The following is a 56305-nucleotide window of genomic DNA, read 5'->3' on the forward strand; positions in this document are numbered from 1 at the left end:
GATCGAATATTTGGATAATTAATGAATACGAAGATTGGTGAAGCGAAATTGTTTTCGATTCGTAAGTAAATAAACTTCGAAACCGATAACTTCTTCACTCCTTGAGAATTCGGAGAGACATGGTCCCTCCGCCCTATTGGTAAAGAAGCAAGTAAGAGGACGTTCTTATGACTAAGTTTATGCCAGAGCCGTTCAAGATTAAATCTGTTGAACCAATGTACTTCATTTCTGACGAGCGTCGCGAAGCGGCAATCCAGGAAGCTGGCTTCAACACATTCCTGCTGAAGTCCAAAGACTGCTACATCGATCTGCTGACTGACTCCGGTACATCCGCGATGTCCGACAAGCAGTGGGCTGGCCTGATGGTTGGTGACGAAGCTTATGCTGGCTCCGAAAACTTCTACCACCTTGAAGAAGTTGTTAAAGAGCACTTCGGCTTCAAACACCTCATCCCTACTCACCAGGGCCGCGGCGCAGAAAACATCCTGTCCACGCTCACAATCAAGCCAGGTGACTACGTTCCAGGCAACATGTACTTCACCACAACACGTTTCCACCAGGAACGTAACGGTGCAACATTTGTTGACGTAATCTGCGACGAAGCCCACAACCCTGACCTGGCTGACGTGCCATTCAAAGGCAACGTGGACCTTGCAAAACTGCAGAAGCTCATCGACGAAGTTGGTGGCGAAAAGATCCCTTACATCTGTCTTGCTGTAACCGTGAACCTGGCTGGTGGTCAGCCTGTTTCCATGGGCAACATCAAAGCAGTAAGCGAACTCTGCCACAAGCACGGCATCAAAGTGATGTACGATGCAACCCGTTGTGTAGAAAACGCATACTTCATCAAAGAACGTGAAGCTGGCTTCGAAGACAAAACAATCAAGGCAATCCTCCTTGAAATGTTCTCCTACGGCGACGGCTGCACCATGTCCGGCAAAAAAGACTGCCTGACAAACAACGGCGGTTTCCTCTGCATGAACGACGACGACCTGTTTGCTGAAGCAAAAGGCATGGTTGTTCAGTTCGAAGGTATGCCTTCCTACGGTGGTCTCGCTGGCCGCGACATGGAAGCAATGGCAATCGGCATCAAGGAATCCGTAGAGTTTGACTACATCTCACACCGCGTAAACCAGATCCGCTACCTCGGCGAACGTCTGGATGCAGCTGGCGTGCCAATGGTTAAGCCTTACGGCGGTCACGCAATCTTCCTCGATGCACGCGCATTCCTGTCACATCTTGACCAGCAGCAGCTCCCTGCACAGGCACTTGCCGCAGCGATCTACCGCACTTCCGGTGTACGCACCATGGAACGCGGTATCGTGTCCGCAGGCCGCGACGTTAAGACCGGTGAGAACCACGTTCCTAAGCTCGAAACAGTTCGTCTGACTATCCCACGTCGCGTATACACATACGCACACATGGATTACGTCGCAGATGCGATCATCGAGCTCTACAAAAACCGCGAAAGCATCAAGGGTCTCGAGTTCGTATTCGAACCTAAGGTACTTCGCTTCTTCACTGGCCGTTTCGAAGAAATCTAAGAACTAAGCCATTGAATTGACTAGCAATAGTCAAAGACTAAACTGCATTGGAGGAGAGCCCGTGTGCTCTCCTCTGTTGTTATCAAAGCACAAATCTTACCCATCGTAAGTCTATGTGCGCTTTTCGGGAAAGCTCTGCCACGGGGCACTTACAAAATCGGCAGGCGTTTTCTCAATTGGTCACGGCAAATGCCGGAGTTGGGAGGCTCAACATGACCATTGCTTCTGAGCAGGTTCCTACTGCAGAGACAGTTGAACCAAAATCTACCAAGAAAAGCCAGGGCACAATCTTAGGCGCCAGTGTGATCGCTGCTGGCACCGCCGTCGGCGCGGGCATGTTCTCGCTCCCTGTTGCAAACAGTGGCGTATGGTTCTCTGTTTGTCTGGTTCTGATGATCGTTGTTGGTTACATCATGCACACTGCATCGTTGTACATCATGGAAATCACGCTTCATTTCCCTGAAGGGTCCAACTACGACAGCCTTGCCAAGGGCACCATTGGTAACGTGGGCCGTGTGGTCAACGGTCTGTCCGTTGCCTTCCTGTGCTACGTTCTCACCTACGCCTACATCTCAGGTGGTAGTTCGATCATCACATACTCGCTGTCGATTTTTGGTGACGTCAACATGTCATCAGGGGTGGCGAGTTTGATCTTCGCAGTCGTGCTACTATCGATTGTGATGATGGGGACCCGAGCTGTTGACCGTGTGAACACTGTTCTCATCGGCGGCATGATCATCACGTTCATGATCAGCTTGAGTTCATTGATCGGCAACTCATCTACAACGAACCTGTTCCCAGAGATCTCTCTCGGCGATCGCATGCCATATGCGTTCTACACCATCTCCTTCTTGGTGGCGAGTTTTGGTCTTCAGATTACAGTTCCAACTGTAACCAACTACCTGGGTCTGGATGCGAAGCGGACAAGCAAAGCGCTGCTGATCGCGATTTTCCTTGCAGGCTTCTTCTACTTCCTCTGGATGTTTGCAGTATTCGGAAACATCTCCCGTGATGACTTCCCTGCGATCATCGCTGAAGGTGGCAACATCGGTAACATCATCGGTGCTCTGAGTAAGTCTGGTATCAGTGAAAACATCTCTGTAATCCTGCAGATCTTTGGCAACATGGCTGTTGCAACATCCTTCCTGGGTGTCTCTCTCAGCCTGTATGATTACATCTCCGACTTGTTCAAGTTCGATACAGCTACCGTTGCTGGCAAAGCAAAGACTGTAGGCATCGCTTTTGTACCAACCATCATCCTTGCTATCCTGTACCCACACGGGTTCATCGCAGCAATCGGTTATGCTGGTGTGGTTCTGGTGATCTTCTCCTTGCTGGCGCCAATCGTAATGGTTCGCATCTGTCGTGAGCGGAACCCGGACATGTACCAGGTCCCAGGCGGCAACGCCCGTCAGGCAATGGTGTTCGGTTTCGGTATCCTGGTGTTCATCATCACTGCATTCGAACTGACCGGCAACCTGCCAATCTTCGGCTAATCCGTTTGAAGAGAAAGCAATAAAGACGACTATTCAGTCGGGGCAAAACCTGATTGCGAGGCAAGCCACAAGCCCCCGCAATCAAACCAACTGACCCTCAAATGTCAGCAAAAGACTTGCCGCAGCCCTTCCCGCTGCGGCAAGTTTTGTCCGTTTCAACACCCCGAACCCACTGGGAGGCAGGTTCGGGGTGTTGGCGTAACCCCCAACAATGACTGATCAGGTGTCGTCGAAAGTAAAACCGCGCTCTAAGAGGACGACTGTTTGCCCTCAGGCAACCTCTCACCAAAAACGCAAAGCAACACCGAGTGCCAAATATCAGATCGGCAATTCAGGCGGGGTAGCTGTCCATTGTTGCATTTGCAAAGTACCGCGCCAATAACAAGGCCAGAGCTGGAGTGTCGGGCCAGAGTGGACATTCGATAGCGTCAATCAAGGCTTGAGATCGTACTACCTCAATATTATAAAATACACGCCTCCGGTATTTTCTTCGAAAATAAATATTCACGCAGTCGAAGCACTAAATGATCATGGTGTAGGGTTGTAGGAGAACGAGTTTTTCTTGCTTTCAGGACCGATCAGAGTAGCAAGAATTGTAGATTGTTTAGCATATCTTACATAGCCTCTTGAAAAGAGAGCTGAGAATAACTACATAAACAAAGCGCGTTTACAGCCATCATTGGCTATCTTTTCTTCCGGCTTGCCGGTTTGCTAGGTTCCCCCTGATTTTGAGAATGTTGCACCCCATGTACATATCGAACATGGGAAATACGCCCGCTTAGCCCGGGTAAAGTTACAAGGTATCAACCATGACACACGGCACTGTAAAATTCTTCAATTCCACAAAAGGTTTCGGCTTTATTTCTCCTGAAGATGGCGGAAAGGATGCATTTGTTCATATTTCTGCTGTTGAGCGGGCAGGACTTATGGGTCTCGAAGAAGGTCAAAAAGTTGCTTATGAACTAGAAAGCGGCCGCGATGGCAAAGCTTCAGCTGTGAATTTGCAGCTGGTTGACTAATAAAAGATCAGGGCTGCGCCTGTTGCGTAGCCCTAGTCCTTATAGAAAGAACCAAAATATGCCTAATATTTCAATGTCATGTGCAAAAGACCGATTTGCTGCGATTGAAAAAAACAAAAAAAAAGAACTCACCGATGAAGAGGAACGGGCTCTGCAATTAAGTGAAAAAACGTCTCGCCTAAAAGAACTCCGTCTTGCTAAAGAAGCTACCGATAAAAAGCCTCGCCCTTTGATAAAATAGTCTACCAAGTGATTGGCAGTCAGCGAGTGCACAAGATATCGCTAAATATCTTGGGCTAAGATCTATTCTTTGATCTAGTAGATCTAAAGTTCAAGAAACTATGTTTCTCTAAGATTTACTTATACTATCCAAATAAATCCGTATTAAAATTTAAATTGATTGAACCAGTGCGATAAGATGTGCAATATGTACATAATGGAATATTGCTTTTGGGGAAGTAGTATTCTCTGGCCAAGCGACTGTACATAAGTACTAAAGCGTTTTTGGTCATCACAGATTGTATCCTAAATGATCAATGGTTCCGTGAAATTCTTCAATTCTGAGCAAGGCTTTGGCTACATTCAGGAGGAAGGTACAAATTCACAGTTTCGCGTCCTTCGTGCGTCCTTAAATCGTGCTGGTATTAAGAAATTGGCTGAACGCCAAAAAGTACGTTTCGATACGCTTACAAATCCTGCAAACGGGAAAATAGAAGTCAACAATATCGAAGTTGCCTAACAAAAGACGGTCCCTGGACACGTAACTTCCTTACTCATGACAGTGGTGTTTATCAGATCTGCAGCTGGTCATATCCACTACCTCACAGCTGCTCTCCCTATTCCTACAAGATCTTAGTGCCGTGAATACAGCCATCCTCACCCGGCACTGTGTGAGTTAAATCCACGTTTTACCGGTCAATTATCCTCGCCACTTCCCGTGCTCTAAACAAAGGGCCGGCAATTTGCTTGTCAACTGATGACTGAGCAACGAAAGAATGGTCCAATGACAAAACGAACTGATCTTGCTAAAATTGGCTTAACCGCAGAATTAATTGGTCCTCTCCAGTTTCCCAATCCAATTGCAAACAATAACCATCGGCAAAATTTGCAGGAACACTCCTCAAAATTGAAGAACCACATTGCAGTTGTAGCGACCAATACACATGATTTGAAAGAAACCGGATTTGGATCGATTGAGACATGTCGCTTCTTTTACGATGCTCTAAAAGAAAAATATCAAACGGTTACGTTTCACGAGATTTCTTCGATATCCAGTTTAAATGATATTGTTACGTCTAGACCAGATCTTGTTGTCCTTTGCAGTAAATACTTCCTGGATGTAAGTAATAATACAAAAACTTGGTTTTCAGATTACTTTTCTAAGCATGCAATTGCTTTTACCGGATCTGATCGCAACAGCCTGGAGTTCGATTCCAATAAAGGAAAGGCTAAGACGGCTATACAAAACCACGGTATTGCTACTGCAAAGTTTTTCCAAGCCTGCCCTGGCCAGTTCGAAACAGAAGACAAACTCCCTCTTTTTCTTCCTCTTTTCGTTAAACCGATAGATGCTGCTAATGGAAATGGAATTGATGAAAACTCGATAGTTCGCGACTTCGAAAGTTATCAAAGTAAAGTCAAAGAACTTTTCGAAAGCTATGGCGCAGATGTTCTGGTCGAGGAGGTGCTACCGGGACGAGAGTTTACCGTTGCAATCTTTGACGACCCGGAAACCAATTCAAGATCTATTATGCCTGTAGAAATCATAGTTCCCAAGAATGAAAAGGGTGATCGAATATTGGGATGTGCTGCAAAGCAGCAAAATCATGAGTTACTCAGAACTATTACTGAACCCACTTTGAGCGCTGTTTCCGAGCTTGCAGGCAGTGCTTTTACGGCATTAGGAGTTAAGAGTTTTGGTCGGATTGACATCAAGCTTGATGCAGAAGGAAACCCCAATTTTCTTGAAGCAAACCTAGTGCCGGGTATGACGCCCGATTCAAGTTACTTCCCGAGGGCTTGTTCATTACAAACTGGGTCAAAACCGAAGACGAACAGGCCGTCAGCGATGACACATTCTGAGGTTGCCTTGAAGATCGTTGAACTCGGCCTCAATCGCATCAACACATTACAGCAAGTGGGCTAATTACAATCGTTTGCTACAGCGTATCTCCGAAAAGTGGAAATCGGTCTTCGGATAAAGATCCGCAAAAACAAAGGCTAAAGCAGTTCATGTGTTTCAACCTAAATGCGAACTGATTTGGGTAGTTCTTGACCTGAAGTGAAGTAGGTTATTACTCAGTAAAGCCTACTTCCTACTCTTTACGTGTTGCCGAATTAGACCCGGATAAGGTTCAATTATTACTCTCGCAGGGAGTGACTTGTTTAGAGCGAAGGTCGGTGAGGCTAACTGATTATCATGCTGTTCAAACCGCTCCTCACGCAAATATCTCCCCCAATATTTCAAGATGAAAACACGTAACAACTTTATGTTGTGATTCATGTTTCTGTCATACAACTTTCCCACCCGCTTCTCAGAGTGCTTCAGCTCTATATCTGCGTCGGTCACTCAGATTTACTTGAGTACATACATTCCAGCGAACGATGTCCAAAACGAACAAAAACGATAAGGACACAGCATGAAAATTAACGGTAAGCCTCTCAACTTCTTGATTATTACGACGGATGAAGAGCGCTTCCCGCCGGTCTATGAAAATGACAGAGCCAAGCAGTACCGGTTGCAGAGCAGTGTTGCGCTTGGAAAGATGCGCCAACACGGATTGGAGTTTCTCAACCACCCTACTGCAACCACAGCCTGCGTTCCCAGCCGAACCAGCATTTACACTGGCCAGTACCCATCATTACCCGGTGTCAGCCAAACGCCGGGTATTGGTAATGACATCCGTCACGCACTGGAACAGGTGCCGGTTGAACAGCGCCTGAAGAAACGTCTGCTTCCCCATACACTGAACAATGAAGACAGTTCCAGCCCCAGACCTTTGCGGCGCTGATGAACACTCTGACCGCGACATCACGACACCATAAGCAAGCAGATAAGCATCCCTGACTGTTAGCCCATAAGACGGCAACCGTTCAGCGCAAAAAGGAGATAACAAATGCCGCTGAAATCAGCTTCACGATTAGCAACGCTATGGCTCGTACTCGCGTTCCCTCTGCTCAGTATAGGTGCAGCCAACGCTGAAACCGGCACAGACGCAAGCACAGACCTAAGTCTTTTCAAGGAATGCCCGGTATCTCAGGATGATCCCAACACGTTCGCTCTATGTGCCACAGCCAAATGCTGGACCGTTGACACTGTTGCCTACTGCAAATGTGATGTGATGAACGAACAGAGCATTTCTCTCCCGTTTCACTATAAAGAGGGTGACGAGAAAAAGGATGTCTGTGATCTGTTAAAGGCCGGCATTGATAATGGGTTCACGGTAAGCACCTATGCCACACCGCGCCAGATGGAAACGGACTACGATCCCGATACAGAAAAGCTGGGACCACCCATGGCGACGTACAGCTGCCCTAACACCGAGAGCGCACCCGCTGGCTACTCTGCCCAATGTGACGGTGGTTTCTGTTTTAAGAGCACTCAAGGCAAGGACTTTCCCGGCATCGGAGCAGTTAAGGAAGATGAGATCATCTGTTCCTGCCCCTCAGTGCCTAGCCCTTCCGCAGGCTTTCAGATGGCTGGCCCCTGGTTATGCGCACCCGGCGATCGCAATACCGATGGCACGTGCTGTGACAAGTCGTTCCATGACAAGCTCTGTTCGGTCAAATCAGTCAATTCCACGGGAACTGAACTCATGGTAGGCGCGCCCCTGGGAGTAGCTACATTGCTCTCGAAAAAGTTGGACGGTAAGGATCCGGCCATCAACCGCTGCGTTTTTAAATAGGCAGCAAGTGCATCAGGCTGGCGCTTAGCAGCCAGCCAGCACTACGATGATGTTGTCATGATCCTTCCACCTGAAGCCATCAATGACATTGATTTCAGGGTCGTAGCCGTAATAAGCGCAGCCGGGCGAGAGCTCGATCGCTGTCTTTGCTAATTTCAATCTCTCATTCACAGACAAGCTTGGTGAGGCGATGGGCGCACGGGTCTCAGGATCAAGTTCAGTAAACGTCACAGCGACCAGGCTTAGCGTGCTGCCAGTTTGCTCCTGAAATGAAGGCCTCTCTTGCCAGGAAACGCTCATATCACCGATGGCAACATGGTGCGGCTGTGTAGAGACAACCACATTCTGAGCTGAGGTGGTTGAGGCAGCGTCATAAACAGGGCTTGCAGCGTCTTCTGCATTGCTGGCAGTAGCCAACACACAAACAGCAAAACACAGTCCGAAACGCTTCATAAACATGGCTGAAATTTCCTTCGCAACTTTCCGCCCTGCAACACTCTGAATATGGGCGGGTAATGAGAGATGAGCGCCTGGCCTCTGGAAAGTTAAAGGAGAGGAGGCAAGATCTTTCCCTCCCTGCCTGAGCCACCCCTTACAGTCAACGGATCTACTGAAGAAACTAAAGGTTTTACAAAGTCTCAGTCTGTGAGGGAGTGCCTTCTGATAAATCTCTCTTCGCCTCTGCTTCAGCCGAAACTTCAAATCCCCAAAACCGTAAAGCGTCAGGGCCGATCTGACCTAACACCTGCTCAAAGCGGGGAAGGTCAACGCGGCTGCGCAAAACCTCAACCACACGTGCGGGCGTCTCATCATCCGCAAAGTTGTGATGTGCCCTGAGAGCTTTTACCTCAGCAGCCCAATCGTGTTCAGCGCCAAAGTCCGCAGTGTAGTCACTGCTTCTCCAGCCAGACGTGAAAATCGCCCGAAGAACCGCTGGCAGCGTATCTGCAAAGGACAGCACCTGCTCAGCGTCCAGTCTCCGGCGGAACACCAGTAAAACAGCCTGTACGCTTGTGTAGGTCTGATTGCGAGTGGTCAGACCAAGCGCGTCCTGAGCATCAGCAAGGAAAGATTCGTACTGCTGAGAGGCCAGCTGATACTCCTGAGGCATAGGCATGAAGGTAACTCCGAAAATACGGGTGATCGCTCGATGTACGACCTTAGCTCAGGTTTTCGCGCTGCAAAAGTGACTGATTTTCAGCTGGCTCTTAAATCGATTTAACTTAGGTAATCTACGTATATGTACTATAGCTGCGAGTAAAGGTGAGGTCAGTGCTAGAAAGTTTGTGGTCAAGAATAATAAAAGAAATAATTATACTAAGTTGTGCGGTGCGAAATGAAATGATGAAGAAATATCGCTTCTGACCATGAGTAAATTTCACATTAGTCAAATTATAAATTCATATTGACATAGGTCAAAATGCTATCTACGCTTTAAATGTCATTGAAGTGGAGGCACTATGACTTTCGGCTTGATATTATTCATTTGCGTATTCTTGGCGATCCTTGGGATGGTTGTGATTTCAGAGTTTTCTTCACGGAATAAAACTGCAGATCGCATGATCGCGGGTTTAGACGCTGATCTCAGCAAAGAATAACTCGGACAGAGATCCAGTCGAAGTGTGAGGCGCTGACTTTAAAGGACGGTTTGAAGCCGGCATCACCTCATAACGATAAGGCGGCTAGAGCTAGGGTATAGGGGGACTCTAGCTCTGCCGCCTTCTTCGTTTTCAGCCAACCCGCACGTGGGGGCGGGAGATGCCGCAGTCTCAATTTGCCGTAATCATCAGCCGCTCAGAATGTAAAGGTGCACCGGCTGAGCTAAGTATCAGGCCGCCATATCCTGCTGCACCAACCTCCGGCAAACTCTCCGTCTTCACTGCAGAAACATGCTGAATTTCCAGCACCGTATAAGGCCGCTGATAGGTCCAGGTCCGGTTCTCAACTCCGGTGAGATCAGGGTTTGGAGGCTGTTCAGTCGTGAAGGCGTAAAAGTAAAGCGTGAAACCAAAAGGCTCGACAGGCTGAACAGAGAGCGGCGTCATACCCCAACTGAGAATATCGGGCTCAATTGCCGTAATGTCGCCAGTGCGCAAGGTCACAAGACTGAGATGCGGACCTCCACCTAATTGGCTTTCATCAAACTCCAGATCAGGCCGATCGCCTTCAAACCAATGGTCAATCAGCTCAATCACAAAACCTTCCGGATCTGTGAGTTTGGCAAGGTACCCAACATCCCGAAACTGCTGCGGTCCTGTAACATAGACACCGCGCGCCTGAAGCTGGGCACAAGCCAGCTCGATATTGGGAACTGAGAGTGCGATTTTCCAATAAAGATCGGTAGCTTGCGGCGTGTAAGGCGCCTCCGCCTCGATGAACAGAAGTGCCGTCTCTTCCGCACAATATCCGACCCGCCCGTTACCCTGATCGGACATACCCAGGACATCGCAATAAAATCGCTTTTGAGCCGCCACATCACGGACGCGCAAACGAAGAGTATCAAGCTTTGTCATAACGGGCTGTCCTTTATCAGGGCACAAGGCAAATACGCGTGTTTATTGAGCGATCTCGAAGTGGTCCTCACGCAGCAAAGCACGGCCATCCGGCTGCAAAACCCAAAGCTCATTGGTGATGACGCCATGGGCGTTGTTCATCTTCCAGTTGGCTGCAACGCGGGCAGAGGTCTGGTCCAGAACAGTGGTGACGGTACTGCTGTAAACCACATCATCAAATCCCTTGGAGATGATGTCTGTCCAAAAGCCCTCAATCGCTTCGCGCCCTTTAAACGTGCCAAATGGCTTCACAACCATCACGGCATCATCCTCATAAAGCGCTGCAGCACCTGCTGCATCACCTGCGTTGAAGGCGTCACGCCAGGCACGGCTTGCAGTGGCAACAGCGGTGTTGAGCTTGTATTCACCTTCTGCCAGTTTTCCTGCTTCGTCAGCGATGGCTTGTCCGCTCAATCCAACTGCGACAGTAGCAGCAAGAGCGATAGATTTAATGAAAGTCATCACGTGATCTCCGTTCAGATGCGATGTTGATGACTGTCTTTTGCCGTACTTGTATTGTTTGAAAAACACTCTATTTCAGAAATCACTATTCATATGAAGAGAACAATCATGCTCTCAACGCTTCCGCTCTCCTTCGTCACAGTTGTTGAAACCGGCTCAATTACCCGCGCTGCTGATGAGCTGAATATCGCCAAATCTGCCGTCAGCCAAAATCTGAAACGGCTGGAAGAACAGCTGGATGTGAAGCTCGCCATCCGCACCACGCGCCACCTCTCTCTCACCCCGGCAGGGGAGCGGTACTACCAGCGTTGTAAAGAAATCCTCGCGCTCTCACGACAGGCAGAAACCGAGATGGAGAGTTTCGGAGCGGTCCCGTCTGGCCCGATCATTATCACAGCCCCTCACGCTTTCATCACGCCTGTCATCGCACCGGCTCTGGCAGTTGTGAAAGATAAGTTCCCGAACCTTCAGCCTTCAGTAATAGCGGAGGACAAGCGCCTCAATCTGATCACGGAGGGGATTGATGTTGCGATCAGTGTTGGCCAACTGCCAGACAGCACGCTTCAGGCGCGTCGCATAGGGACGCTGCGCGATATTCTGTGTGCCGCGCCAGCTGTAATTGAAAAAGCGCCTTCCGCTGATGACCCGCTCTACTGGCAATGGGTGCAATCACTGCCATACATCGCTCATTCACGAGAGCCTGCTGTGGTGCGGCACCGCTTCCCGGTTCAGGAAAGTTCAAAGAGCATTGAGGTGAGCTTCAGATCTGCCGTCAAAGCCAACACCATTGAAGCCATCGCAGCTTTTGCCCGAAACGGCCTGGGCGTTGCGCTCCTACCGGATATCGCGATTGCGCAGGACCTGAAGACTGGAACCCTCCAGCCTTTACGTACTCTGTCAGAGCCAGAACCAACACCAATTTATGCCGTGCACAGCTATGATACTTTGCCACCCAAATCGGTGCAGGAGACAATCACGGCAATTCAGCAGGCCTTGGCAAAAGCGCTGCAATAAGGCAGGTCTCACTTGAGCCCTATCTCTAACAAATTACACAACATGCTCTGAAATCAGAGAGTTTCCGAGAATGAACTCATGAAACCTTCTCTTAAAAGCGAGCGGTATATTTTACCTTCTGACTTTACCTATACGTTAATATGTGGTCCTATGCGGCTATCGTAAGTTGAAAAGATACCGCTATGAAGCAACTGGAAGAAATGATGGCTGAAAGTGAGCAGCGCGTGGAAACAATCACAATTCCCAGCGAAGGGGCCACACTGATTGGCAAAGCCTACTGGCCAGTGGGTGACCCAAAATCCTCAGTCATTATTCACGGCGCAACCGGTGTGCCGCAGTTGTTTTATGCAAAATTTGCCCGCTGGGTTGCAGAGCAGGGCCATCTCTGCCTCACCTATGACTATCGCGACTTTGGCGCCTCTAAACAGATACATCCACGCAACTCTTCCGCCACGATGTCTGATTGGGGCCTGTATGATCAGCAAGCTGCCTTTGATGCGCTGCTGAAACTGGCTGATACGCCCAGCACTCACGTGATTGGTCACTCTCTTGGCGGCTTCATGTTGCCATTCCATCGAAACCTGGACATGGTCGATAAGGTCACCACAGTTGCCTGCGGTCAGGTTTATTGGCGTGACCACCATATGCCATATTTCCTGACTGTTGTTGCCTTCTGGTATTTGCTAGGGCCAGCTGTCACACGTATGAAAGGTTATTTGCCTGGTAAGGCACTTGGGATCGGCGCAGATATTCCTGCTGGTGTTTACTGGCAATGGCGTAAATGGTGCACTTCTCCAACCTTCTTCAAGGATGACATCGGTAGTGCTTTACCTTCCATGAACCCGAAGCCCTTCACTGGCCCGATCAAAATCATGTCGTTCACCGATGATGATCTTGCCCCCAATGCCTCAGTTGAACGCCTTCCGCCTCTCTACAAAGATGCGCAGGTCACGCGACAAATCCTTAATCCGGCAGACTTCGAGCTCAAGGAAGTTGGGCATCTGAAGGCCTTCGCCAAGCAAAACGCGGTCTTGTGGCCTGAGATTCTGGATATTTCTTGAGGCAGGCCGCTCCACTAACAAAGGGCAAATGAAAAAGACCAGAGCTGACGAGAGCACCTAACCACGCATTAGCGCCAATCTGCTTTACTGGCGAAAAAGTGGGTAGTCCCATGCTTCTTCGACTGATCAAAGTTCTGGTCTCCTTGGCGTTCGGCGGTTTTGCTGCTCTGGTCTGCTTCAACAATTATCAGGATGCACCGGCCAATCTGGCGTATATTGAAAGCGTCATTTCCATGGTGGGCACGTTCCCAACCAGCCCCAAATTCCGGGCTGTGTTTCCTCTGGAAACCGCACCCACCTTCCTCACCATTATTCTGGCCATAGAAGGCTTCATTGCTCTCTTGCTGGTTCTGGGAAGCTTGCGCATGCTGGCCAGCATTCATCGGCCAGCGGCCTCATTCAATCGCTCCAAATCCACCGTCTCCTTCGGCTTTTGCATCGCCATTCTGCTTTGGTTTGGCATCTTTGTAACAGGAGCAGGAGAGTGGTTCCTCGCATGGCAATCTCCACTCGGGAGAGGGGCCATAGACACCTCCTACAACATCAGCATCATCGCATTTCTGGGGCTGATCTTCGTGAACCAGAAAGAGGAAGACCACGGCTGAGACGGTGGGAGACCATGAGATCCACCCCATTAGATGTGACCTGAGACTATCCATCTGAGGCATTTGAAGGACTGCTTTTGCCTAGGAATTGTTCCACGTTTGAAACATCGACCACTTGTGGGGACGGGGAACAGACATGGATACAAGCTTTGGGAGGAATGTATTTTCTGGCCAGCCAGCAGCTTCAAACAGGAAGCCGCACAGGTCCATACCCGCGCGTTTTCTTGATGATGACTACTTGATTGGCCTCGGCCTCGCACTGCAAAAAAAGAAGGGCAACGAGTACCTGACAGGAAGCGGCAACACCGTTCAACGCAAAATCGCCAACCAACCGCAGCGGGTGACGCTCCAATACACCAACAAATCCTTCTATTTCTCCTCCATCTGTGATGGTGCCATCGTGGTGTTTGATTATCTGCCGCAAAATGAAAGCATGGCACATTTCAATGAATACGCCCATGTCGGCAAACGCTTCGCCACCATCAGGAAACCGCAGATCTGCGAAGTTCATCGTGTTGCTGAAGAAACCGATGCCGCCAATGCCATAGACCTGCTCCTCGCCGACTACCCCGGCAACCTCACCATGCTGCACCCACTCAAGACCAACAAATGGTTCAACAAAGACCGCATAGATTGGTACGCCCGCCAAGGCGGCCGCCACTACCGCATCGAAACCTCAAACCTCGGCTCAAGCCTCTATCAATGGAAAGACAACCAACCCCTCCTGCGCTTAACCCCCGAGCAGATCTTGTTACACACGCAGGTCCGCCTGCAGCGTAATGGCGGAGAGAACTAGCCTAACGGCGCCTTATGCAAATGTGCTCTGGTGATTTTGGGCAGGTCAGGCGTTCAAACGAGGAGTTTGCGTCATAAAAAAAGCAGCCATTTAGGCCGCTTTCTACGTCTTAGGCTTTCAGTTCTAACCCATCAGGACTTCTTTACGAATTCCGTCAGAATAACAATGCGTTGGTCGTTGACGCGGCCTTCGATGTGCTCTGCATTATCCTGCACCAGAGTAATGTTCCGCACCGCTGTGCCGCGCTTAGCAGTGAAGCCCGCGCCTTTGACTTTAAGGTCTTTGACCAGCGTCACGGTGTCACCAGCAGAAAGCACAGCACCGTGCGTATCCTTGTGCACGATAGCGTCTTCATCCTCTGCCGCTGGCATGCCGGACTGAGCCCACTCAAGCGTTTCCTCATCCAGATACAGCGTATCCAGTAGGTCTCGTGCCCACGCCTCACCGGAGAGGCGGCCAAGCAGACGCCATGCACTCACCTGAACCGCTGGCTCAGTGCTCCATGCGCTCTCATTCAGGCAGCGCAAATGGTTCACATCCAGCTCAGCTTCACTCTCCAACTGCGCGGAGCAAGTGCCGCAAACCAGAATGGATTTTTCTGCACTGCCATCGCTATCCGGACCAACTGCGACTGCAGCAAGATCCTCTGTCGCACCGCAAAGCTCGCATTTATCGTCTGCGCGGCTGCGCAGGTCATTCTCAAGGGACATGGCTAAAGGCCTTTAGATCGTTGTTTCACGAAAAAGGCGACCAGAGGCCGCCTTAAAATTCTTTGCCGTAAAGTTGGCTTGCCGCAAAGCTCACCTGTCCTGAGGTTTTGCTTGCCCGCTCGACGGTGCTTTGCACCTTACCCTCGCGTGCCTTCGAAACTCGCAATGATTCACTGGATCATTGCGTCGAGCCTACTGGCCCGACCGTTCCTTTTGCTCGCCAGCTCGCCGCAGAAAAGCTGCTTACTCGCGCGCGGCCTTCGCACCTTCAAACGACTCACTGGATCGTTTGATCTTGTTAAAACAAGACCGGTGCTCAGTCATCCATCTTCAGCGCTTGAATGAACGCTTCCTGAGGGATCTCAACCTTACCGAATTGGCGCATCTTCTTCTTACCCGCCTTCTGCTTGTCCAGCAGCTTGCGTTTACGGGAAGCATCACCGCCATAACATTTCGCGGTCACATCCTTACGCAGGGCAGAAAGGGTCTCACGCGCAATCACGCGGCCACCAAGTGCTGCCTGAATAGGAATCTTGAACATGTGCCGCGGGATCAGCTCTTTCAGAACCTCACACATCGCACGGCCGCGTTTGTCCGCCTGTGACCGGTGAACCAGCACGGAAAGCGCATCAACCGGCTCGTCGTTCACCAGAATGGACATCCTGGCCAAATCACCAGCACGGTATTCGCTGATTGTATAATCAAACGAAGCGTAGCCCTTGGAGATGGACTTCAAGCGGTCATAAAAGTCAAAGACCACTTCGTTGAGCGGCAAGTCATAAGTGACCATTGCACGAGACCCAACGTAGGAAAGGTCAACCTGCACACCACGGCGATCCTGACACAGCTTCAAGATGGCACCGAGGTACTCATCTGGTGTCATAATGTTCGCACGGATCCATGGCTCGCGGATTTCTTTGATCTTCACAACATCCGGCATATCAGCAGGGTTGTGCATCTCAAACTGAGAACCGTCTGTCATCTCCATCTCATAAACAACAGATGGCGCTGTTGCGATCAGATCAAGGTTGAACTCACGGGACAGGCGTTCCTGAATAATCTCAAGGTGCAGCAGACCAAGGAAGCCACAGCGGAAACCAAAACCAAGCGCAGCCGATGTTTCCATCTCATAGGAAAATGACGCATCATTGAGGCGCAGCTTGCCCATAGCAGAGCGTAGGTCTTCAAAGTCGTTGGCATCAACCGGGAAGAGACCACAGAACACAACAGGCTGAGCAGGCTTAAAGCCCGGCAGTGCTTCGGTGCAGCCCTTTTTATCCGTAGTGATGGTGTCGCCCACACGGGTATCAGCAACTTCCTTGATGGAAGCTGTCAGAACACCAATTTCACCCGGTCCAAGGCGGTCCGTTGCAACGAAGGCTGGGGTCATCACACCAACGCGGTCAACTGGATAAACAGCGCCAGTGCCCATCATCTTGATGGTGTCGCCTTTTTTCAGTTCACCGTCGATGATGCGAACCAGAACCATCACACCAAGATACGTATCGTACCAGCTGTCCACCAACATAGCCTTTAACGGGCCATCCGGATTGCCTTTTGGTGCAGGAAGCTGTTTGACGATTGCTTCCAAAACATCAGGAATACCAAGTCCGGTCTTCGCTGAAATCATCACGGAGTCAGACGTATCAAGGCCGATCACATCTTCGATCTGCTCTTTGATGCGATCCGGCTCGGCAGCAGGCAGGTCAACCTTGTTGAGAACGGTCACGATATCGTGGTCGTTGTCGATCGCCTGATAGACGTTCGCAAGCGTCTGCGCTTCCACACCTTGGGAGGCATCAACCACCAACAGGGAGCCTTCCACCGCAGCAAGGGAGCGAGAAACTTCATAGGCAAAGTCCACGTGACCTGGGGTATCAATCAGGTTCAGCGTGTACTCTTCACCGTTATCTGCCTTATAGATCAGGCGAACGGTTTGAGCCTTAATGGTAATGCCGCGCTCCTTCTCGATATCCATGGAATCGAGAACCTGCTCCGTCATCTCACGATCAGTGAGAGTGCCGGTAGACTGGATGAGGCGATCGGCCAGGGTGGACTTACCGTGGTCGATGTGCGCGACAATCGAGAAATTGCGAATATTGGACAAAGTTTTGGTCGTCATGGGCGCTCAATTACCACTGCTTTGCTCTATGGCAAAGCACATAATAAGCGCCCACGCGCTTTTTTGCCGTTTTCCAGCCAATAAAGTGAATAGCAATTGGCTTTCTCTCAGGTTTTCGCTGTTATCTGGCTAAAAATGATACTCAAAGCCAAGACCAAACAAATGAGCTGAAATATCCGTAGATGCGGAGCCTGTACTTGAGATATTATCAGATGCACTAAGTGTGAAATCTGCAGTTTGGAAGAAACCGTACTCTAGTGTTGCACCCAGCTTTGGGTTTATTGCGATTGTCACTCCGCCTCGTGCGAGGAGTGCTGCAACCGTTGATTGCTCACCCTTCAATGTGAATGCATCCGTGCCGTTGCCGCCGGTAATTGTGCCGATAACTGGAAAAGCTGCACCAACGCTAATACCGGCAAACGGAATGACTTTCTTTGTTAACGGGGACAATGGGGCTGATAATACGATGCCCCCCATAACATAAGCTGCAGCAACAGTCCCACTTCCACCCGGCACTCCAGAAAGGCTTGATATGCCGTTACTGATGTAGCCAGTGTCTAGCTGTAGTTTGACGAAATCTCCAGCTGTTACTCCACCAAAGGCTGCTGCATTCCATCCAATATTATAATCGATAAATCGTGTCCGACCTGTCCCAAATGTATTCAAGTCTCCGTCTGGTGCGTAAGAGATAAAGCCCTTTGCACCTGCATAAGGTTTGAGTGGAAACATGCCCATCGCCGCCTTTTCAGCCGCTGCTGCCGCTGCTTCTTGCGCAGCCGCCGCCAAATCCGCAGCATAGGAACGGGCAGAGAGTGCTCCTGTCGCCAATAACGCAGAAACTAACATGATCACAGTAGAGGAAAACTTTCCCATTGCGCACTATCTCCTGAAGTCCTGAAAGGGAGATTCGCGCAAATAGACAAGTCTTACCAAATAATTAATGGTGTAATTCACAGAACATGTAAAATATAGGTATCAATTACAATGATATAACTTGTCTGGTATCTATAAAGTCTGATGATTTTACCAGTAGTCGCTACGCGCAAAACAAGGCGGCAACCTGCCGCCTCTGTCAATAGTGAAAATTAGCGAAGTTCTTACATATGTTACCCGCTAAAAATCATAGCGAAGACCAACGCCGATAAGGTGAGAACTTAGATCTGACTCCAGTGTGTTTTCTACTGAAACGCCGCTTTGGGTTGTTTTTTGCTTGATGTCAAAATCGGCCGTTTGGAAGTAAGTATAATCTGCAAAAAGGTGAGTGTTTTCATACGCCTCATAAGAAAGGCCGCCAGTGAGTTTCCATGCAAAAACATATTGATCTTCGATCTCGATTTGCCGTGTCTGACCCAAGAGCGCATTTGAGAGGATTGTTTTATCCATATCTGGCTTTGCAATGCCAATACCACCTCCCGCGAAGGCCGTCAGCTGATCTGTAAGAGCAAAATCAGCAAGTATGTTTGCCATAGTGTATCTGGCAAAGATTTTTCCTCTTGAGCTGTAATCGATTGGAATGGTGTCACTGCTCATATCTTTGACCGAGTTGACAAGATATCCTAGTTCACCTTCAAGACGAAGATACTCATTCAACCTATATCCAAGGCTAGTGCTTGCCGACCATTCGCTTTTATAGTCAAAATCATAGCTATCAGTTGGCACACCTCCGATTGGGTCAAAGGTGCTACGAAGTGAAAATGCCTTTGCGCCTTTGAGCGAGATATACATGCCACTGTCTTGAGCCTGCGCAGCGGATGCTCCGGTAATTATTAATCCAACGCCCGCAATAAGGGTGGAAATACACAGAACCTGTTTCACTTCAAATACTCCAGATATGAAAGTGTAAGCAGATTGATATTCAAGGAGTGAGATAATTGCTGCTGAGTAACGTGTTTACTCTCTGTTAAGTAACGACTACCCGTAGGTGCAGTAATTAATTGATAACCTTAAAATCAACCATTGAAATTTGATGTAATCATCAAAAACTATGGTTAAATTTACGTAAAATAATTTGATGTTTAGTAAATTTTACCTATCTGATGTCTGCTCGGTTTTAACTCCAGATCCCAGACTATCCTGCAATAAACTCAAGTGTTTGCGCGCGGTGTGTTCTTGAGGCCTGTCGTAAAATATGACAATTCTGCTGAAAGTTAAGGCGTATCTATCAAAACTACGCAAAAAGTAGATTTCCGGGGCAACACGCATACCTTCACTCTAGCGTTATTTGCACCGGGCATTTTAAAGGGGCTTCCATGAAACTGCGTCATGCAACCAACTCTGATCTTCCTGTCATCCTGGAAATTCACAATGATGCAGTCAAAACTCTGGCTGCAATCTGGACGGATGCGTTGGAGACTTTGGAAGACCGTAAGACCTGGTTCGAAAACAGGATTGCTGGCGGGTTTCCGATCATCGTGGCTGAAGACGACAACGGTAATGTGCTGGGATACGGCAGTTATGGCCCGTTCCGTGAGAAGCCAGGCTATAACAAAACCATGGAGCATTCAGTTTATGTAACGCCGCAATCTCGTGGAAAAGGGGCTGGATCCGTATTGCTTGAAAAACTGATCGAACTTGCAAAACAAGATCAGAAACACGTCTTAATCGGTGCCATCGACAGCGACAATAAAGGCTCAATCCGATTGCACGAACGCTACGGCTTCAAAGTCAGCGGAGAGCTCCCCCAAGTCGGCTTCAAATTCGGCCGCTGGCTGGACCTGACCCTGATGACGCTCATCCTGAACAACGACAAAGCCCCAGCTGCGTACATGCATGATTGAGGAAAAAGGGAGCGATAGCGCTCCCCGATATATATGTCCAATCATAGAAGAATGAATGGCGAATATCTTTAGGGCCACGTGAAGTAGAAGGCCAGATTTTTGGCAACTTGCACATAGTACGCGTTGTGGCCTGTTCTCTTATCAATTGAACGACCTTCGTCATTTACATAGGTGAGATCTGCGAACAGACTATCAGCACTCGCATACTCTCCAACGTGAGTAATCGAAGACATTCCTACGACATACTCTCCATCAGGATTTAGATAGACGATGTAATCAGATTTTGTCTCAAACCCATAATCCGCCATATCTTCCATCTGGAGCGTGCCGTCTTGCATCGCTTTTTTTATCTCGATTGCAATAGGATCGCCGGTCTTTGCACTGGCATTGATTGCGCTCATAACCTCTCGGAAAACAACTTCACTATTCGGATCTGTCCAATCTTTGGATATATCAAAGAATTTCTGAATAGCTTTAGCCTTACGGTCTTGCTGCGATAGATATGACTGTATGACGTTGTCCATTGCGTCAAGATTAAGCCCAACAAGGACTTCAAAGATTTTGCTTATGGCTTTCTTCGCTGGGTCGTTGCTGTTTTCAGCCTCAGTTTTTGCATTTTGACTTTTCTGTCGAAGCTCGTTGTCTGGCGTAAACCGAACAATGTCTTGAAGCAGACCAATCGCAATTTCGTCCTGCGTCATAACTGGAGCAGGGTCATAATTTCCGGCAAAATTAGTAAATGAAAAGGATAAGCGAACGCCACTAACATCCATAATGAATACCTCTACAGAATATCAATAAATTGCTATTGAAATCAGCATGCGCACTGAAACAACAGACATCATATCTGTAGGTAGCAAAATCTAGCTCTTACATGAGCTGAGAAATAAGTAAACGTGTTTGTATGTGGAGTCAAATACTTGAATTTATTTGATTTTACTACAATTTTAATGTTGTAAGCGTGTTGGATGTATTTTAGCAGGTTGGGCGCTGTTTACGTATTCATATAGAGCTTACTATGAATGATCATAATTCATCTATGTCATGATGCATTGATTATGAATACTCTGTCAGTTGGCTAGCTCGAAGAATACCGGTTTCTGCCGACACCGCTTGTCTAAAAAGTGCAAATCTGTACTGAGCAACCACTCATCTCCTAAGATGGTGGAGTAAATGAACTCAGTAGTTTGCTTGCAAACGTGCCGGGGAGTTCTCTACGGTCATGAATATGGTTTTTTCTACTTCAGCCTCTTTCGAAAGGCATGGATTAAACTCCAGTACAAGAAAGCAGTCACCGCTGAATAAACTGGAGGTTGTTCGATCAGCTACATCACCATGTGCGTGCCAACCTTACTCCGACCTCAAAACCGTTGCACAGTTGTTAGGCAGGTCAGCAACAGCAAGCGGAGGCTTTGGCTTGCGTGGTTTTGGTTTCTCACCTGGTTTCGGCTTCTTAGGAACCCAGGGAGTATCAGAAAGCCAATAAGTCAGCTCTTTGCCGCAGCCATCGCCAGCAGGTGGCACGGCCTGATTTTTACACTGTGTGCTGCCGTCTGGGCAGGCCATCCGTACGTGGAAGTGATAGTGGTGTCCCCACCAGGGCCGTACTTTGCGCAACCAGTCGCGATCAGCACTCTCAAACTCACACAGTGCTTTCTTGATTGTCGGATTTACAAAGATGCGAGCCACACCATCGTCCTGGGCAGCGCGGCGGATTAGTTTTGCATGGGCATTCGTCCAGCGTTTCGGGTTGACGCGGCGGTCCGCCCCCGGTTTGCTCAGGTTGCCATTCAGCATGGAAATTGCGCTCTCTGACTCGCGCTGCTTGGCGCTGAAGCGTGTGTCTGGCATTTGTCTCAGCCAGATATCAGCATCCAACCCAATCTGATGAGAAGCATGACCCGTCAACATCGGGCCACCACGCGGCTGCGAAAGATCGCCAACCAGCAAGCCATTCCAGCCCAGATCAGGTGCATCAGCAGCCAGACGCTTCAGGAAATCAATGAGAACAGGGTGCCCCCAATTGCGGTTACGAGACAGGCGCATGACCTGCCAGTTCTCACCGTCTTTAGGAATAGAGACAGCCCCTGCAACACAACCTCTTGCATAGCTGCCAAAGGAGAGAGGTTTCGTTTTGGCAGGTGTTTTCTTGTGCCCGAAGTGATACTTGGCAGCTCCCGGAAATTCGGGCTGCTTTTTCAGGGCGTCGCGATAATCCTTAGCAGAGAGCGGAGGCTTCGTGTCAGGAAGAGGCACAGCATGAGCACCAGCAGAAAGTAGGCTCACAACAATTCCACCAGCCATTAAGGCAATTGTGCGCTGATGACCTCTCAACCCAAACATGATCCCTCCGATGGATCCACGGCTATAGCGTGAATCACTTTCACTATTCGTCCTAGTGGTTGTAGCAGGGGCGGAAGGATTGTGAAGCCTAAAAGCCAGGGCCATCCTGCCTTTCTTCCATAATATCTGCCAGTTTATCGAGTTCATCTCCGTGGCCGGAAAGGAGGTCATCTGCAATGCGGTTGAGCTGAAGCACCTCGCCCGGACGCACGCTATAAATGTCGCTGCCAAAGTGTGGAAGATCAGCGTTGAGGCGAATATACTCAATCCCCGGCATGTCTTTAAACAGCACGTCAGCATACTGTCCCGTGGAGGCCGTTTGCCCATGCATATAGCTAGAAAGCAGGGGCGTGCCTTCTTCAGGAGAAAGCCAGCCACTCGTGCCCCAGTTCACTGCCTGATTAAAGCTATGCTTCTCTTCAACCGGATTACCTGAGCCAAGCGAGAGAATAATGATGTCTTTAGGCGCCCATCCATGACGACGTGCCTCTGCATAGGCTGCAAGAACTGGATCATTCAGGAAGCCGGCAGCGTCAATCATGATTTCTTCATCGCCGGTCGTCAGGTTCTCAACGCGGGCTGGTTCAAACCACGATGGGGAGGAGGTCGTTGCCCGCACAGCCTGCCAGAAGTAATAGTCGTCCCGTCCAGTTGTGTTGTTGCTCATGGAAACAACACGGCGGTTTTTCAGGTCATACGCAGTCAGCAGAATAGCCGTCATACTGCAGGAAAGCGCACTCCAGCCAATATGCTGCTTGATAGCTTGTTCAATGGGCCGCTCCTGAATGCCCTTATTGAACTGCCCGAAAGTATGGTAGAGGCGTCGAGGCAGCCAGTGCCTGCGGTTGTTCATGTAAAGCTCGCGGGCTTCGATCTCAAAAAACTCTTGCAGTTCGCTGAGCGTCATCGCTGGCTGGCCGGATTTGTCACGGTCTGGGTTCGGCGCCGTCAGCCCGGCAGCAATCAGGCCGCCGCTGGATGTTCCGCAGATCAAATCAAAGTATCGGCAAAGAGGAGCGGATTTTCCGCGCTCATATAATTTGGTCTCAAGGCCGCGCAGCAGACGAATGGGAATAAGGCCGCGCGCTCCGCCACCGTCAATGGAAAGGATAATGCGTTTTCTTTTTTTCATAGACAAACCCGATACAGTGATCTTGTGTTTTAATTTGCTCTTATACGTATCGAGTTTGTCCAAAAATGAGGTGAAGAGATGGCACCTGCGCCCGCACAAATCCAAGCACTTGCAATTGCAGTGAATTAAGGGTTAAGCCGCTTCACTCACAAGGGTGAGGGATACTGCCACCTTCGCAATTCTGCCACCAAGTGCTTTGGCTGTATCTTTGTCGGCTTTCGGTGGAACAACCTCCGGTCCTTCGTCCGCATTGGCCTGTGCCATGACGCCGAGTGTGCTGCCCAAACGGTTGAGATCTTCCTCAGAACCTGTACTGCTGTTGTTGCCGGGCATCAGATCCAGCCCAACCCAGATCATGCCATGTTGAGCAGCAAACACGCTCAGCTGTGTTAGCGTGCCAAGTTTATCGCCACTGCGAGAAGCCGATACTGTAAACGCTCCAGCAACTTTATTGACCCAGCCACGTTCCATCCAAACTTTGGAACTGGCATCCATAAAGGCTTTAAACGGCGCACTCGCACTGCCCATGTATGTTGGCGAGCCAAAGATAAGGGCATCAGCCGCCGCCAGCTTGTCCCAGTTTACATCATCTAATGTGCCGACTGACATCAGCTCAGCATCTGCACCAGCATCCAATGCACCTTGCAGCACGGCGTCTGCTAGGACTTGAGTGTGACCATACCCACTATGATAAACGACGATGACCTTGCTCTGCACGCTCATTGCAAATTCCTTTTTCCTGCACTGTGAGTTCGACAGCACCTGTCTATTCAGCTATGTGTCATTCGTCTAATGCATGTAAGGTATAGTCATTATGCGTCAGGTGAATTTACGCAATGTAGATCTGAACCTCCTCGTCGTTTTGGAGAAGCTGCTGGAAACACGCCACGTGTCTATTGCTGCCACGCAATTGCACATGAGCCAACCCGCAGCGAGCCGTGCTTTGCAACGCTTGCGTGATGCCCTGCAAGATCCATTACTGGTGCGCATTGCCGGAGAGTATGAACTGACGGAAAGAGCCATGGAGATCCAAAGGCTACTCCCCTCTGCTCTGGCAACGATAAAGGACGTCATCGCTAAACCGCAGTTTGACCCGGCCACTGCGGAAGAAACCATCCGCTTTTCAGGCCCGGAGCTGGAGGTAAACCTCTACGGGCCGCCACTGCTACAGCGTATGAAGCAGGATGCTCCCGGCTTAAAGCTCGAGCTGAAAAGTGACATCCGCAATCAGTTCGAACCGCTGGAAAGTGGAGAGGCGCATTTTGTCCTGTCTGGCCAAACCCCAGCATCAGCGACAAGCCAGCTTCATCGTTTCTCGCTGGGCCGCTTCAGTTACGTCTGCCTGATGAGCAAAGACCATCCTCTTGCAGGCAAGCCTATATCGCTTGAGGACTACCTCAGTCAGGACCATATCTCGATTATGATCACGGGTTCTGGACACAGTATCATTGACGAGAAACTGGCAGTGCTGGGCCACAAAAGAAACGTCGCGGTAAAAATCGGCAGCTTCTTTGCGGCCATGCACTTCTGCGGCCAGTCCGACATGCTCTTTCTGGTGCCTTCCATCTTCGACACCCAAATCTACACCGGCCACAACACTGTTTCCTCCCCAGTGCCGGACTTCCTCAAAGACCATCACCAGGAATTCTTCCTCTACTGGCACGAGCGCTACCACCACGACCCAATGATCAAATGGACCCGCGACCTGATGAAAGAAACTACGAAGCAATACCGGTAGCTAAAGTGACGATGTATGCCACGCACTTAAAAACTGCTTGAGAACCTGACAGCAAGATCGCCTCCAAGCTTGTCCTGATAACGGGCCGAAAAGACCTTCCCCAAGACCTCAACACGGCTTTGCTCAGTCATATTATAGGCTGCACTTGCTTCGGCAACAAAACGAGCTCTGTTCTTTGAACGATCTGCACCAACAGAAAAATGTGCCAGACCGGGGATATTGGTAGAAGCTGATACCTCTACGTCATCTGCAAAGAAGTCCACTTCACCCTGCAAACCAAAACCGAGTTCCAGTTGCTCAAAAACTGAAAATCGGGACCGGAGGCCAAAGACACCAGCGGCTGCACTTGTTGAGCTACCGTGAATATGGGCGATGGTGTCCAGCTCTGTTTGCTCGTCATATCCAGCTTGATAGGTGTTCTCCCAATATGCACCGATATAGGGGGAGATCATGAAATTCTCTGAGAATTGATGGTCAGCAATAAGTCGTGCGCCCACAGTCCTGCTGCTGAAATGAGTGGAGCCCCTTCCTACCTGTACATCAGTGAAATCTTGCCCACGCGTGACATCTGCATCGCTATAAAGCCATGCCCCATCAAGGCGGGCACGAACAGGCGTATCCTTAGAACCGAGAGGAAACGAACCAATCAAATACTCGGCGAATGCACCGACGCCAATACCGTAATTCAAGCCCAACGTTGAACCAGTATTCCCTTCTCCATAGGTCCCAACACTTGCACCGAGTTTGAAAGCATCGCTGATGTTGACCGCACCAGTTAAACTACCACCAAAAGCATTGGTCCCCTGAAACAAACTAGTTGCGCCAGCCCGAACACCCAAACAGGCATTGCGGCCCTGCGAAATGTGGCACTCTTCCTCCCTAAGCTTCCTCGCTAAATGACTATTCAGATCCACGGCATTCGCAAATTCATTTGCGACCTCAATGGCAGAAGCTTGCACGTTAGTGAGATCTTGAATAGCTGTGCGATAAATGAAGGCGCTGTACGTGGTTCCATCATATGAGTAGCCGGTAATCGTTGAACCGTCAGCGCTAATGTCAATCGCATGAGTAGCAACAGCCCCTGTCAGTTGGCCGAGATCTTTCATTTCTCCATTTTGCCATCGAAATGCGCGTGTTCTGGCAGCTCCGATTGAGTTGCCGACAACAACACCGCTGCTATCACTTACCCCCAAAGCATAGGAGTAGGAATCTCCGCGAAGAGTCCCCAAACTTTCAACTTTGCCATTGACCCATCTCGTGGCATTGGGAGTGCTGCGGTCTCCAGAATGCCCTACGATGATCCGCCCATCAGCACTTACATCTTTTGCATCAGCCTCAACATCCCCTGTGAGAGGATTGAGTTCTTCCATCAGGCCATTTTGCCATCGAAACGCTCCGGAGATCTGGTTTCCTTTATTTAAAGTGCCGACGACTACGGTTCCATCGGCATTTACATTTTCTGCTGCTGCTTCACTAGCGCCCCCAGTCGTACCTAGGTCTTGCATGATGCCATTTTGCCAAAGAAATGCGCGTGTGAGGCCGTTGGAATTATCTGCGTTGCCCACCACAATCTCTCCAGATGCATTGGTCGCGGTTGCAAATGCCTCGTTTCCTCCAGGAAGGTGTCCAAGGTCCTGTAAGTGACCTCCCTCCCAACGGAATGCACGTACCACACTCGAATTTGAATATTTTATAGAGTTGCCAATAACAACTTGCCCATTAGCGCTGACCCCTGTCGCAAATGAGCTCGAATATCCTGGAAGATTGCCAAGAAGGACAGGGGGGGACTGAGTTGTATTCCAGACAGCTGCGCTAGAGGCCCCTGCCAGGCCCTGTACGCCAACGACTATTGTCCCATCTGCATTGATAGCGTTAGCAAGAGAGAGAGTTACAGAAGGGTCTTGTGGGTGAGGTAAAGAAGTGACCACCTCCAAAGGTGGCCATTGAAGCTGGCTTTGTGCAAGGCTCGTTGTGATGGTAAAAGGTGACCAAAATAAAGTAAGCGCCAAACCTGCTAGACGAAATTCTGACGAGAAAGGTGAAAAGTGCATGAGCAATAAGAGTCCGAAAAAGCGAGGCTCAATCTTGGCCGCTAATCATCCAAAAGTACCGAGATAGAGAGCACTGCAAATATATGTTTCATTCACTGATGAGCATAAATTGAAGTCCTGGCAAAAATGAAGTGTCCGACAATTACGGAAAAGCTCACCTTTAAGGACTGCCATGAAACACCAGAGAAAATAGTTCGGAGGTCTTTGGGCTCATTTGACACGATGAAGCAAAAGTAAGCCTCACTCAGGTGTTGTCAGTGAAGAGGTGATTTCTTTTATTTATCAACAGTTTAAATTCGTGCACACAGAAATTATTGTGCTTTGGCCCAATGAATATAAGTATTGAGCGGAGTCCCCTTGCTCCGATGCAGTTCATTCCGCATTTCACTGGGGCTCATGTCAAACTCGCTTCGAAACACCTTGGAAAATGTCGATAAGTGCTTAAAGCCACACGCCTCAGCGAGCTCTCCAATTTCTTTCCGATTTTGCAGGCGTAGGAGCTGGCGGGCCCGAGCTAACCGCATGGTGCGTAGGTACTTCGCAAAGCCTCCCATTGGATCAAGCAGACGGTAAAGGGTACTTCGCGAAATACCCATCAAGTGGGCAAGATCATCACTGCTCAGATCAGGGTTAGATAAGTTGTGTCGGAGCAGGCCTTTTACTTGAAGTCTGCGGAGATGCTGAACTGAACGGGAAAGTGTAAAGCTGGAGTTTTCATTGTCTTGATGTGACACGATCTGTCCGACCAACTCTGCGATGCAATCAACAATGCTGGTGTATTGGTCATCCGTAAGCGTGTTGATCTCTGTGCTGAGACTGAGCATCAATTGCCGAATGATTGGCAAGGGAGTAGAATTCCCGCGAAAGATCTGGATAGGGTGGCTACGCTGGGCTGAAATGTAACCACTCAACTTCTCGCGTGGCAGCATCAACTTGCAAAGTTGATAATCTGCGTGATGTGCAGACATGGGCTGTGTAGCATCATAAAAAATCAGATCACCGCTCTGCAGTCCAAAGCTCCCTTTGGAGCATTCAAGTTCGCTTCCTCCGGTATGGCAGTAGAACTGAATGCAATACACATCGATGTTGTCTTGTGCAGTTCGCTTCTCAGTTCGCTCGACATAATAGTGACCACCGGAAATCAGACAAAGGCTGGCATCTGGAAGAAATCGGGCGCTTACAGATGCAGAAAAGTTCTCTACGGGCGGGCAATAGGCTTTGTTCACCACATCCCCGGTAACCGCTTGATAGGTTTCTACCCAGTCCCCCACCGAACGTCTTTTTGCCGATGCAAAGAAATATGATCTGATTTTTTTCGCAAATGAAGATGATGCCAATACGTTGCAGCTGATGGTGGTAGTGTTAACACTTGGAAATCGAGGGAGCAAGTGAGTAGGACGCTCTGCAGAATCGTTTCGGACCTACGCTTCAATCTCCTTTAACTGACCAGAAACTTTGAAGCTCAATGCAAATCTGAGAAAGCATCATTTCGTGAAAAAGAATATTCTGATTGTTGGTGGTACGTCTGGCGTAGGTCTTGAGCTGGCGAAGCATTATGTAAAAGAAGGCCATAATGTTGGGCTTACTGGGCGCCAAAATCCTGAGCTTGAAGGAGCAGCCTTTCAAAAACTCTCGATGACAGATGACCCGGTTCAGTTAGCCCGTGACATCGATCAGGTGTTGGACGGCTTCAACAATGTTCATACGCTTATCTACGCCGCAGGTTTCCTTCAACGTGGGCATATTGACGAGCTTGCTGATGATCAACTCGGGACTATGGTCAATGTCGGACTGCTGGCACCTATGATGTTGCTACAGCGCCTGAAAAGAAGATCAGATCATCCTCTTAAGATCATGCTCATCACCTCCAGTTCGCAGTATACGCCTCGTGAGTTGGAGCCAGCATATTGCGCGACCAAATCTGCTCTAGGAATGCTAGGCGCATCACTCGTGCGTGACAAAGGCCTCGGCAAAGTTCTTGTCGCAGCACCGTCGGGAATTCAAACGCCATTCTGGGCTGATACCGAGGAAGATACAGAGACGATGCTAGATCCGTCCTGGGTATCAGAACAAATTGTCGAGCTCTCCGGTGGTAGCTTTAAATATAAGTTTGCAAAACTGCTGAGAGACCCGGCACGCGTAGAGGTCGTCGAAACTTTGGATAATAATCTGGTAACAATCTAGGCGGTTAGGCAGCTTGCTGACGGGAGGAGCCTTGATGGAACACAACATGATCCTCGTTAAGCCAGACCCGTCTAATCAACAAAGGTTTGTCGAGGCCATCAGTGCTGACCTCTTGGAGAGCGGATACGAGATTGTTGCAGTTAGAAATAGGTAGCTGAGTTCTGCAGAATTTGAAGGCAACTTTATCTGCAAAAGTAGTCAGCACTTAGCGTACATAACCAGTGGTCCAATCGCAGCAATACTTTATCGTGGCCATTCTGCTGTTGGCTTCGGAAGGAACTATAAGTTCCATTTCAGAAAGCAGATTTAAGCGCTAAAGATATGCCTGAAGTGAGGGTCTTGCTTCTGCATGATCTGCAGGAATATTCGCAGCATATCAGACACATGAAAGAGACGCATAAGATACACGGAGTGGTGTGCTACAAGCCGAAATTAACACTTCTGGAAACGGAAATGCTACGCACAGCGATACTGGAGAACAATCTGTTCTGTGTTGGTGGCAGCTTCGGCGGGCAATCACCCGGTTCGATCAGAGCTTCGCAAGAGTTGGCCGATATGTTTGATGCCCACTTTGAGCGTATCTAAAAAATCTGTCTCTCTACCCACCTACCCATTCGAAACAAACTTCAGCCCGACGATTGCAGCGATGAGCATGGCTATGAAGAAGAGGCGGAGGAAGGTGACTGGTTCTCCAAAGAGGAAGATGCCAAGGATGGCGATGCCAGAAGCTCCGATCCCCGTCCACACGGCATAGGCTGTACCAAGCGGTATGGACACCATGGCTTTGGTCAGGAAGTAAAGTGACAGCAAGGCTGTGATGATAAAGGCTATTGTATAGAGCGGTCTGGTAAAGCCGTCAGACAGCTTGAGGCAGACAGCAAAGGTCATTTCAAACAGGCCAGCGATGATGAGCCAGATCCATGCCATTCAGGTGCCTCCAACGCAACGTCTACAGCGTAACCTCTGGTCACCACCAACGGTGCACCAATGAGAATACGCGACGAAACAAAAGCTTGATGCCGTTTGAGCGGTCCACTCCAAATTAAGTCACCTACAAGAAACGCGGTTTAAGCCCTCAGTGTAAAGGGCTCTTTCCTTGAGATGGGTGGTTTTCTCCACCTTCCACCCATCGGCGTGTCGCCTTTGCAATGCGGGCGCCATAGGCAAAGGCTGTGTCTCTGTCTGATTGAGGAGGAGCCACTTCTGGCCCTTGATCCATGTTGGCCTGCGCTGCCGCGCCATAATACACGCCAAGGCGATTGAGATCTTCGTCGCTGCCAAAGCTGTAATTATTGCCCGGCGGCATGCCAAGGCTTACCCAGATCATGCCATGCTGGGCTGCAAAGGCTGCCATTTGAAGGAAGACGTTGTGCCGGTCGCCGCTCATGGAACCTGATACGCTGAAACCACCGGCGATCTTGTTGATCCAGCCTTGTTTGTACCAAACGGTTGCGGAGGCATCCATGAAGAATTTGAAGGGGGCAGCCACGCCGCCCATGTAGGTCGGGCTTCCAAAAACGATGGCATCAGCGGCTTCCAGAGTGTCCCAATCTGTGTCCTCATAATCGCTGACAGGCACATAAGTGACCGTGGCACCGTTTTCACTGGCACCACGGGCGACTGCATGTGCCAGTGCCTCGGTATGTCCGTTGGCAGAAAAAAAGGCGATTGCTACCAGAATGTCTTTTGACATGGACCGTTACTCTTCAAAGCCTGTCAGAATTCCGGTCTATTTGGGAGCAAACGCCTTTCAGCTACTCTAAGATAGCTCGGGTAGATTTAGATGTGCTCGATTAAAATTCTTCACGCACATCCCCGTTTGCCTAGGATTCCTTATAGGCTCCGCTGGAATAATGCAGCTCATAGGAGTGGCTGTAGATTTCCAGAATGTTGCCAAACGGATCTTCCATGTAGATCATGCGGTACGGCTTTTCGCCAGGATAATAGTAGCGCGGCTCCTTCATGCGGCGTTTACCGCCAGCTGCCTCAATCTTGGCAGCCAGACCTTCCACATCCGGGTCCTGAACACAGTAATGGAAGATACCGGTCTTCCAATATTCGAAGTTATTTTCCGGGGTCTCGTTCTGCGCAAACTCAAAAAGCTCCACACCAATGCCATCACTGGTGGAAAGATGAGCGATCTTAAAGCTCTTCCAGCCTTTACCAAACACGTCAGTACACATTTCACCAATCGGACTATCATCTTCAACAATCTCGCTTGGTTCCATGATGATGTACCAGCCCATCACATCACGATAGAACTTCACTGCAGCTTCTACATCCGGAACGGAAAGACCGATGTGAGAGAAACGTCTTGGATAAGGTGCGGACATAACAGACCTCGCTACGCTAAACTTTACAGGCGGAATGCCTTGGATACGTTGGATGTAGCAACTCTGTGAGAAAACCAGAAATTATCATTTATTAGTTTTATGATAATTTAATGTTATGTATGCTTGGGCCATGTTGAATTCCCAGTGGCTTAAGACCTTCGTTAAACTAACCGAAACTGGCCATTTTACCCAGACAGCCAATCAACTTGGCATGACACAGCCGGGTGTAAGCCAGCACCTGAAAAAGCTGGAGCAGCAAATCGATGCACCGCTGATCACAAAAATCGGCAAGGGTTTTGAGCTCACGCGAGAAGGAGAGCTTTTACTGGGCTTTGCATTGAAAGCAGAGAGGCAGGAAGCAGACCTTCGTGCGGCAATACAGCAAGACGATCCCAATACCGGTGAAGTCCGCATTGCGTGTTCCGGGTCCATGGCACTCTACCTCTATCCCAAGCTTCTCAAGCAACAGAGCCTTCATCCCGGTTTACTGCTGAAAGTCGAAGTGGCTCCCAACCATCGCAGCCTCCAACTGTTGCAAAACAATGAGGTTGATCTCTGCATCGTTACTCAGCAGACTGTTCAGTCCTCACTTGTGCAACACCACATCGGCGATGAACCGCTTTGCCTTGTGGTGCCAGCCGATTTCGAGGGGAGCCCGTCGGTCTTCGCAGACCTGGAGGCGCTGGGTTTCATTGATCATCCGGATGGACAACACTATGCAGAGCGCCTGCTCACGCCAAATTTTCCAGAGATAAGTACTGTTTCTGCTGACCTTAGAACAACTGGTTACATCAACCAGCTCAGTCAGATCCTTGTGCCTGTTGCGCAAGGACTCGGATACACGGTTTTACCAGAAACCGCCGTTCGCAGTTTTGAGGCACAAGCGAACATCAAAATTGTGGAGCTGAAAGAACCCGTCAGTGACTCGCTCTATCTGACGGCGAAAAAACATCGCACTTTGGCAGCGCGTTATGACTGGTTCAGCAAGAAAATCGCAGAACTATGCGGTCAAATGAGCAGCAGTTAGGCTACCATCACAGAAGCCTAACCATAAAATCAGATTAGCGCCCCGCCAGTTCCGCCACAGCAGCAATCATGCGGTCCAGATCTTCCGGGCGAGATAGGCGGTGATCGCCGTCTTTCACCAGCGTCAGCACCACATCGTCATGGGCCATGCCTTCAACAATGCGCAGCGCATGCTGCCATGGCACTGCATCATCCTTCTGACCTTGCAAAATGATGGTCTTGCAATTGGTGATGATCGGTGCGCCAAGCAAAAGGTTTGTCCTGCCATCCTCGATCAGATCGCGGGTGATGATGTATGGGCTGTCTTCATACTCAGATGGGCGCTCAAAGCGGCCTTTATCCATGATCTCCTGCTTGATTTCATCGGTAAACTCATGCTTCCACATCAGCTCCTCGGTGAAATCCGGGGCAGGGGCAATCAGCAACATGCCGGAGGGGGTGCCCTCGATGGTCTCGGAGGCTTCATGCAGCGCTTTTGCCAGCAGCAGTGCCATCCAGCCACCCATGGAAGAGCCAACAACAATGGTCGGTCCTTTACAGAACTGCCTGAACACAGCAACGGCTTCTTCCAACCAAAGAGAGATGGTGCCGTCAACAAACTCACCGCCGGATTCACCGTGACCGGAGTAATCCATGCGCGTGCAGGTCAGGCCTTGCTTCTCAGCCCACTCACAAAGCACTTCGGCCTTGGTGCCAAGCATGTCGGATTTGAAACCGGAAAGCCACAGAACACCCGGCGCACCGCGTTCATCATGTCGCACTGCGATCTTCCGTGCACTGTCTCCTTTGCCAACGCTGATGAATTGCGGTAAGTCAGCACTCATTCATAACCTCCAAACACTTATCGGCTTATACTGGCCGGCAATTGTTCGGAAACCTGATTACAGTGCCTCCACAGTTGCCCGCCGGACATTTTGGCGAGCATAGTTGGATCGCTCTCAAAAAACATAGAGAAATGTCCAAAGTGCCGACCATTTTGCAAATTGTCCCCGACCTTCAAACCGGCGGAGCCGAGCGCACCACAGTGGATGTCGCAGAAGCGATCGTCAACGAAGGCTGGAATAGCCTTGTGATTTCGCAGGGCGGACGCATGGTCCCCGAGTTGGAAGCAACAGGGGCGGTGCACTTTGAACTGCCAGTGAAGTCCAAGAACCCTTGGACCATGTGGCGTAATTCCTATTTGATTGAGCGTATCTGCCAGCAGAACAGAGTTGATCTGGTGCATGCCCGATCCCGTGCCCCCGCATGGTCGGCCTTGTGGGCGGCTCACCGTCTTAACATTCCTTATGTCACCACCTATCACGGCATCTATAAGGAAACGAACAAGTTCAAGGCGTTCTACAACTCCTCCATGACCCGTGCGGACAAGGTAATTGCCAACTCCAGATTCACAGCGGATTTGGTGGAAAAACGCGACCCGCGCACCAAAGGCAAAACCTCGGTTATCTATCGCGGCCCGGATGTGGAATCCTTCAACCCCGACAATATCAGCGATGAGCGTACCACAGACCTGCGCGCGCGCTGGGGCGTCTCCGACAACCGCCGTGTGGTGATAAACCTTGCCCGCCTGACCGAATGGAAAGGCCAGCGCGTGCTGATTGAAGCAACGCGCCAGCTCATCGAACGTGGCGGCTATGATGACGTGCTTGTGGTTTTGGCGGGCGATGATCAGGGGCGCGAATCCTATCGCCAGTCTTTGGAACTTCAGATTGCAGAATCTGATCTGACAGAACGCGTGCGCATTGTTGGGCACTGTTCAGATGTTCCGGCAGCCCTCGCAATAGCAGATGTTTCTGTTGTTGCTTCCATTGAGGCCGAGGCTTTTGGTCGTGCAGCTGTAGAAGCGCAGGCCGCTGGCGTGCCGATCATCGTCTCCAACATTGGCGCAGTACCGGAAACAGTTCTTGTACCACCTGTTGTAAAGGCTGAAGAGCGTACTGGTTGGCATTTTGAAAATGGTGATGCTGAAGAACTCTGCGAGTTGATGGCTCAGGCCTTGGATATGAGCGCTGGAGACCGTGCCAAACTCACCAAACGGGCTCATGACCATGTAGAACGGTCATTCACCAAGCAGGCTATGTGTGATGCCACACTAAACGTTTACCGCGAGCTGTTACCAACAGGAAGCTAACTGGTTGTAAATGTCGCGTCAGAACCTACAAAACTAGTGTTGACTTACGTGGCATTTTTCCTGATTCTAGCAATGCAGTGCAATTGATGCCCTTCCCACGCGTTTCTCGACTTGACGAAACAGTCGGAACCAGTCATTGAACTGTTACCAAATATTCGCAAGTTCGGCAGTCTAAAGAGGAGATACTCACATTCGCCGTCCGTTTCGCGCACCGCCACCCACTAAGGAAGGGCCGCGCACCAATAAAGAGATTCGCGTTCGCGAAGTGCAGCTGATCAACACCGAGGGTGACAACCTCGGCCCAACTCCAACCGAAGAAGCCCTCGCAATGGCGGTGGAACAAGGTTTGGACCTGGTCGAAATTGCTCCGAACAGTCAGCCACCTGTTTGTAAGATTCTGGACTATGGTCGCTATAAGTACCAAGCTCAGAAGAAAGCTGCAGAAGCACGCAAAAAACAGAAGATCGTTGAGATCAAAGAAATCAAAATGCGTCCGAACATCGACACTCATGATTATGAAGTGAAGATGCGGAACATGAAGCGCTTCTTTGAAGATGGTGATAAAGTGAAGGTGACACTTCGCTTCCGTGGCCGTGAAATGGCTCACCAGGATCTCGGCATGAAGTTGCTCCTGAAGGTTAAAGCAGAGACTGCGGACATCGCTAAAGTCGAGTCCCATCCAAAGCTTGAAGGCCGCCAGATGATGATGGTGCTCTCACCTATCGCTCGTTAATAAGGGTTGGTTGAAGCGCTCCGGCTTTGTTTCCGTGTAGCTACTCAACCGCAGCCCCAGAGAATTTTGAGATTACCCGGCACATTGTGTCGGGTATTTTCGTTTGTACCTGAGAGTGGAGGCTGATTATGAATGACGAGATGAAATTACATCACGAGCGAATGCTAGCGCTTGTTGCCTTCACTGCTTCCTCCTTTCAAACCTCGCATCCTTCTCCATTCGGTGGGGCGATTTATACCGCAGACGGAAGATTATTGGCTCAGGCCTACGACAGTGTGATCCGGGAGTGTGACCCGACCTGTCATGGAGAGGTCAATGCCATTCGGCAGGCCAGCAAAGTATTGGGCTCTCGCTGGCTTGACGGTTGCACCATGTACAGCACCTGTGAGCCTTGTGCCATGTGTACCGCCGCAACCATATGGGCTGGCATTGATCAGGTTGTTTTCGGCGCTTTCACCAATGAGGATGCAACTCACTTCTGGCCTCAGGAAATGGATTTGAGAACGAAGGATGTGACAGGTCATATGGTGCAACGCCCCCAGATTACAGTGATTGAAGGGGTTGAGCGTGAAGCCTGTAAGCTGCTCTTCACGCAGTGTGCAAGCGCGATGCAAAGGCTTGGGATAGAAATCTAGAGCACTTCATGGTCGGCAGCATTCTTTGTAAAAAATTATTTGCCGCATAGTCTATTTCATTCGATCAAAAGGCGCCTTAGCCTGGTTTCGACATGTTTTGAAATTGGGCGATGATAATGCGACAGGTTATTTTCTTAATTAGCTTTAGTTTTGCGCTTGCCTATGGAGTGTATTTTTGCTGGCAAGACCCGTCATTACTGAAAACCGTTGTGAAAACAACTGCTCTCGGAGTTATCGCTCTTTGGGCTTTTGTAACGCAAGCTCCGCTCCTGCTTGCATTGGCCCTGACGACATCATCAGTGGGAGATGCAGCGCTGGCTGTGCCGGGTGAAGTTCGGTTCCTTGTTGGGCTTTGCAGTTTTGCGATCGCACATGTTTTTTATATCCTCTTGTTCTCTCGAAAAATCAGGCATTTCGATTCCAGGATATTCGTATTGTCAGGAGCTGCTCTCTCCGTTCTGGTGCTTTCGACCGGTTGGTGGTTGCTTCCCTTTACCGGTGATCTGATGATTCCAGTTGCGATCTATATAATTTTGATAGCAACTATGGGAGGAATGGCAGCACAGGTTGGTGGCTGGGTTTTGATAGGCGCTCTCGCCTTCATGATGTCTGACACTCTGTTAGCTATCCAACTCTTCCGTCTGGACGACATCAGCCCTCTCCAGTTACCGGTTTCAGTAGCACTTTGGACATTATATTATTGTGGTCAGATGTTGATATTCTTGGCTATCAGCAGAGACCGGGTTCCAGTCAGCAAGTTCTCTTGAAATCTTCTTGCATTCCCATGCTGGCAGTTTTATAAGGCCTCGTTCAAAGTCGCCCGGCTGTAGTTTGCCTCCTAGGTATTTATAGGAAATCAGGCAGGAATTACAGGGCATGCCGTGGCGGCTTCTGATGCATCCATTGCAAATTTTTGATCAGTTTACTGATCATCACAAGAAAGGACGCAAAATGCCCAAGTTGAAGACGAAGTCTGGAGCTAAAAAACGCTTCAAGCTGACCGCGACTGGCAAAGTTAAGTGTGGCCAGGCTGGCAAACGCCACGGCATGATTAAACGCACGACTAAGTTCATCCGTAACGCACGTGGTACAACCACTCTGTGCGATGCAGATGCACGTATCGTGAAAAAATATCTGCCTTACGGCTAAGCCTTAAAACCTGACACTAGGAGACTACCATGTCACGTGTAAAAAGAGGCGTTACCGCCCACGCTCGTCACAAAAAAGTTATTAAGGCAGCCAAAGGTTACTATGGCCGTCGTAAGAACACCATCCGCGTTGCTAAGCAGGCAGTCGAGAAAGCGGCACAGTACGCTTACCGCGACCGTAAAGCTCGCAAGCGGAACTTCCGTGCACTCTGGATCCAGCGTATCAACGCAGCGACCCGTGAACACGGCATGACCTACGGCCGCTTCATCGATGGCTTGAACAAAGCTGGCATCGAAGTTGACCGTAAGGTTCTTTCTGACCTCGCGATCAATCAGCCAGACGCATTCAAAGCACTGGTTGAAAAGGCGCAGGCTGCTGTAGCTTAATTGCTATAGTAGAAAGCAGAAGATTTTTTGAAAAAGGCAGGTTCCGAAAGGAGCCTGCTTTTTTTGTGCGCGTTTCAATGCTCGATGGATGTTATCTGTTCTTCTGCTATGGATTGTGAAGAAATAGCGGAACATCAGAAAGAGGCGCATTTAGCGCTCTGACGCATTGGGGGAACTATGATCAAAGGGAAATGCGACTGCGGTAAAGTGAGCTTTCAGGTGGAAGAGGTGAGGGATACGGTCACAATCTGCCATTGCAGCCAATGCAGGCGCACAAGCGGTCATGTTTGGGCCTCAACGCATGCATCTTCTGAAGAGCTATCCTTCATAGCAGCCGAAGGATTGGCTTGGTACGCATCCTCAGACTTTGCAAAGCGAGGTTTTTGCAAATTCTGCGGCTCAAGTTTGTTCTACAAAATGAATGACAAGAACAGTGTCGCCATCGCGGCAGGTTGCCTTGATGCGCCAACAAACCTCGAAATTGGCAAACATATCTTTGTGAAAGACAAAGGTGACTACTACGAGATCACTGATGGAGCTTCACAGATCGAAAAGTTCTGATCAGCGTGCTCTTTGGAGTGATGAAAACTCCCCCGGGTAAAGCCCGGAGGAGCGAAACTTTCGTTGAGAAATGGCTTGAGGCCTACCCAATCACACCATTATCGTCACGCTTAATGACGATGACGGAAGAGCGTGGCAGCTTGCCGCCGTCTGGCCAGTTACCGCCCGGGTGCTGAATGCCCACAAACATGCTGCGGCGATCAGCAGACCAGGTCAGGCCAGTGACTTCACTGCCAGTTGGTCCGGTCATGAAACGCTGGATCTCTCCTGTCACGGGATCACCAACCAGCATCTGATTGTTGCCCATTCCGGCAAAATCGCCTTCATTGCTGTCGTTGCCATCCGTCTGGATCCAGACCATGCCTGTCTCATCAAATGCCATACCATCTGGTGAGTTGAACATATTGCCAGCATTGACGTTTGCGGACCCGGCTGTCGGACCTTCGTGAACAGCCGGATTGCCAGCCATCACATAAAGATCCCAGTCAAACGTATCAGCGGCATGATCCTCATTGTGCGGACGCCAGCGCACGATCTGGCCGTATTTGTTGGTCTCACGTGGGTTGGGCCCGTTGACGGAAGTGTCGTCACCCCCGGCGTTTGGCTTCACTCCGCGATTCTTGTTGTTGGTCAGACAACAATAAGCTTCTACTGCATTAGGATTGGCAGAAATCCATTCCGGGCGATCCATAGTAGTCGCACCAACAGCAGAGCCGGCAATGCGGCTGAAGATCAGGATGCTCGCCGCGTCCATACCAGTGGTCTCTGGGGTTAGTGCCAGCCACTCACCTGTCTGGTCATCGTTGAACTTGGCAACATAGAGCGTACCCTCATCGAGCAAGCCATCAGTTGGCTGCCCTGGAGCGTAAACGCCGTTGGAGACAAAGCGGTACATGAACTCACCGCGCTCATCATCCCCCATGTAAACGACCACGCGGCTATCTGGTGCCAGAACAGCTTCTGCATTCTCATGCTTGAAACGGCCCAGAGCAGTGTGCTTCACCGGTGTTGAGGTTGGGTCTGTTGGGTCAATCTCTACAATCCAGCCAGCACGATGCGGTTCGTTCGGGTTCTTCTCAATGTCAAAGCGCTCATCGAACTTATGGTAGTCATAGTTGAAACCCGTCTCGTTGATGCCATAACGCTTATAGCCAGCATCAACACCGTCCAGACGTGCTGCAGGAGCAGCCTCAGTCGCGCCAAAGTACCCGTTGAAGTTCTCTTCGCAAGTCAGATACGTGCCCCACGGTGTTTTGCCGGAACCACAGTTGTTGAAGGTACCAAGTGATTGCGTACCGGAAGGGTCAGCAGCCGTCTGCAGCAAAGGGTGACCAGCAGCAGGGCCTGCCAGCGTCATCGGGGTGTTGTGTGTGATGCGGCGGTTGAACGGGCTGTTCTTTACGATAGCCCAGCCATTGTCCCCGTCTTCCACTTCAATGACGACCACGCCTTGCAGATGTTGCAGCTTCAGAACATCCTCGGCGCTCTTAGGAGCACCATCTTCGTTCTGAGGCAGGTTTATCTTGCGGTTAGCGTATTCATGGTTGATCGCCAACAACTGCTTGCCCTGAAACTGGAAGCTTTCCATGCCGTCGGTGTTCTCACCAAACACCTTGTCAGTACCAGAAGCAGAACCACCTGTCTCATGGTTGAAGGCTTCAGCGCCATCCACCAATGCATCACCCCAGCGCGCCAGTATTTCCCAGTTGTAACCCTCAGGCACATGTACAGTCGCATCAGTGTAAGTTGGGATGGGCTTGAACGCGAAACGTGAAGTAGAAGCTTTGGCCTCAGACATGGAGAGGCTGAGGACACCAGTGCCCATCACAGCTGCGCCGGAACCAAATGCCAACACGCCCCCCAGAAACCCGCGGCGTGAAATCGCACGCTCGACAACGCGGTCAAATTCATTTTCTTCAGCACGTGGGAAGTTCTGTTCATCCCATTCATCTGCTGTGAGTTCATTCATAAATTCATTCGTCATTGGAAAAATCCCGTAGAAAAAAATCCCGTAGAAGAAGGTGAGCGCACACTAGAGCGCTAACATGACATCTTCACGAAGCAATAGGGCGATGAAAATCCTGCAGATGTAATATGAATATCGTATTCAAGTTAAAGTGCGTCGCATGTTGGAGTAAGGATCTGTGATGGATCTTAGAGTTAAGTTGTTGAAGATGATAACTATTGTTGGTTTTTATTATTTAAATTTGCTGATTACTTGAATTTATAGGAATAATTCTGTCAGGGTGCTGTAGCTGATCAGAAAACTAAGTATTGACGTCTAATGATATGGTGTCGCAAGTAAATTTCAGGAATGCTTCAAACCAAGCAGGTAAGCTTTCAACTGTTTCCAAGAGCCTTGTGAAAACCGCGTAAAACTTTGCTTCACAGCGGTTCAATCACCTTTTGCAAACAGATGGCGTGGGTGTCATTGTACCCCTGTCCTTCATAGAAGCTGACAGCCTGCGCGTTATCACCACGCACGAGCAGCTGGACCTTCCAAATACCTCGAGCCCGCAACCACTCTTCTGCTGCTGCCGTGATTGCCTTGCCCAGCCCTTTTCCCTGATGGTCTGGATGTGTGCTTACATAATAAAACCAGCCACGATGCCCGTCTTCACCGCACATAATGCTGGCAACAATAGCGCCATCCAACTCACCGATTAAGATCGTAGAGTGTTCGCCTTCCAGTGCTTTTTCGATATCCCGCATCGGATCATTCCATTCACGGAAGACCCCGGCAGCTTTCCAGAGAGCAATAACTGCGTCCTGATCTGATAAGCACATTTCACGACAAATCATATGTACCGCGCATAGTAGTTCGAAAATAGAAAAATAATCACAGGATGTTTTGTAATTATCCTTTTTAATACAGTGGCTTGAAATTGAGAAGAGGAATAATAACAAGGTTAATAATCTATAAGTAAAAATATGAAAATCTTTGCGCGATTGAGAGGTTTTCGATATGGCTTTTTTTAAGCGTAATACACAAATGCTTGCTGAAGCCGCTGCAAACGACCAAGGAGAAGTAATCGGTCAGTCTGCAGTGGTGGAATTTACAGAACCTAAGAATTCCATTGATAGCGCACACTTGTTTGGCGAATTGGATGCGCTCGCGTTGGACATGGCATCAGCTGCGGGAGAGCTGGACGCCGTGAATAACACCGCAGGCGCTTTGAGAATGGCCATGGAAAGCCTCCAGGACGCGTCTGGGCGCGTTGTCGAAAGTAACCGTGAAGTCAGTGCCGCAGTTGAACAAACTGCTGAGCAGACGTCTAACGCCCGCGATACTATGTCTAAGTCTCAGGAGGTGGTGACCGACGCTCTTGCCAACATCAACAGCCTGTCGACAGCCATCAGCAGCATCAACAGGCAGCTGGAAGGCCTTCAGGCGTCATTTGCCAACGTTCGCCAGTTCTCCAGCTCTATTGATGCCATTGCCCGCCAAACCAATTTGCTGGCGCTCAACGCAACCATTGAAGCAGCCCGTGCCGGTGAAGCAGGGAAGGGTTTTGCTGTCGTAGCCAGTGAAGTAAAAGCTCTTGCAACACAAACGACTGTTGCGACGGAGCAGATCGACCAGACGATTCTCCAACTCGGCAAAGAAGCGGACACCTTGGTCGATTTAGGCAAGGGCGCGCTTAGCACAGTCGGAACTGCTGAGAACAGCACACAATCCATCAATGACCTCTTCCATGAACTGGAAGCGATGGTAGACAACATTTCCGTGAATACGGACTCCATACGAACGGCTTGTGCAAACAACGATGCAGATACCGAAGAGCTTCTGCGCAACCGTGATGAAGTGATAGGTGTTGTCTCAACAAATGCGGAAAGCATCGAACAGGTCTCGGGCCAGATGCTGGGAACCTCTCAGACCGCCGACGCGCTTCTCGCCGAAGTGGCTGTTGAACATGGCGATAACCTCAATCAGCAGATGATCGAAGTAGCAAAAGAGACTGCTGGCAAGACCATGGAAGCGTTTGAAGCTGAAGTGGACGCAGGCCGGATCTCTGTGAATGATCTCTTCGATTTCAACTACACGCCAATTGAAGGCTCCAATCCAGCTCAGTTCATGGCGCTTTTCACCCAAATGACCGACCGGGTGCTTCCAGCTATTCAGGAGCCAGTCAAAGATCTCGATGACCACATCGTCTTTTGCGCAGCGCTAGATAAGAACGCTTATCTGCCAACACACAGCAAAGATTATTCCATACCGCAAGGCAATGACCCGGTCTGGAATGCAGCAAACTGCCGTAACCGTAGAATGTTCGATGACCATGCTGGCCTGAACGCAAGCAAGAACACCAAGGAATACAGCCTGCAAACGTATCGCCGAGATATGGGGGGCGGCAAAGTAATGATGATCAAACTGGTCTCAGCCCCAATCTGGGTCAAAGGCCGCCACTGGGGCAACACCCTCATCGCATTCAATACTTGATGTTTAGAGCCCCAAAAACAAAAAAGCCCCACACTCATCCCTCATAGTGAGGTGAGAGTGTAAGGCCGTGGTGAAACAGCGTCTTCCCTTGAATTGGGAGGGGCTTACAGCTCGCCGCGGATCACGTAACGAAGCAGATCAACCACCTGGTCAGGGTCTTCGGCAACAGCAAGGGCTGCTGCATCCACTTCCTTCAATGGGTGCGTCAGAGCTGGTTCGTGCAACACGATGATGCTCTTGCCCAATGCTGAGGCGAACCCTGCATCGAAGGCTGCGTTCCATTGCCGGTACTTGTCGCCAAAGCGAACCACAACGATATCGGCCTCAGAGAGCAGCGTGCGAGTGCGTATTGCATTCACCTTTGCCCCCTTGTGATCTCGCCAGAAGTTGTTTTCTTCCGGGCCTAGAATTTCGACACCGCAATCATCACTGGCTTCGTGATCGGTCACTGCGCTGTCAAAATGAACAGGTAGGCCTGCATCAGCCGCACCATGTTCAATACGCTCTCTCCAATCGGTGTGGATCTCACCTGAAAGATAAACACGCCACGTTTTCATCGGCTCGCCTTCCCCTAAGAATCTGCATTTGCCTGCAAATTTTAAGAGGGGTTGTAGCTCGGTTCAAGGTCAAGCAGCTTATTGGTGACTTCTTTTCGAACACGATCGCGTTGGCGCTCGCGAGAGAATAGCCTGTTTTGTGCAAGGAGCAGATCCGCACGAGCCAGATACGAGTCGGTCCGAGCGGCATCAGCAGCTTTCCGGCAGGCCTTGCCTTCCTTGCCAGACTTACAATCTTCGCCGCGCGCTTCTTCTTCAAGCCGGTCTATACGGCGTTGAATTTCCCAGACTGCTTCCTGAGCTTCACTGGCAGTCTCATTGGCTGAATAAAGCTGGTTGCCCAGGGAGTAGCCAACTTTGAAGCTCTCTTCTGTGGAGATTGGGCATACACCACGATAGCTCTTACCCTCACGGCCCTGCTCAAAGCCAGAAATTGGCGTACAGTAGCTTTGCAGGCCAATGGTGCGCCCAGCCCTATACGCACTCACATCCGGTGTGACGCCGAATTTGCCGCAAGCTTTTGAATGTTCATTCAGCTTGTCAGAGGTGTAACCAGCGCGCCCATCAACAACACCAATGCCCTGCCAGTCGCCGACCTTGCAATCTTCCTCAGAAAGGGAGGCGCAACCACTCAGCGCCAGCCCAAGTCCAACAACAGTAAATAGTACCCGCATCCCCAACATGCCTTCCCTAAAGCCCAATCGCATTTGTAGTGCCCGCACATCTGATTGGACAAAAATTGAATCTATGAAATCCAGATACGAGACTTAACCTGAACGCTTGCTGAATACAAATGTTCGCTATATGTTCTCTTTAAGGAATCGCATAGCCCTCGATTCGAGAGGCCATCTTACTTCAGTAGGTATTGGAAAGTCAGATGACGAAGACCATTGAATTTAAAGGACGCTGCCTGTGTGGCGCGGTCACTTTTGAAGGTGAAGCGCCAAATGAACCAGTCAGCAGCTGCCATTGCAAGCAATGCCGTCAGTGGGGCAGCGGCCCGTTTGAGGCATTCAGCTTGCCGCTGGCAGATCTGAAGTTCACCTCAGGCGAGGATGCCGTCAAATACTATGAATCCTCTGAGTTTGCCCGCCGTGGCTTCTGTTCAAAATGCGGATCAAACCTGTTTTGGCATGCAGACCGCCATCCTCAATGGAAAGACCGAATTGCGATTGCCGTGGGTACGTTGGAGCAGCCAACAGGCCTCTCAGCAGGCAATCATATCTTCTGTGCCACAAAGGGTGACTACTACGAGATCGAAGATGGTCGCCCTCAATATGCCTACGAAGATTGATGAGGAAATTGATCTTATCCCAAACCGTGACCCTCGGCTAAGGTTACCCAACAAGCTCTAAGGGAGAGAGATATGTCTGACTTGCGGATTTATAAAGCGAAATGCCTTTGTGGCGAAGTCTCATTCAAGGCTGAAGCGCCCCAAAAAGATATTGGTTTATGCCATTGCACAATGTGCCGTCGTTGGAACAGCGGACCGTTCCATGCAATCGCGATTCCGTTTGATGCTTTGAAGGTTGAGAGCGGAGAAGAGAACATCTCATATTACCGCTCCTCTGATTACGCGAAGCGCGCATTTTGCAACAACTGCGGCAGCAGCCTGTTTTATCACGGAGACAAAATCCCCGAGATTGCTCATGAAGTTTACTTCAGCGCTGGGCTTTTGGAAGAAACGACAGGCTCGAAACTGGCAGGTCACATCTTCTGCGCCAGCAAAGGCGATTACTACGAGATAGAAGGAGACCTGCCTCAACACGAAACAGTATAAAAATCCGCTCTGCGGTCAAAATCGGTGCAAGGTGAGCGGTTGGATCAAGGCGTGTTCTTCACACGCTCTAGCTCCAGCCGTTCTCCCACATATAATCCAACGCTTCCCGGTAGTTCGGAAATTTGAATTTATACCCCAATGCGCCTTTCAGCTTGGCATTGCTCGCGCGTTTCACTTCGCCGTAAAACGAAATCGCCATAGGCGAAAGATCAGCATCTTCAAAGGCGACTGCTGGCGGTGGCTCTACACCCATCAGACGAGCAGCATATTCCACCACATCTTCTGGCGGACACGGTGCATCATCACACACGTTGAAAATACCGGAGGCGTTGTCTTCAAACGCATGCTGGACAGCACCAGCAATATCACTCACGTGAATACGGTTAAACACCTGACCTTCTTTGATAATCCGGCGAGCTTTACCTTTGTCTAGATTGCAAAGCGCATTCTGGCCACGGCCATAAATGCCGGCAAGGCGCAAAATGCTGACTGGGATGCTGGTTTCTTCTGAGAATGCGAGCCACTCGTGCTCGGCTTCCAGGCGCTGCTTGGAGCGTTTGGAGGTTGGATTGCAATCTGCTGTTTCTGTCACCCAGCGACCTTCGTGGTCGCCATAAACCCCGATGGTCGAGAGATAGCAGATCGCCGTTGGCTTTGCTTTCGCAACTGCGTCACGCGCAGCATTCAGCAGAGGGTCACCATCGTCCGTTGGCGCGGCAGAAACCAGAATATGAGTTGCAGTGGCAATAGCCTCCAACAGCTCATCGCTTGCTGTTTGTCCGTCAAAGCGGATCGGCTGAACCCCTTTGGACCGTAATTCCTCCATTTTCTCAGGAGAGCGGGTCGTTCCACCAATCCAGGAAAACTCGGTCTCGTACATTTTCACAAAGTGGCGAGCTGAATATCCAGCTCCCAAAATCAACAAGCGCATTCCAAGCCCCCCGGCTTACGTTTACAGCTTCAGATAGTTCCTGCGCACTTCATAAAGCATCACAGCCGTTGCAACAGCCAGGTTCATTGAATCAGCCTGCCCCGCCTGCGGAATTTTCACCAGATCAGAGCAGGTATCAGCCAGTTTATCACTCAGGCCAGCCTGCTCATTGCCCATCAACAAAATGACAGGTTCTTTATAATCTACAGCACGATAGTCCTTTGTGCCCCGCAAATGAGTGCCAACCACAGGTCCGGACCAGCTCTTGCGGAATTCAACGAACTCATCAGCAGTACAGCGCACAAGTGGCATATGGAACAGAGAGCCCATTGTCGCACGTACTGTCTCAACAGCAAATGGATCAGTTGTTTCGTCAATCAGAATAACGCCAGTCGCACCAACCGCATCGCCGGTGCGGATGATGGTTCCCAGATTACCGGGATCGCGGACACGATCGAGCGCGATCCACGTCGTGGCACTTTTCGGGTCAATGTCACTCAGCTTCATAGTTTGCTGTTCGTAAACACCAACCACCATCTGCGGGTTGTCACGGCGGGTGATCGCACCAAGCACAGCCGTGTTCACCTCAAGAATGAGGGCGCCACGGGCTTTTGCTTTCGCAGCCGCTTCTAGCGCAATCTTGTTCTCACGAGCTTCAGGACCAAGCGCTAGATAACGCACACCCCAGCCTGCTTCCAATGCGTCGGTTGCCAGTTTCAGGCCTTCAGCAACGAACAATCCGGACTGTTTGCGATTCTTGCGCTGAGCAACAAGGCCTTTAATTTCCTTCACAATCGGATTGGAATGTGAGGTGATCTGCTTTACTGCACCGGCACGGTGATTATCTCTGGTTTCCATCGGGTTATGCTCCCTCAGCCTTATTGTTTTCAGGTGCGCTCCACCGGCTGAATAGGGAGGTTGAGAGCAATCGTGGTCCATCAAGTTCGCGAATAGCCAGCTCACCGGATTCAATCGTGCCCGGCAGGCCATCAAGGCATTCACGCATCAACTCATGAGAAGACAGGAAGCTGGCACGGATAGCGTAGCTGGACATCAGCAGGAACTGCGCATTGGGCGAGAGCAGCTTTCGCACGCACGCCAACATGTGCGGCACGCTCTCAAAGAAGTCCCAAACCTCTCCATTCGGCCCGCGACCATATTTCGGCGGGTCAAGGATAATGCCGTCATAGGTGTTTCCGCGGCGCACTTCCCGCTCCACAAACTTCATGGCGTCATCACAGATCCAGCGAATTGGCTTGTCTTCAAGGCCGGATAACTCCTGGTTCTCACGTGCCCAGACAATGGCCTTTTTAGATGCATCAACATGAGTGACTTGCGCGCCAAGAGCAGCAGGCAGCAGCGAAGCCATTCCTGTGTATCCAAACAGGTTGAGAACTTTGAGCGGACGATCTGCTTTTTTGATTTGCTCGCCAACCCAGTCCCAGTGTGCAGCCTGTTCAGGAAACACGCCCACATGGCGGAAAGACATGAACTGGCCATTGAAGGTGGCAGGGCCGTATTTCATTTGCCAGATCTCATCAACCTGGTTGGCAAACTTCCAGCGGCCTGGGCCTTCTTCTTCAACGTCACCGGTAAAGATAGCGTCTGCGCTTTTCCATTCGCTTTCTGGCAGGCGAGGGGCCCCCATAGCCTGCGCTTCAGGGCGGATCAGTTTATAGCGACCGTAGCGCTCAAGCTTTTGTCCGTGTCCCATATCCAGCAGGGCATAATCGTCCCAACCGTTCATTTCCACCATCACAGGCAAAACGCTGGCAGGGGTGGTGAAGCGGGCAGATGTTGGCTTATGTTCGCGTACAATGGGCTCAACAACCGTGGTGGCTGGAGCGCTGCGCGTTTGGTCTCGCCGGATCGGGCGCGTTGCTGCTGCGCTATCTTTCTTGCCACCACGAGTGTCGCGGGGATTGCGCGCCTCTCTCTGGTCCCGATTATCTCGGGTATCGCGTTTGGCAGAAAAACCACGCTTCGGACCGTTGTCCTTCCGTGCTCCGCCTTTTTTGGATTGCGCATTGCGGGTTCGTGGAGCGCCGCCTTTGGGTGATTTGCTCAAGGATGTTGCCTTTGATTTTCTGCGCACAAACGCGAGACAAAGCCTCACGCTGAATTCGTTTATTTAATGAAAAGGCATTAAGGCGATGCGGGCCTCGGGTCAACGCTTTAGCGCAAAACAAGCTCTTTACCGTTAAGTGAGTATCCACAGCGTGGGAACACTAGCATAATGCAGGACGTATAAAACGTCGTTGTGTTCTGAAAAGAAGTTTTGAGCATCCATGACAATTTTAACACGAGAGGTACTTGTCTTTTCCCTCGATTTAAGTCCAATCTACATGATGTGGAATGCAAAAGTGACCTTAAGGCGTGGAGCCTACCTAAAGGAAGCACTGAAAAGAACGAGGGGGCCAATCCATGGAAATGTCTGGAGAGCAGCAAATACCTGCGAGTCAGGAAAAGGTTTGGGAAGCTCTCAACGATCCTGAATTGCTGAAAAAGTGTATTCCCGGTTGCGATAGTCTGGAAAAAACCTCCGACACTGAGATGTCTGCCACGGTCACAGCAAAAGTGGGACCGGTCAAAGCCAAGTTCAAAGGAGAAGTAACCCTCTCCGATCTGAACCCGCCAAAGTCCTACAAAATTTCCGGAGAAGGCAAAGGCGGTGTTGCAGGGTTTGCGAAGGGCTCGGCAGATGTAACCCTGTCAGAGAGTGGGGATGGCACTCTTCTAAGTTATGAGGTTAATGCAAAGGTCGGTGGTAAACTTGCTCAATTGGGAAACCGGTTGATCGATTCAACTGCCAAGAAGATGGCTGAGGAGTTCTTCTCGAATCTGAACAGAGAACTCGGTGGAACTCCGGTAGCAGGCAAGGATGAGCCGCTAGAAGCTGTTGAGTTGGATCAGGGTCTGATCGAGGAAGCCAAGTCTATCGCAAACGAGCACGCCATCGAAGGATCAGTTGAAGCCATGGCTGATGCTGAACATGCGTTGGAAGATGCAGTCAAAGACGTTGAGGAGAAGGTAGAAGTTGCGGCGGGCAAGGGATTCTTAGGTGGTCCGCTGGGTTGGGGCCTTATGGCTCTGGTTGTTTTGATTGCTCTTTATTGGTTACTTTGAAACTAGGAATTTGGCGGTCGGATTTTGCAAGGCGCGTAGAGGGCGCTTTGTAAGCTAACGGCCCCGCCGAATAACAAGGCCAATGGCCTAAATTACAACCAACTGCCTTGATAGGACGGGAGATCCTGACCAAGGCTGTTGGCTTCATAGTCTGCGGACGCGAAATTGCAGGCTTTTTTGAGGGAGGAAAACCATGACGACTGTCTCTATGACGGTGAATGGAAAGCAGATTTCTGGTGAGGTCGAAGACCGCACCCTTTTGTCTACATTTCTGCGCGAAAATCAGGGACTGACCGGAACACACATCGGCTGTGACACCTCACAGTGTGGTGCATGTCTTGTGCACATGGACGGTAAAGCAGTGAAGTCCTGCAGTATGCTTGCTGTTCAGGCAACTGGTTCTGCTGTCACCACAATTGAAGGTGTTTCCCAAAATGGCCAACTGCACATCATGCAGAAAGCCTTCAAGGAAAACCACGGTCTTCAGTGCGGTTTCTGCACCCCTGGCATGATCATGTCCGCAATCGATATGATTGATCGCCTGGGTACAGATCTCGACGAGAAAACAATTCGCCATGAGCTGGAAGGCAACATTTGTCGCTGCACCGGCTACCACAACATCGTCAAGGCAATCAAAGCCGCAGCTGACGAAATGGCCGAAGTTCTCGAAGCCGCAGAATAATTCGGAAATTCAACTGATCATTGATCCAGCTGCACTTTATTTCAGGTGCGTTGCACTGCTGGAGCCTATGAACAGTTGCTGAAGTCAACCTTCCGGGAGGGGATGGAAATGACAGCAGAAGGAATCGGCGCACGAGTGCTGCGCAAAGAAGACAAAAGATTTATTACCGGAAATGGCCGCTACACGGATGACATGACCATGCAACGCATGGGCCACGCTGCTTTCGTCCGCTCAACACACGCTCATGCACGCATTAAGTCCATCAACACAGATGACGCGATGAAAATGCCGGGTGTTGATGCAGTCTTGAACGGACACCAGCTGGTTGCAGATGGCATCGGCAACATCATTTGCGGATGGATGATCCATTCCAAAGATGGTTCTCCAATGAACATGGGCGCTTACCATGCTTTGGAGTCGGAAACAGTCCGTTATGTCGGTCAGGCCATCGCAGTTGTTGTTGCTGATACTCAGCAGCAGGCACGTGATGCAGCAGAAGCTGTTGTGGTGGAATATGAAGACTTGCCAGCTGTCGTTGACAGTCTTGACGCTCTGAAAGATGGCGCACCACAGCTCCATCCGGAAGCCGCTGGCAACCTCATCTACGATTGGGAGATCGGCGAGGAAGCTCCAACGGATGAAGCGTTTGCAAACGCAGCACACATCACCCGGATGGACATCGACAACAACCGCCTTGTTCCAAATCCGATGGAACCACGCTCTGCTCTGGCGCATTTTGATCCGTCAGAAGAGCACTACACGCTTTACACCACCTCTCAGAACCCGCATGTGGCACGCTTGGTACTCTCCGCGTTCTACAACGTGGCACCTGAGAACAAGTTGCGCGTAGTTGCGCCGGATGTTGGCGGTGGCTTCGGCTCCAAGATCTTCATCTATCCCGAAGAGATTGCTTGTCTTTGGGCAACAAAGCGTGTTGGCCGTCCCGTTAAGTGGACTTCCGACCGTACAGAAGCCTTCCTGACAGATGCGCATGGTCGTGATCACCACAGCACCGCAGAGCTGGCTCTGGATGCGAACAACAAAATCACCGGGTTCCGTGTGAAGACAGTCGCCAACCTTGGCGCTTACATGTCTTTGTTTTCATCTTCTGTACCAACCTATCTGTACGCGACGTTGCTGTCGGGCCAGTACAACATTCCAAACATCTACGCGAATGTGAAAGCGGTCTACACCAACACCACTCCAGTGGATGCATATCGCGGTGCAGGACGTCCGGAAGCCACCTATGTGGTTGAGCGCATGATGGAAACGGCTGCAAAAGAAGTTGGCATGGCGCCAGCTGAATTCCGCCGCATCAACTTTGTGCGCGAGTTCCCGCATCAAACACCAGTGATCATGGCTTATGATGCCGGTGATTACGAAGCCTCTCTTGATGCAGCTATGAAGGCCATCGATTATGATGGTTTTGCTCAGCGTCGCACTCAGTCCGAAGCTGCTGGCAAGCTCCGTGGTATCGGCATGTCTTGCTACATTGAGGCATGTGGTATCGCACCATCTCAAGCTGTCGGCTCACTCGGCGCAGGTGTAGGTCTTTGGGAATCTGCTGAAGTTCGCGTGAATGCCGTTGGAACCATTGAGGTTTTGACTGGGTCGCACAGCCATGGTCAGGGTCACGAAACCACATTCGCTCAGTTGGTCTCTGACCGGCTTGGCCTGCCAACGGAGAGCATCTCCATCGTCCATGGTGATACCGACAAAGTGCAGATGGGTATGGGCACATATGGCTCCCGCTCTGGTGCCGTTGGTATGTCTGCAATTGCTAAGGCACTCGACAAAGTCGAAGCCAAGGCGAAGAAGATCGCAGCGCACCTGATGGAAGCGTCCGAAGGGGACATCGAAATCGAGAACGGTGAGTTGAAAGTCACCGGAACCGATAAGAAACTCACCTTCACCGAAGTTTCTCTGGCAGCTTACACAGCCCACAACCTGCCGGAAGGCATGGAACCCGGCCTGAAAGAAGGTGCCTTCTACGATCCAACAAACTTTACGTTCCCTGCAGGGTGTTACATCTGCGAGGTCGAAGTTGATCCGGATACGGGCGTTGTCTCCATCGAGAACTTTGTCGCAGCTGATGACTTCGGCACCATCATCAATCCGATGATTGTGGAAGGTCAGGTGCACGGTGGTTTGGTGCAAGGCATCGGGCAGGCCATGCTGGAACACACCCAGTATGACGAAGACGGTCAGCTGCTTACAGCTTCTTACATGGACTACACCATGCCGCGTGCGGATGATGTGCCATCCTTCACGCTGGAAACCACAGTCACTGAATGCCCGGGCAATCCGCTCGGCATGAAGGGCTGCGGTGAGGCTGGCGCGATTGGGTCACCACCTGCTGTCATCAACGCCGTAACGGACGCCCTTGGCATTCGTGACATGAATATGCCTGCCTCGCCAAACCGCGTCTGGCAGCTCATTCAGGACAACGGCATGAAGCAGGCAGCGGAGTAATCAATGGCACAGGCTGGCGCTAAATTGACATTGGATCACAAGTTCATCGCCATCGAACTCAATCAGCGCGCATGGGCTCTCTTAGAAAATGAGAGCCGCTCGCCCGAGGAAAATGACGAGATGCTCCATGTCGCCCACGCCAGCCTTTGGCACTGGCTTCAGGCCGGAACGAAAGTCCATCACCAACGTGGCTTGTGGCTCGTGGGTCGTATCCATGTTCTGCTTGGAAACCGTGAAGCAGCAATGCGTTACGCCCGGCAGACCATGGATCTGACAGAGGTTCATCAAGAGGATATGGCAGACTTTGACCACGCCTATGCCTCTGAACTTCTGGCACGCGCCACATTGCTGGCAGGGGAAGAAGGCGAAGCCTCAGTTCTGTTTGAAAGAGCTGCACGGCTTGGCCAACTGATCCACGGTGAGCAAAATCGCAAGATTTTCTTTTCCGATCTGGAAGCTATTCCGTACCCGAAAACTGAATTGTCTGAACTTAACTCATAGCAACTCTGCCAAAGACCCCTTTAGGGGATGGGAGGCTAAAAATGTACGAGACCAAATATCATCGCGCATCAACAGTGTCAGATGCTGCGGCAATGCTGAAAAATGCTGATGACGGCAAACTGCTTTCTGGTGGTCAGACCTTGATCCCAACCATGAAGCAACGCCTTGCAGCACCAAGTGATCTGATTGACCTGCGCCACATCGGAGAAATCTCCGGTATTGTGAAGCAGGCTGATGGCTCTATCCGCATCGGTGCAGCAACTTGCCATGCAGATGTTGCGGCCAATGAAGATATTAAGGCTGTCCTTCCAGGACTGGCTGATCTGGCCGGCACAATCGGTGACCCGCATGTCCGCCACATGGGCACGATTGGTGGCTCTGTCGCCAACAATGACCCGGCAGCGGATTATCCGGCGGCTTTGCTGGCTCTTGGAGCAACCATTGAGACCAACAAGCGAGAGTTTTCTGCGCAGGACTTCTTCACTGGCATGTTCGAAACAGCGCTGGATGAAGATGAGATTGTGACTGCGGTTGTCTTCCCGGTCGCATCGAACACTGCATACGCGAAGTTCCCTAATCCTGCCTCGCGTTATGCAATGGCTGGCGTCTTTGTAGCAAAGACCGGAGCGGGTGCTCGTGTGGCTGTGACAGGTGCTGGTCAGGATGGTGTTTTCCGCATGCCTGACATGGAAAAAGCTCTAGATGGCAACTGGTCCGCCGATGCGGTTGCAGGCATGGCACCATCTGCTGACAACATGCTTTCAGACCTTCACGGTACCGCTGCCTATCGCGCTAATCTGGTGACGGTCATGGCGAAGCGTGCTGTTGCAGCATCCTGCTAACACATTGAGGGAAGGGGCTTTGTCCCTTCTCCTCACTTCTCGGGTGTGACATAACCAGCCTGAATTGATCGCTGGAATGTAATGGCCGCGTACTGGTGAACTTCACCCAGATAGGCGAGCAGGGCAGAGAGAAAGGTCGTCAGGCCAACCAGCTCAAATGTCTCTTCCAAAATGTAGAAGATCTTGTAGCCAAGCGCGTCATAGCCTTCGCTGCCAGCAAACACGGCTCCCAGCATCTCAAAACCGATTGCACCAGACAGATAGATGCTGCCTGACAGCACAAACAAAACAGCAAACCGTTTTGGTAACCGCATGAGAAAGCGAAGATAAATCAGCCCAAGCGTTCCAACCAGAACCACAGCAGGCAACACCCACGCAAAGTAAAAAGCACCGCTCAGGTTGAATGCATTGCGTAGCGGATCGATTGTGACTTCATGGATTGCGATGTTCTCATCAACGGACATGTAGAGAAAACCAAAGGCGAGCACCAACCAGTAGGGCCAGTTTTGCGGTTTCTTGGAATGTCGTTCAATGATGCCAATCAGAGCAGTCAAACCGGCAATGCAGAGCATCACCATGGAGGAGAACCATGCGCCGAGGTTGAGTTCTTCATCCAGTGAGATATGCCGCAGGTCTTTCAAAGGCGTTTCAATGCCAATGGTATCAACGAACACCTGCTGAACAATGCCGAGCAGCACTATCAGAAACACCATGCCGTACAAAACGACGGGCACCCTCTTTAAGTTGACCGCTGGCATGTGTTTGATCCCCCAACACTTCTTGATGCAACCAGCTAATTAAATCAGAGGATCAATAAAAAAGAGCTAAGGAATATTGCCAATGATTGGCGCTCTTCAGCACGCAAGCTTGCAACAAAAAAGGGCGCCCAAAGCGCCCCTTTCACGTTTCACATAAGAACGCGTTTATACGTGCTGACCGCCGTTGATATGTATTTCAGCGCCTGTCACGTAAGAAGATGGAGCAGAACACAGGAAGTAGATGGTGTCTGCCACTTCTGTGGTGCTGCCAAGACGGCGCATTGGAATGGTCTCAACGATTTTCTCGGTACCCGGTGAGAGAATCGAAGTGTCGATTTCACCCGGAGCAATCGCATTCACACGAACGCCATGTGGCCCAAAGTCAGCAGCCATTTCACGTGTCAGGGAAGCAAGAGCCGCCTTGGAAGTCGCATAAGCTGTTCCAGCAAACGGATGCACACGGCTCCCGGCGATGGACGTGACGTTCACGACGGAACCTCTCGCAGCCTTCAGCTCATCAAACAAACCGCGAGCCAACATAATTGGCGCGAAGAAGTTTACCTGAAACACATCTCGCCATGTTTGCATTGGGGTTGTCAGGGAATCGAGGCGTTGGCCTTCCTCGTCTTTCGGGCTGATACCCGCATTGTTGACAAGGGCATGAAGCATGGAGCCGTTGTCTTTCAGACGCTCTTTGATCTGGAGAACGGCGTTTTCCAGATTACCTGCATCACCCAAGTCCACTTCAATGTGGTCTTCCGGCCCGGATGGCCAAGGGCATTTGTCAGAAAATGGTTGTCTGGAACAGCTAATGACCCGATAACCCGCTGAAGAAAATTTCTTTACGGTTGCGTGGCCGATTCCACGGCTTGCGCCCGTTAAGACGATTGTCTTGCGGAGATCCTTCGTCGTTTGGTTGGTGTTCATAGGGGCTTTGCTCGTGATAGGACTGCAGGAAACTGGAGTATTATTCTCTAGTTTTAAAAGATCTACTGTTTATATAATGCTTTGCAAGCGAAATTGGGAGCCCGAAAGCAACCAACAATGATCATTTGTCACTGCAACGTCATTAATGACAAACAAATAAAACAAGCTGCACGTGAGCTTTGCGAGAATCCTGAGGGGGTAGTCCCCACTCCGGGCGCGGTATTTCGTCACCTTGGGTACAGGCCAAAATGTGGTGGTTGCTTTAAAAGCATCATCGAAGTTGTATACGCTGAGGCTGAACAAGTTAAAGATGACTCTGGACAGTAACTTGGAATTATTCTAAAAAAGGTCAATACCTCAATTTGTCAAGGAGAGAGTGACATGAAGGGTGAACCTAAAGTACTGGAATATCTCAACAAGGCTCTACGCCACGAGCTGACCGCAGTAAATCAATACTGGCTGCACTACCGTCTCCTTGAAGACTGGGGCTTCACAAAGCTTGCAAAAAAAGAACGTGAAGAATCCATTGAGGAAATGGAACACGCCGATAAACTGATCGAGCGTATCATTTTCCTCGAAGGTCACCCGAATCTGCAGACACTCGATCCGCTGCGCATCGGTCAGGACCTCAAGGAATGCCTTGAATGCGATCTGGCAGGTGAATACTCCGCTCGTGCTCTTTACAAAGAAGCACGCGAAGTTTGCCGTGACGAAGGTGATTACGTCACCATGAAGCTTTTTGAAGACCTGATGGCAGACGAAGAAGGTCACATCGACTTCCTCGAAACCCAGCTGGAACTTCTGGAAAAGATTGGCGTCGAGC

General features: G+C 50.3%; 61 protein-coding genes (1 of these 61 running past the window's edge). 34 read left to right on the forward strand and 27 right to left on the reverse strand.

Annotation, left to right across the window (positions count from 1 at the left end; all coding sequences use genetic code 11):
- Positions 1–167: 167 nt before the first annotated feature.
- From PsW64_RS26055 to PsW64_RS26090, 8 genes are all read left to right on the forward strand, one after another.
- A complete protein-coding gene (locus tag PsW64_RS26055) occupies positions 168–1544 on the forward strand; it encodes a tyrosine phenol-lyase (protein ID WP_063305514.1) in 1377 nt (458 codons plus the stop codon).
- Positions 1545–1756: 212 nt separating this feature from the next.
- Positions 1757–3040 (forward strand): amino acid permease, encoded by a 1284-nt coding sequence (locus PsW64_RS26060; RefSeq protein ID WP_057464244.1) that lies wholly within the window; start codon positions 1757–1759, stop codon positions 3038–3040.
- Positions 3041–3849: 809 nt separating this feature from the next.
- Positions 3850–4059 carry a cold-shock protein gene (locus PsW64_RS26065; protein WP_057464243.1) on the forward strand — a complete coding sequence of 70 codons (210 nt, stop codon included), beginning with the start codon at positions 3850–3852 and terminating at the stop codon, positions 4057–4059.
- A 58-nt stretch (positions 4060–4117) separates the two neighbouring features.
- Positions 4118–4300 carry a hypothetical protein gene (locus PsW64_RS27495; protein WP_152986764.1) on the forward strand — a complete coding sequence of 61 codons (183 nt, stop codon included), beginning with the start codon at positions 4118–4120 and terminating at the stop codon, positions 4298–4300.
- A gap of 288 nt (positions 4301–4588) precedes the next feature.
- Complete coding sequence (locus tag PsW64_RS26070) at positions 4589–4798, forward strand: cold-shock protein (protein ID WP_063291013.1); 210 nt, start codon at positions 4589–4591, stop codon at positions 4796–4798.
- 264 nt (positions 4799–5062) lie between these two features.
- Positions 5063–6205 (forward strand): hypothetical protein, encoded by a 1143-nt coding sequence (locus tag PsW64_RS26075; protein ID WP_063305515.1) that lies wholly within the window; start codon positions 5063–5065, stop codon positions 6203–6205.
- Positions 6206–6698: 493 nt separating this feature from the next.
- Positions 6699–7070, forward strand: coding sequence for a sulfatase-like hydrolase/transferase (locus PsW64_RS26085; RefSeq protein WP_063305517.1), 372 nt, complete (start codon positions 6699–6701; stop codon positions 7068–7070).
- Between the two features lie 105 nt (positions 7071–7175).
- Positions 7176–7964 carry a hypothetical protein gene (locus PsW64_RS26090; RefSeq protein WP_063305518.1) on the forward strand — a complete coding sequence of 263 codons (789 nt, stop codon included), beginning with the start codon at positions 7176–7178 and terminating at the stop codon, positions 7962–7964.
- 24 nt (positions 7965–7988) lie between these two features.
- Here PsW64_RS26090 and PsW64_RS26095 read toward each other — a convergent pair whose 3' ends face one another.
- The 4 genes from PsW64_RS26095 to PsW64_RS26110 all read right to left on the reverse strand — a co-directional run bounded on the left by PsW64_RS26095 (position 7989) and on the right by PsW64_RS26110 (position 10978).
- Positions 7989–8423 carry a hypothetical protein gene (locus PsW64_RS26095; protein ID WP_063305519.1) on the reverse strand — a complete coding sequence of 145 codons (435 nt, stop codon included), beginning with the start codon at positions 8421–8423 and terminating at the stop codon, positions 7989–7991.
- Positions 8424–8592: 169 nt separating this feature from the next.
- On the reverse strand, positions 8593–9081 hold the full coding sequence (locus PsW64_RS26100) for a DUF2267 domain-containing protein (RefSeq protein WP_063305520.1): 489 nt from the start codon (positions 9079–9081) through the stop codon (positions 8593–8595).
- 652 nt (positions 9082–9733) lie between these two features.
- The gene (locus PsW64_RS26105; RefSeq protein WP_063305521.1) at positions 9734–10477 is read right to left on the reverse strand and encodes a VOC family protein; all 744 of its coding nucleotides are present in this window, start codon (positions 10475–10477) and stop codon (positions 9734–9736) included.
- 42 nt (positions 10478–10519) lie between these two features.
- On the reverse strand, positions 10520–10978 hold the full coding sequence (locus PsW64_RS26110) for an SgcJ/EcaC family oxidoreductase (RefSeq protein WP_193757867.1): 459 nt from the start codon (positions 10976–10978) through the stop codon (positions 10520–10522).
- A 108-nt stretch (positions 10979–11086) separates the two neighbouring features.
- Here PsW64_RS26110 and PsW64_RS26115 point away from each other — a divergent pair, with 108 nt between their 5' ends.
- The 4 genes from PsW64_RS26115 (at position 11087) to PsW64_RS26130 (ending at position 14454) form a co-directional block, all read left to right on the forward strand.
- A complete protein-coding gene (locus tag PsW64_RS26115; RefSeq protein ID WP_063305617.1) occupies positions 11087–11992 on the forward strand; it encodes a LysR family transcriptional regulator in 906 nt (301 codons plus the stop codon).
- A 182-nt stretch (positions 11993–12174) separates the two neighbouring features.
- Entirely contained in the window at positions 12175–13053 is an 879-nt protein-coding gene (locus tag PsW64_RS26120) for an alpha/beta hydrolase family protein (protein ID WP_063305522.1), read from the forward strand.
- Positions 13054–13163: 110 nt separating this feature from the next.
- Positions 13164–13658 carry a DUF2165 domain-containing protein gene (locus PsW64_RS26125; RefSeq protein ID WP_063305523.1) on the forward strand — a complete coding sequence of 165 codons (495 nt, stop codon included), beginning with the start codon at positions 13164–13166 and terminating at the stop codon, positions 13656–13658.
- A gap of 136 nt (positions 13659–13794) precedes the next feature.
- On the forward strand, positions 13795–14454 hold the full coding sequence (locus tag PsW64_RS26130; RefSeq protein WP_063305524.1) for a hypothetical protein: 660 nt from the start codon (positions 13795–13797) through the stop codon (positions 14452–14454).
- A 131-nt stretch (positions 14455–14585) separates the two neighbouring features.
- Here PsW64_RS26130 and PsW64_RS26135 read toward each other — a convergent pair whose 3' ends face one another.
- The 4 genes from PsW64_RS26135 to PsW64_RS26150 all read right to left on the reverse strand — a co-directional run bounded on the left by PsW64_RS26135 (position 14586) and on the right by PsW64_RS26150 (position 19101).
- On the reverse strand, positions 14586–15164 hold the full coding sequence (locus tag PsW64_RS26135) for a PhnA domain-containing protein (protein WP_063305525.1): 579 nt from the start codon (positions 15162–15164) through the stop codon (positions 14586–14588).
- Between the two features lie 316 nt (positions 15165–15480).
- The gene (gene lepA, locus PsW64_RS26140; RefSeq protein ID WP_063305526.1) at positions 15481–17286 is read right to left on the reverse strand and encodes a translation elongation factor 4; all 1806 of its coding nucleotides are present in this window, start codon (positions 17284–17286) and stop codon (positions 15481–15483) included.
- Positions 17287–17415: 129 nt separating this feature from the next.
- Entirely contained in the window at positions 17416–18159 is a 744-nt protein-coding gene (locus PsW64_RS26145; protein WP_063305527.1) for an outer membrane protein, read from the reverse strand.
- Positions 18160–18399: 240 nt separating this feature from the next.
- Positions 18400–19101, reverse strand: coding sequence for an outer membrane protein (locus PsW64_RS26150; RefSeq protein WP_193757868.1), 702 nt, complete (start codon positions 19099–19101; stop codon positions 18400–18402).
- Positions 19102–19535: 434 nt separating this feature from the next.
- Here PsW64_RS26150 and PsW64_RS26155 point away from each other — a divergent pair, with 434 nt between their 5' ends.
- Positions 19536–20063 (forward strand): GNAT family N-acetyltransferase, encoded by a 528-nt coding sequence (locus tag PsW64_RS26155; protein ID WP_063286718.1) that lies wholly within the window; start codon positions 19536–19538, stop codon positions 20061–20063.
- Positions 20064–20131: 68 nt separating this feature from the next.
- Here PsW64_RS26155 and PsW64_RS26160 read toward each other — a convergent pair whose 3' ends face one another.
- From PsW64_RS26160 to PsW64_RS26175, 4 genes are all read right to left on the reverse strand, one after another.
- Positions 20132–20836: a hypothetical protein gene (locus PsW64_RS26160; RefSeq protein WP_063286719.1), complete on the reverse strand. Its 705-nt coding sequence runs from the start codon at positions 20834–20836 to the stop codon at positions 20132–20134.
- 577 nt (positions 20837–21413) lie between these two features.
- Positions 21414–22406: a penicillin-insensitive murein endopeptidase gene (gene mepA / locus PsW64_RS26165; protein WP_063305529.1), complete on the reverse strand. Its 993-nt coding sequence runs from the start codon at positions 22404–22406 to the stop codon at positions 21414–21416.
- A gap of 88 nt (positions 22407–22494) precedes the next feature.
- Positions 22495–23538 carry a patatin-like phospholipase family protein gene (locus PsW64_RS26170; protein WP_063291314.1) on the reverse strand — a complete coding sequence of 348 codons (1044 nt, stop codon included), beginning with the start codon at positions 23536–23538 and terminating at the stop codon, positions 22495–22497.
- 132 nt (positions 23539–23670) lie between these two features.
- Positions 23671–24261, reverse strand: coding sequence for a flavodoxin family protein (locus tag PsW64_RS26175; RefSeq protein WP_063305530.1), 591 nt, complete (start codon positions 24259–24261; stop codon positions 23671–23673).
- Positions 24262–24352: 91 nt separating this feature from the next.
- Between PsW64_RS26175 and PsW64_RS26180 the strand changes: the two genes are divergently transcribed.
- On the forward strand, positions 24353–25276 hold the full coding sequence (locus PsW64_RS26180) for a LysR family transcriptional regulator (protein WP_063305531.1): 924 nt from the start codon (positions 24353–24355) through the stop codon (positions 25274–25276).
- Positions 25277–25302: 26 nt separating this feature from the next.
- On the opposite strand, the gene PsW64_RS26185 is transcribed toward PsW64_RS26180, so the two are convergent.
- Both PsW64_RS26185 and PsW64_RS26190 read right to left on the reverse strand, forming a co-directional pair.
- Positions 25303–27327: a hypothetical protein gene (locus PsW64_RS26185; RefSeq protein ID WP_082831230.1), complete on the reverse strand. Its 2025-nt coding sequence runs from the start codon at positions 27325–27327 to the stop codon at positions 25303–25305.
- A 311-nt stretch (positions 27328–27638) separates the two neighbouring features.
- On the reverse strand, positions 27639–28598 hold the full coding sequence (locus tag PsW64_RS26190) for an AraC family transcriptional regulator (protein WP_063305533.1): 960 nt from the start codon (positions 28596–28598) through the stop codon (positions 27639–27641).
- A 220-nt stretch (positions 28599–28818) separates the two neighbouring features.
- Here PsW64_RS26190 and PsW64_RS26195 point away from each other — a divergent pair, with 220 nt between their 5' ends.
- Entirely contained in the window at positions 28819–29511 is a 693-nt protein-coding gene (locus PsW64_RS26195; RefSeq protein WP_063305534.1) for an SDR family NAD(P)-dependent oxidoreductase, read from the forward strand.
- Positions 29512–29964: 453 nt separating this feature from the next.
- On the forward strand, positions 29965–30096 hold the full coding sequence (locus tag PsW64_RS28375) for a hypothetical protein (RefSeq protein WP_275078097.1): 132 nt from the start codon (positions 29965–29967) through the stop codon (positions 30094–30096).
- Between the two features lie 21 nt (positions 30097–30117).
- Here the strand turns inward: PsW64_RS28375 and PsW64_RS26205 are convergent, their stop codons facing one another.
- The 3 genes from PsW64_RS26205 to PsW64_RS26215 all read right to left on the reverse strand — a co-directional run bounded on the left by PsW64_RS26205 (position 30118) and on the right by PsW64_RS26215 (position 31844).
- Entirely contained in the window at positions 30118–30438 is a 321-nt protein-coding gene (locus PsW64_RS26205) for a DMT family transporter (RefSeq protein WP_057464218.1), read from the reverse strand.
- 148 nt (positions 30439–30586) lie between these two features.
- Positions 30587–31204, reverse strand: coding sequence for a flavodoxin family protein (locus PsW64_RS26210; protein WP_063305536.1), 618 nt, complete (start codon positions 31202–31204; stop codon positions 30587–30589).
- Positions 31205–31334: 130 nt separating this feature from the next.
- On the reverse strand, positions 31335–31844 hold the full coding sequence (locus PsW64_RS26215; RefSeq protein ID WP_063286729.1) for a lactoylglutathione lyase family protein: 510 nt from the start codon (positions 31842–31844) through the stop codon (positions 31335–31337).
- Positions 31845–31974: 130 nt separating this feature from the next.
- Between PsW64_RS26215 and PsW64_RS26220 the strand changes: the two genes are divergently transcribed.
- Positions 31975–32871 (forward strand): LysR family transcriptional regulator, encoded by an 897-nt coding sequence (locus PsW64_RS26220; RefSeq protein WP_208981042.1) that lies wholly within the window; start codon positions 31975–31977, stop codon positions 32869–32871.
- A 34-nt stretch (positions 32872–32905) separates the two neighbouring features.
- Here PsW64_RS26220 and PsW64_RS26225 read toward each other — a convergent pair whose 3' ends face one another.
- Positions 32906–33694, reverse strand: coding sequence for an alpha/beta hydrolase (locus PsW64_RS26225; protein ID WP_063305538.1), 789 nt, complete (start codon positions 33692–33694; stop codon positions 32906–32908).
- Positions 33695–33825: 131 nt separating this feature from the next.
- Between PsW64_RS26225 and PsW64_RS26230 the strand changes: the two genes are divergently transcribed.
- The 7 genes from PsW64_RS26230 to PsW64_RS26260 all read left to right on the forward strand — a co-directional run bounded on the left by PsW64_RS26230 (position 33826) and on the right by PsW64_RS26260 (position 38465).
- The gene (locus PsW64_RS26230) at positions 33826–35001 is read left to right on the forward strand and encodes a glycosyltransferase family 4 protein (protein WP_063305539.1); all 1176 of its coding nucleotides are present in this window, start codon (positions 33826–33828) and stop codon (positions 34999–35001) included.
- Between the two features lie 190 nt (positions 35002–35191).
- Positions 35192–35734 carry a translation initiation factor IF-3 gene (gene infC / locus PsW64_RS26235; protein ID WP_082596985.1) on the forward strand — a complete coding sequence of 181 codons (543 nt, stop codon included), beginning with the start codon at positions 35192–35194 and terminating at the stop codon, positions 35732–35734.
- A 128-nt stretch (positions 35735–35862) separates the two neighbouring features.
- Positions 35863–36369, forward strand: coding sequence for a nucleoside deaminase (locus PsW64_RS26240; RefSeq protein WP_063305540.1), 507 nt, complete (start codon positions 35863–35865; stop codon positions 36367–36369).
- Between the two features lie 116 nt (positions 36370–36485).
- Positions 36486–37136, forward strand: coding sequence for a lysoplasmalogenase (locus PsW64_RS26245; RefSeq protein WP_193757870.1), 651 nt, complete (start codon positions 36486–36488; stop codon positions 37134–37136).
- A 184-nt stretch (positions 37137–37320) separates the two neighbouring features.
- Entirely contained in the window at positions 37321–37518 is a 198-nt protein-coding gene (rpmI, locus tag PsW64_RS26250) for a 50S ribosomal protein L35 (RefSeq protein WP_057464257.1), read from the forward strand.
- A gap of 29 nt (positions 37519–37547) precedes the next feature.
- On the forward strand, positions 37548–37904 hold the full coding sequence (gene rplT / locus PsW64_RS26255) for a 50S ribosomal protein L20 (protein ID WP_008553032.1): 357 nt from the start codon (positions 37548–37550) through the stop codon (positions 37902–37904).
- 177 nt (positions 37905–38081) lie between these two features.
- Positions 38082–38465 carry a GFA family protein gene (locus tag PsW64_RS26260; RefSeq protein WP_063305542.1) on the forward strand — a complete coding sequence of 128 codons (384 nt, stop codon included), beginning with the start codon at positions 38082–38084 and terminating at the stop codon, positions 38463–38465.
- Positions 38466–38547: 82 nt separating this feature from the next.
- Here the strand turns inward: PsW64_RS26260 and PsW64_RS26265 are convergent, their stop codons facing one another.
- Entirely contained in the window at positions 38548–40449 is a 1902-nt protein-coding gene (locus tag PsW64_RS26265; RefSeq protein ID WP_063305543.1) for a PhoX family protein, read from the reverse strand.
- 401 nt (positions 40450–40850) lie between these two features.
- Positions 40851–41267 (reverse strand): GNAT family acetyltransferase, encoded by a 417-nt coding sequence (locus PsW64_RS26270; RefSeq protein WP_082831232.1) that lies wholly within the window; start codon positions 41265–41267, stop codon positions 40851–40853.
- A 163-nt stretch (positions 41268–41430) separates the two neighbouring features.
- On the opposite strand from PsW64_RS26270, the gene PsW64_RS26275 reads away from it, so the two are divergent.
- Positions 41431–42906 (forward strand): methyl-accepting chemotaxis protein, encoded by a 1476-nt coding sequence (locus tag PsW64_RS26275; protein WP_063305545.1) that lies wholly within the window; start codon positions 41431–41433, stop codon positions 42904–42906.
- Between the two features lie 104 nt (positions 42907–43010).
- Here the strand turns inward: PsW64_RS26275 and PsW64_RS26280 are convergent, their stop codons facing one another.
- Positions 43011–43463 (reverse strand): YtoQ family protein, encoded by a 453-nt coding sequence (locus tag PsW64_RS26280; protein WP_063286740.1) that lies wholly within the window; start codon positions 43461–43463, stop codon positions 43011–43013.
- 41 nt (positions 43464–43504) lie between these two features.
- Positions 43505–44137, reverse strand: a complete 633-nt coding sequence (locus PsW64_RS26285; protein ID WP_063305546.1) for a DUF2799 domain-containing protein — start codon at positions 44135–44137, stop codon at positions 43505–43507.
- A gap of 203 nt (positions 44138–44340) precedes the next feature.
- Between PsW64_RS26285 and PsW64_RS26290 the strand changes: the two genes are divergently transcribed.
- Together PsW64_RS26290 and PsW64_RS26295 are read left to right on the forward strand one after the other, a co-directional pair.
- Complete coding sequence (locus PsW64_RS26290) at positions 44341–44757, forward strand: GFA family protein (protein ID WP_063305547.1); 417 nt, start codon at positions 44341–44343, stop codon at positions 44755–44757.
- A 72-nt stretch (positions 44758–44829) separates the two neighbouring features.
- Complete coding sequence (locus PsW64_RS26295; protein WP_063286743.1) at positions 44830–45243, forward strand: GFA family protein; 414 nt, start codon at positions 44830–44832, stop codon at positions 45241–45243.
- A 67-nt stretch (positions 45244–45310) separates the two neighbouring features.
- Here PsW64_RS26295 and PsW64_RS26300 read toward each other — a convergent pair whose 3' ends face one another.
- The 3 genes from PsW64_RS26300 to PsW64_RS26310 are packed head-to-tail and all read right to left on the reverse strand — an operon-like array spanning position 45311 to position 48242.
- Positions 45311–46174, reverse strand: a complete 864-nt coding sequence (locus PsW64_RS26300) for an SDR family oxidoreductase (RefSeq protein WP_063305548.1) — start codon at positions 46172–46174, stop codon at positions 45311–45313.
- Between the two features lie 21 nt (positions 46175–46195).
- On the reverse strand, positions 46196–47032 hold the full coding sequence (locus PsW64_RS26305; protein WP_063291332.1) for a TrmH family RNA methyltransferase: 837 nt from the start codon (positions 47030–47032) through the stop codon (positions 46196–46198).
- Positions 47033–47036: 4 nt separating this feature from the next.
- Positions 47037–48242, reverse strand: coding sequence for a class I SAM-dependent methyltransferase (locus PsW64_RS26310; protein WP_446737476.1), 1206 nt, complete (start codon positions 48240–48242; stop codon positions 47037–47039).
- 356 nt (positions 48243–48598) lie between these two features.
- On the opposite strand from PsW64_RS26310, the gene PsW64_RS26315 reads away from it, so the two are divergent.
- The 5 genes from PsW64_RS26315 (at position 48599) to PsW64_RS26335 (ending at position 53797) form a co-directional block, all read left to right on the forward strand.
- The gene (locus PsW64_RS26315; RefSeq protein WP_063305549.1) at positions 48599–49300 is read left to right on the forward strand and encodes an SRPBCC family protein; all 702 of its coding nucleotides are present in this window, start codon (positions 48599–48601) and stop codon (positions 49298–49300) included.
- A gap of 193 nt (positions 49301–49493) precedes the next feature.
- Positions 49494–49982 carry a (2Fe-2S)-binding protein gene (locus PsW64_RS26320; protein WP_057464199.1) on the forward strand — a complete coding sequence of 163 codons (489 nt, stop codon included), beginning with the start codon at positions 49494–49496 and terminating at the stop codon, positions 49980–49982.
- 108 nt (positions 49983–50090) lie between these two features.
- Complete coding sequence (locus PsW64_RS26325) at positions 50091–52454, forward strand: xanthine dehydrogenase family protein molybdopterin-binding subunit (protein ID WP_063305550.1); 2364 nt, start codon at positions 50091–50093, stop codon at positions 52452–52454.
- 3 nt (positions 52455–52457) lie between these two features.
- Positions 52458–52955 (forward strand): hypothetical protein, encoded by a 498-nt coding sequence (locus tag PsW64_RS26330; RefSeq protein WP_063305551.1) that lies wholly within the window; start codon positions 52458–52460, stop codon positions 52953–52955.
- 41 nt (positions 52956–52996) lie between these two features.
- On the forward strand, positions 52997–53797 hold the full coding sequence (locus PsW64_RS26335) for an FAD binding domain-containing protein (RefSeq protein ID WP_063305552.1): 801 nt from the start codon (positions 52997–52999) through the stop codon (positions 53795–53797).
- 32 nt (positions 53798–53829) lie between these two features.
- Here the strand turns inward: PsW64_RS26335 and PsW64_RS26340 are convergent, their stop codons facing one another.
- A complete protein-coding gene (locus PsW64_RS26340; protein ID WP_208981043.1) occupies positions 53830–54555 on the reverse strand; it encodes a hypothetical protein in 726 nt (241 codons plus the stop codon).
- Between the two features lie 165 nt (positions 54556–54720).
- Positions 54721–55482: an SDR family NAD(P)-dependent oxidoreductase gene (locus PsW64_RS26345; RefSeq protein WP_063305553.1), complete on the reverse strand. Its 762-nt coding sequence runs from the start codon at positions 55480–55482 to the stop codon at positions 54721–54723.
- A gap of 117 nt (positions 55483–55599) precedes the next feature.
- On the opposite strand from PsW64_RS26345, the gene PsW64_RS26350 reads away from it, so the two are divergent.
- Positions 55600–55809 carry a (2Fe-2S)-binding protein gene (locus PsW64_RS26350; protein WP_063305554.1) on the forward strand — a complete coding sequence of 70 codons (210 nt, stop codon included), beginning with the start codon at positions 55600–55602 and terminating at the stop codon, positions 55807–55809.
- Between the two features lie 54 nt (positions 55810–55863).
- Positions 55864–56305, forward strand: the 5' portion of a protein-coding gene (bfr, locus tag PsW64_RS26355) for a bacterioferritin (protein WP_054784322.1). Its footprint extends 44 nt past the window's final position; the window shows 442 of its 486 coding nt (coding positions 1–442); it begins with the start codon at positions 55864–55866; its stop codon lies beyond the right edge, outside the window.

Source organism: Pseudovibrio sp. W64 (genome assembly GCF_001623145.1).
Classification (GTDB): Bacteria; Pseudomonadota; Alphaproteobacteria; order Rhizobiales; family Stappiaceae; genus Pseudovibrio.

Bases quoted from the DNA above. Each gene is read 5' to 3' on its own strand.
- PsW64_RS26055 (WP_063305514.1), top strand. From the start codon at position 168: ATGACTAAGTTTATGCCAGAGCCGTTCAAGATTAAATCTGTTGAACCA.
- PsW64_RS26060 (WP_057464244.1), top strand. From the start codon at position 1,757: ATGACCATTGCTTCTGAGCAGGTTCCTACTGCAGAGACAGTTGAACCA.
- PsW64_RS26065 (WP_057464243.1), top strand. From the start codon at position 3,850: ATGACACACGGCACTGTAAAATTCTTCAATTCCACAAAAGGTTTCGGC.
- PsW64_RS27495 (WP_152986764.1), top strand. From the start codon at position 4,118: ATGCCTAATATTTCAATGTCATGTGCAAAAGACCGATTTGCTGCGATT.
- PsW64_RS26070 (WP_063291013.1), top strand. From the start codon at position 4,589: ATGATCAATGGTTCCGTGAAATTCTTCAATTCTGAGCAAGGCTTTGGC.
- PsW64_RS26075 (WP_063305515.1), top strand. From the start codon at position 5,063: ATGACAAAACGAACTGATCTTGCTAAAATTGGCTTAACCGCAGAATTA.
- PsW64_RS26085 (WP_063305517.1), top strand. From the start codon at position 6,699: ATGAAAATTAACGGTAAGCCTCTCAACTTCTTGATTATTACGACGGAT.
- PsW64_RS26090 (WP_063305518.1), top strand. From the start codon at position 7,176: ATGCCGCTGAAATCAGCTTCACGATTAGCAACGCTATGGCTCGTACTC.
- PsW64_RS26095 (WP_063305519.1), bottom strand. From the start codon at position 8,423: ATGTTTATGAAGCGTTTCGGACTGTGTTTTGCTGTTTGTGTGTTGGCT.
- PsW64_RS26100 (WP_063305520.1), bottom strand. From the start codon at position 9,081: ATGCCTATGCCTCAGGAGTATCAGCTGGCCTCTCAGCAGTACGAATCT.
- PsW64_RS26105 (WP_063305521.1), bottom strand. From the start codon at position 10,477: ATGACAAAGCTTGATACTCTTCGTTTGCGCGTCCGTGATGTGGCGGCT.
- PsW64_RS26110 (WP_193757867.1), bottom strand. From the start codon at position 10,978: ATGACTTTCATTAAATCTATCGCTCTTGCTGCTACTGTCGCAGTTGGA.
- PsW64_RS26115 (WP_063305617.1), top strand. From the start codon at position 11,087: ATGCTCTCAACGCTTCCGCTCTCCTTCGTCACAGTTGTTGAAACCGGC.
- PsW64_RS26120 (WP_063305522.1), top strand. From the start codon at position 12,175: ATGAAGCAACTGGAAGAAATGATGGCTGAAAGTGAGCAGCGCGTGGAA.
- PsW64_RS26125 (WP_063305523.1), top strand. From the start codon at position 13,164: ATGCTTCTTCGACTGATCAAAGTTCTGGTCTCCTTGGCGTTCGGCGGT.
- PsW64_RS26130 (WP_063305524.1), top strand. From the start codon at position 13,795: ATGGATACAAGCTTTGGGAGGAATGTATTTTCTGGCCAGCCAGCAGCT.
- PsW64_RS26135 (WP_063305525.1), bottom strand. From the start codon at position 15,164: ATGTCCCTTGAGAATGACCTGCGCAGCCGCGCAGACGATAAATGCGAG.
- lepA (WP_063305526.1), bottom strand. From the start codon at position 17,286: ATGACGACCAAAACTTTGTCCAATATTCGCAATTTCTCGATTGTCGCG.
- PsW64_RS26145 (WP_063305527.1), bottom strand. From the start codon at position 18,159: ATGGGAAAGTTTTCCTCTACTGTGATCATGTTAGTTTCTGCGTTATTG.
- PsW64_RS26155 (WP_063286718.1), top strand. From the start codon at position 19,536: ATGAAACTGCGTCATGCAACCAACTCTGATCTTCCTGTCATCCTGGAA.
- PsW64_RS26160 (WP_063286719.1), bottom strand. From the start codon at position 20,836: ATGGATGTTAGTGGCGTTCGCTTATCCTTTTCATTTACTAATTTTGCC.
- mepA (WP_063305529.1), bottom strand. From the start codon at position 22,406: ATGTTTGGGTTGAGAGGTCATCAGCGCACAATTGCCTTAATGGCTGGT.
- PsW64_RS26170 (WP_063291314.1), bottom strand. From the start codon at position 23,538: ATGAAAAAAAGAAAACGCATTATCCTTTCCATTGACGGTGGCGGAGCG.
- PsW64_RS26175 (WP_063305530.1), bottom strand. From the start codon at position 24,261: ATGAGCGTGCAGAGCAAGGTCATCGTCGTTTATCATAGTGGGTATGGT.
- PsW64_RS26180 (WP_063305531.1), top strand. From the start codon at position 24,353: ATGCGTCAGGTGAATTTACGCAATGTAGATCTGAACCTCCTCGTCGTT.
- PsW64_RS26185 (WP_082831230.1), bottom strand. From the start codon at position 27,327: ATGCACTTTTCACCTTTCTCGTCAGAATTTCGTCTAGCAGGTTTGGCG.
- PsW64_RS28375 (WP_275078097.1), top strand. From the start codon at position 29,965: ATGCTACGCACAGCGATACTGGAGAACAATCTGTTCTGTGTTGGTGGC.
- PsW64_RS26205 (WP_057464218.1), bottom strand. From the start codon at position 30,438: ATGGCATGGATCTGGCTCATCATCGCTGGCCTGTTTGAAATGACCTTT.
- PsW64_RS26210 (WP_063305536.1), bottom strand. From the start codon at position 31,204: ATGTCAAAAGACATTCTGGTAGCAATCGCCTTTTTTTCTGCCAACGGA.
- PsW64_RS26215 (WP_063286729.1), bottom strand. From the start codon at position 31,844: ATGTCCGCACCTTATCCAAGACGTTTCTCTCACATCGGTCTTTCCGTT.
- PsW64_RS26220 (WP_208981042.1), top strand. From the start codon at position 31,975: ATGTTGAATTCCCAGTGGCTTAAGACCTTCGTTAAACTAACCGAAACT.
- PsW64_RS26225 (WP_063305538.1), bottom strand. From the start codon at position 33,694: ATGAGTGCTGACTTACCGCAATTCATCAGCGTTGGCAAAGGAGACAGT.
- PsW64_RS26230 (WP_063305539.1), top strand. From the start codon at position 33,826: ATGTCCAAAGTGCCGACCATTTTGCAAATTGTCCCCGACCTTCAAACC.
- PsW64_RS26240 (WP_063305540.1), top strand. From the start codon at position 35,863: ATGAATGACGAGATGAAATTACATCACGAGCGAATGCTAGCGCTTGTT.
- PsW64_RS26245 (WP_193757870.1), top strand. From the start codon at position 36,486: ATGCGACAGGTTATTTTCTTAATTAGCTTTAGTTTTGCGCTTGCCTAT.
- rpmI (WP_057464257.1), top strand. From the start codon at position 37,321: ATGCCCAAGTTGAAGACGAAGTCTGGAGCTAAAAAACGCTTCAAGCTG.
- rplT (WP_008553032.1), top strand. From the start codon at position 37,548: ATGTCACGTGTAAAAAGAGGCGTTACCGCCCACGCTCGTCACAAAAAA.
- PsW64_RS26260 (WP_063305542.1), top strand. From the start codon at position 38,082: ATGATCAAAGGGAAATGCGACTGCGGTAAAGTGAGCTTTCAGGTGGAA.
- PsW64_RS26265 (WP_063305543.1), bottom strand. From the start codon at position 40,449: ATGACGAATGAATTTATGAATGAACTCACAGCAGATGAATGGGATGAA.
- PsW64_RS26270 (WP_082831232.1), bottom strand. From the start codon at position 41,267: ATGATTTGTCGTGAAATGTGCTTATCAGATCAGGACGCAGTTATTGCT.
- PsW64_RS26275 (WP_063305545.1), top strand. From the start codon at position 41,431: ATGGCTTTTTTTAAGCGTAATACACAAATGCTTGCTGAAGCCGCTGCA.
- PsW64_RS26280 (WP_063286740.1), bottom strand. From the start codon at position 43,463: ATGAAAACGTGGCGTGTTTATCTTTCAGGTGAGATCCACACCGATTGG.
- PsW64_RS26285 (WP_063305546.1), bottom strand. From the start codon at position 44,137: ATGCGGGTACTATTTACTGTTGTTGGACTTGGGCTGGCGCTGAGTGGT.
- PsW64_RS26290 (WP_063305547.1), top strand. From the start codon at position 44,341: ATGACGAAGACCATTGAATTTAAAGGACGCTGCCTGTGTGGCGCGGTC.
- PsW64_RS26295 (WP_063286743.1), top strand. From the start codon at position 44,830: ATGTCTGACTTGCGGATTTATAAAGCGAAATGCCTTTGTGGCGAAGTC.
- PsW64_RS26300 (WP_063305548.1), bottom strand. From the start codon at position 46,174: ATGCGCTTGTTGATTTTGGGAGCTGGATATTCAGCTCGCCACTTTGTG.
- PsW64_RS26305 (WP_063291332.1), bottom strand. From the start codon at position 47,032: ATGGAAACCAGAGATAATCACCGTGCCGGTGCAGTAAAGCAGATCACC.
- PsW64_RS26315 (WP_063305549.1), top strand. From the start codon at position 48,599: ATGGAAATGTCTGGAGAGCAGCAAATACCTGCGAGTCAGGAAAAGGTT.
- PsW64_RS26320 (WP_057464199.1), top strand. From the start codon at position 49,494: ATGACGACTGTCTCTATGACGGTGAATGGAAAGCAGATTTCTGGTGAG.
- PsW64_RS26325 (WP_063305550.1), top strand. From the start codon at position 50,091: ATGACAGCAGAAGGAATCGGCGCACGAGTGCTGCGCAAAGAAGACAAA.
- PsW64_RS26330 (WP_063305551.1), top strand. From the start codon at position 52,458: ATGGCACAGGCTGGCGCTAAATTGACATTGGATCACAAGTTCATCGCC.
- PsW64_RS26335 (WP_063305552.1), top strand. From the start codon at position 52,997: ATGTACGAGACCAAATATCATCGCGCATCAACAGTGTCAGATGCTGCG.
- PsW64_RS26340 (WP_208981043.1), bottom strand. From the start codon at position 54,555: ATGCCAGCGGTCAACTTAAAGAGGGTGCCCGTCGTTTTGTACGGCATG.
- PsW64_RS26345 (WP_063305553.1), bottom strand. From the start codon at position 55,482: ATGAACACCAACCAAACGACGAAGGATCTCCGCAAGACAATCGTCTTA.
- PsW64_RS26350 (WP_063305554.1), top strand. From the start codon at position 55,600: ATGATCATTTGTCACTGCAACGTCATTAATGACAAACAAATAAAACAA.